General features: G+C 61.3%; 52 protein-coding genes and 1 pseudogene (2 of these 53 running past the window's edge). 17 read left to right on the top strand and 36 right to left on the bottom strand.

Features of this window, described 5'->3' with window-relative positions:
• Positions 1–185, bottom strand: partial view of a 3-oxoacid CoA-transferase subunit B gene (locus tag ACX82Z_RS00530; RefSeq protein WP_459586205.1) — the start only. It extends 487 nt beyond the left edge of the window; only the first 185 of its 672 coding nucleotides appear in the window; its start codon is at positions 183–185; its stop codon lies off the left edge, out of view.
• Complete coding sequence (locus ACX82Z_RS00525; RefSeq protein ID WP_459586204.1) at positions 182–901, bottom strand: 3-oxoacid CoA-transferase subunit A; 720 nt, start codon at positions 899–901, stop codon at positions 182–184. The genes ACX82Z_RS00530 and ACX82Z_RS00525 overlap by 4 nt, the downstream gene beginning before the upstream one ends.
• Before the next feature lie 70 nt (positions 902–971).
• On the opposite strand from ACX82Z_RS00525, the gene ACX82Z_RS00520 reads away from it, so the two are divergent.
• Positions 972–1,757, top strand: coding sequence for an IclR family transcriptional regulator domain-containing protein (locus ACX82Z_RS00520; RefSeq protein WP_459591201.1), 786 nt, complete (start codon positions 972–974; stop codon positions 1,755–1,757).
• A gap of 15 nt (positions 1,758–1,772) precedes the next feature.
• Here the strand turns inward: ACX82Z_RS00520 and ACX82Z_RS00515 are convergent, their stop codons facing one another.
• From ACX82Z_RS00515 to xylB, 3 genes are all read right to left on the bottom strand, one after another.
• Positions 1,773–1,988 (bottom strand): hypothetical protein, encoded by a 216-nt coding sequence (locus tag ACX82Z_RS00515; protein ID WP_459586203.1) that lies wholly within the window; start codon positions 1,986–1,988, stop codon positions 1,773–1,775.
• Between the two features lie 142 nt (positions 1,989–2,130).
• Positions 2,131–3,441, bottom strand: coding sequence for a xylose isomerase (gene xylA, locus ACX82Z_RS00510; RefSeq protein WP_459586202.1), 1,311 nt, complete (start codon positions 3,439–3,441; stop codon positions 2,131–2,133).
• A 3-nt stretch (positions 3,442–3,444) separates the two neighbouring features.
• Entirely contained in the window at positions 3,445–4,893 is a 1,449-nt protein-coding gene (gene xylB, locus ACX82Z_RS00505) for a xylulokinase (protein WP_459586201.1), read from the bottom strand.
• 211 nt (positions 4,894–5,104) lie between these two features.
• Between xylB and ACX82Z_RS00500 the strand changes: the two genes are divergently transcribed.
• Positions 5,105–5,401 carry a DUF6074 family protein gene (locus ACX82Z_RS00500; RefSeq protein ID WP_459586200.1) on the top strand — a complete coding sequence of 99 codons (297 nt, stop codon included), beginning with the start codon at positions 5,105–5,107 and terminating at the stop codon, positions 5,399–5,401.
• Between the two features lie 34 nt (positions 5,402–5,435).
• Positions 5,436–6,077, top strand: coding sequence for a hypothetical protein (locus ACX82Z_RS00495; RefSeq protein ID WP_459586199.1), 642 nt, complete (start codon positions 5,436–5,438; stop codon positions 6,075–6,077).
• A 6-nt stretch (positions 6,078–6,083) separates the two neighbouring features.
• Here ACX82Z_RS00495 and ACX82Z_RS00490 read toward each other — a convergent pair whose 3' ends face one another.
• From ACX82Z_RS00490 to ACX82Z_RS00465, 6 genes are all read right to left on the bottom strand, one after another.
• Entirely contained in the window at positions 6,084–6,557 is a 474-nt protein-coding gene (locus ACX82Z_RS00490) for a VOC family protein (RefSeq protein ID WP_459591200.1), read from the bottom strand.
• A 22-nt stretch (positions 6,558–6,579) separates the two neighbouring features.
• Positions 6,580–6,966, bottom strand: coding sequence for a VOC family protein (locus ACX82Z_RS00485; RefSeq protein WP_459586198.1), 387 nt, complete (start codon positions 6,964–6,966; stop codon positions 6,580–6,582).
• A gap of 71 nt (positions 6,967–7,037) precedes the next feature.
• The gene (locus ACX82Z_RS00480) at positions 7,038–9,350 is read right to left on the bottom strand and encodes a xanthine dehydrogenase family protein molybdopterin-binding subunit (RefSeq protein WP_459586197.1); all 2,313 of its coding nucleotides are present in this window, start codon (positions 9,348–9,350) and stop codon (positions 7,038–7,040) included.
• The gene (locus ACX82Z_RS00475; protein ID WP_459586196.1) at positions 9,347–10,333 is read right to left on the bottom strand and encodes an FAD binding domain-containing protein; all 987 of its coding nucleotides are present in this window, start codon (positions 10,331–10,333) and stop codon (positions 9,347–9,349) included. Before ACX82Z_RS00475 ends, ACX82Z_RS00480 begins: the two co-directional genes overlap by 4 nt.
• Positions 10,330–10,836, bottom strand: a complete 507-nt coding sequence (locus tag ACX82Z_RS00470) for a (2Fe-2S)-binding protein (RefSeq protein ID WP_459586195.1) — start codon at positions 10,834–10,836, stop codon at positions 10,330–10,332. The genes ACX82Z_RS00475 and ACX82Z_RS00470 overlap by 4 nt, the downstream gene beginning before the upstream one ends.
• A 55-nt stretch (positions 10,837–10,891) precedes the next feature.
• Positions 10,892–11,320 carry a MarR family winged helix-turn-helix transcriptional regulator gene (locus ACX82Z_RS00465; protein ID WP_459586194.1) on the bottom strand — a complete coding sequence of 143 codons (429 nt, stop codon included), beginning with the start codon at positions 11,318–11,320 and terminating at the stop codon, positions 10,892–10,894.
• A gap of 138 nt (positions 11,321–11,458) precedes the next feature.
• Between ACX82Z_RS00465 and ACX82Z_RS00460 the strand changes: the two genes are divergently transcribed.
• The 6 genes from ACX82Z_RS00460 (at position 11,459) to ACX82Z_RS00435 (ending at position 19,849) form a co-directional block, all read left to right on the top strand.
• Positions 11,459–13,015 carry an ABC transporter substrate-binding protein gene (locus tag ACX82Z_RS00460; RefSeq protein ID WP_459586193.1) on the top strand — a complete coding sequence of 519 codons (1,557 nt, stop codon included), beginning with the start codon at positions 11,459–11,461 and terminating at the stop codon, positions 13,013–13,015.
• Positions 13,016–13,041: 26 nt separating this feature from the next.
• Positions 13,042–13,989, top strand: a complete 948-nt coding sequence (locus ACX82Z_RS00455) for an ABC transporter permease (RefSeq protein WP_459586192.1) — start codon at positions 13,042–13,044, stop codon at positions 13,987–13,989.
• A complete protein-coding gene (locus ACX82Z_RS00450) occupies positions 13,986–15,917 on the top strand; it encodes a dipeptide/oligopeptide/nickel ABC transporter permease/ATP-binding protein (protein WP_459586191.1) in 1,932 nt (643 codons plus the stop codon). The genes ACX82Z_RS00455 and ACX82Z_RS00450 overlap by 4 nt, the downstream gene beginning before the upstream one ends.
• On the top strand, positions 15,914–16,912 hold the full coding sequence (locus ACX82Z_RS00445; RefSeq protein ID WP_459586190.1) for an ABC transporter ATP-binding protein: 999 nt from the start codon (positions 15,914–15,916) through the stop codon (positions 16,910–16,912). The genes ACX82Z_RS00450 and ACX82Z_RS00445 overlap by 4 nt, the downstream gene beginning before the upstream one ends.
• A gap of 170 nt (positions 16,913–17,082) precedes the next feature.
• Entirely contained in the window at positions 17,083–18,054 is a 972-nt protein-coding gene (locus tag ACX82Z_RS00440) for an ABC transporter substrate-binding protein (RefSeq protein ID WP_459586189.1), read from the top strand.
• 28 nt (positions 18,055–18,082) lie between these two features.
• Positions 18,083–19,849, top strand: a complete 1,767-nt coding sequence (locus tag ACX82Z_RS00435; protein WP_459586188.1) for an ABC transporter permease — start codon at positions 18,083–18,085, stop codon at positions 19,847–19,849.
• 3 nt (positions 19,850–19,852) lie between these two features.
• Here the strand turns inward: ACX82Z_RS00435 and ACX82Z_RS00430 are convergent, their stop codons facing one another.
• The 9 genes from ACX82Z_RS00430 to ACX82Z_RS00390 form a co-directional block, all read right to left on the bottom strand.
• Positions 19,853–20,896 carry an ABC transporter ATP-binding protein gene (locus ACX82Z_RS00430; RefSeq protein ID WP_459586187.1) on the bottom strand — a complete coding sequence of 348 codons (1,044 nt, stop codon included), beginning with the start codon at positions 20,894–20,896 and terminating at the stop codon, positions 19,853–19,855.
• Positions 20,897–21,005: 109 nt separating this feature from the next.
• Positions 21,006–21,566 carry a TetR/AcrR family transcriptional regulator gene (locus ACX82Z_RS00425; RefSeq protein WP_459586186.1) on the bottom strand — a complete coding sequence of 187 codons (561 nt, stop codon included), beginning with the start codon at positions 21,564–21,566 and terminating at the stop codon, positions 21,006–21,008.
• A gap of 100 nt (positions 21,567–21,666) precedes the next feature.
• A complete protein-coding gene (locus ACX82Z_RS00420) occupies positions 21,667–22,134 on the bottom strand; it encodes a RidA family protein (protein WP_459586185.1) in 468 nt (155 codons plus the stop codon).
• 2 nt (positions 22,135–22,136) lie between these two features.
• Positions 22,137–22,910, bottom strand: coding sequence for an HpcH/HpaI aldolase family protein (locus ACX82Z_RS00415; RefSeq protein ID WP_459586184.1), 774 nt, complete (start codon positions 22,908–22,910; stop codon positions 22,137–22,139).
• A gap of 24 nt (positions 22,911–22,934) precedes the next feature.
• Positions 22,935–24,446 (bottom strand): amidase, encoded by a 1,512-nt coding sequence (locus ACX82Z_RS00410; RefSeq protein WP_459586183.1) that lies wholly within the window; start codon positions 24,444–24,446, stop codon positions 22,935–22,937.
• 32 nt (positions 24,447–24,478) lie between these two features.
• The gene (locus tag ACX82Z_RS00405) at positions 24,479–26,131 is read right to left on the bottom strand and encodes an ABC transporter ATP-binding protein (protein ID WP_459586182.1); all 1,653 of its coding nucleotides are present in this window, start codon (positions 26,129–26,131) and stop codon (positions 24,479–24,481) included.
• Complete coding sequence (locus tag ACX82Z_RS00400) at positions 26,131–27,033, bottom strand: ABC transporter permease (protein WP_459586181.1); 903 nt, start codon at positions 27,031–27,033, stop codon at positions 26,131–26,133. The genes ACX82Z_RS00405 and ACX82Z_RS00400 overlap by 1 nt, the downstream gene beginning before the upstream one ends.
• 2 nt (positions 27,034–27,035) lie before the next feature.
• Positions 27,036–27,953, bottom strand: a complete 918-nt coding sequence (locus ACX82Z_RS00395; RefSeq protein WP_459586180.1) for an ABC transporter permease — start codon at positions 27,951–27,953, stop codon at positions 27,036–27,038.
• Between the two features lie 55 nt (positions 27,954–28,008).
• Positions 28,009–29,523, bottom strand: a complete 1,515-nt coding sequence (locus ACX82Z_RS00390; RefSeq protein ID WP_459586179.1) for an ABC transporter substrate-binding protein — start codon at positions 29,521–29,523, stop codon at positions 28,009–28,011.
• 450 nt (positions 29,524–29,973) lie between these two features.
• Here ACX82Z_RS00390 and ACX82Z_RS00385 point away from each other — a divergent pair, with 450 nt between their 5' ends.
• From ACX82Z_RS00385 to ACX82Z_RS00375, 3 genes are all read left to right on the top strand, one after another.
• Positions 29,974–31,275 (top strand): amino acid deaminase, encoded by a 1,302-nt coding sequence (locus tag ACX82Z_RS00385; RefSeq protein WP_459586178.1) that lies wholly within the window; start codon positions 29,974–29,976, stop codon positions 31,273–31,275.
• Positions 31,276–31,348: 73 nt separating this feature from the next.
• Positions 31,349–32,872 carry an ABC transporter substrate-binding protein gene (locus tag ACX82Z_RS00380; RefSeq protein WP_459586177.1) on the top strand — a complete coding sequence of 508 codons (1,524 nt, stop codon included), beginning with the start codon at positions 31,349–31,351 and terminating at the stop codon, positions 32,870–32,872.
• A gap of 75 nt (positions 32,873–32,947) precedes the next feature.
• Positions 32,948–34,339: a M20 family metallopeptidase gene (locus ACX82Z_RS00375; RefSeq protein ID WP_459586176.1), complete on the top strand. Its 1,392-nt coding sequence runs from the start codon at positions 32,948–32,950 to the stop codon at positions 34,337–34,339.
• A 43-nt stretch (positions 34,340–34,382) separates the two neighbouring features.
• On the opposite strand, the gene ACX82Z_RS00370 is transcribed toward ACX82Z_RS00375, so the two are convergent.
• From ACX82Z_RS00370 to ACX82Z_RS00350, 5 genes are all read right to left on the bottom strand, one after another.
• Positions 34,383–34,838, bottom strand: a complete 456-nt coding sequence (locus ACX82Z_RS00370; protein ID WP_459586175.1) for a RidA family protein — start codon at positions 34,836–34,838, stop codon at positions 34,383–34,385.
• A 26-nt stretch (positions 34,839–34,864) separates the two neighbouring features.
• The gene (locus ACX82Z_RS00365) at positions 34,865–35,896 is read right to left on the bottom strand and encodes a threonine ammonia-lyase (protein ID WP_459586174.1); all 1,032 of its coding nucleotides are present in this window, start codon (positions 35,894–35,896) and stop codon (positions 34,865–34,867) included.
• Positions 35,897–36,070: 174 nt separating this feature from the next.
• Complete coding sequence (locus ACX82Z_RS00360) at positions 36,071–38,014, bottom strand: TRAP transporter permease (RefSeq protein ID WP_459586173.1); 1,944 nt, start codon at positions 38,012–38,014, stop codon at positions 36,071–36,073.
• 1 nt (position 38,015) lies between these two features.
• Positions 38,016–38,972, bottom strand: coding sequence for a TAXI family TRAP transporter solute-binding subunit (locus ACX82Z_RS00355; RefSeq protein WP_459586172.1), 957 nt, complete (start codon positions 38,970–38,972; stop codon positions 38,016–38,018).
• Positions 38,973–39,021: 49 nt separating this feature from the next.
• A complete protein-coding gene (locus tag ACX82Z_RS00350; protein ID WP_459586171.1) occupies positions 39,022–39,768 on the bottom strand; it encodes a class II aldolase/adducin family protein in 747 nt (248 codons plus the stop codon).
• 93 nt (positions 39,769–39,861) lie between these two features.
• Here ACX82Z_RS00350 and ACX82Z_RS00345 point away from each other — a divergent pair, with 93 nt between their 5' ends.
• Positions 39,862–40,782 (top strand): LysR family transcriptional regulator, encoded by a 921-nt coding sequence (locus ACX82Z_RS00345; RefSeq protein ID WP_459586170.1) that lies wholly within the window; start codon positions 39,862–39,864, stop codon positions 40,780–40,782.
• Positions 40,783–40,786: 4 nt separating this feature from the next.
• Here ACX82Z_RS00345 and ACX82Z_RS00340 read toward each other — a convergent pair whose 3' ends face one another.
• The 3 genes from ACX82Z_RS00340 to ACX82Z_RS00330 all read right to left on the bottom strand — a co-directional run bounded on the left by ACX82Z_RS00340 (position 40,787) and on the right by ACX82Z_RS00330 (position 46,008).
• Complete coding sequence (locus ACX82Z_RS00340; RefSeq protein WP_459586169.1) at positions 40,787–42,520, bottom strand: thiamine pyrophosphate-binding protein; 1,734 nt, start codon at positions 42,518–42,520, stop codon at positions 40,787–40,789.
• Between the two features lie 13 nt (positions 42,521–42,533).
• Complete coding sequence (locus ACX82Z_RS00335) at positions 42,534–43,988, bottom strand: aldehyde dehydrogenase family protein (RefSeq protein ID WP_459586168.1); 1,455 nt, start codon at positions 43,986–43,988, stop codon at positions 42,534–42,536.
• Between the two features lie 109 nt (positions 43,989–44,097).
• On the bottom strand, positions 44,098–46,008 hold the full coding sequence (locus tag ACX82Z_RS00330; RefSeq protein ID WP_459586167.1) for an FAD-binding monooxygenase: 1,911 nt from the start codon (positions 46,006–46,008) through the stop codon (positions 44,098–44,100).
• Between the two features lie 110 nt (positions 46,009–46,118).
• On the opposite strand from ACX82Z_RS00330, the gene ACX82Z_RS00325 reads away from it, so the two are divergent.
• Entirely contained in the window at positions 46,119–46,574 is a 456-nt protein-coding gene (locus tag ACX82Z_RS00325; protein ID WP_459586166.1) for a MarR family winged helix-turn-helix transcriptional regulator, read from the top strand.
• A 99-nt stretch (positions 46,575–46,673) separates the two neighbouring features.
• On the opposite strand, the gene ACX82Z_RS00320 is transcribed toward ACX82Z_RS00325, so the two are convergent.
• The 5 genes from ACX82Z_RS00320 to ACX82Z_RS00300 form a co-directional block, all read right to left on the bottom strand.
• Complete coding sequence (locus tag ACX82Z_RS00320; RefSeq protein ID WP_459586165.1) at positions 46,674–48,290, bottom strand: gamma-glutamyltransferase family protein; 1,617 nt, start codon at positions 48,288–48,290, stop codon at positions 46,674–46,676.
• Position 48,291: 1 nt separating this feature from the next.
• Entirely contained in the window at positions 48,292–49,737 is a 1,446-nt protein-coding gene (locus ACX82Z_RS00315) for an amidohydrolase family protein (protein WP_459586164.1), read from the bottom strand.
• A 71-nt stretch (positions 49,738–49,808) separates the two neighbouring features.
• Positions 49,809–50,837, bottom strand: a complete 1,029-nt coding sequence (locus tag ACX82Z_RS00310; protein WP_459586163.1) for an ABC transporter substrate-binding protein — start codon at positions 50,835–50,837, stop codon at positions 49,809–49,811.
• Between the two features lie 44 nt (positions 50,838–50,881).
• Positions 50,882–51,652 (bottom strand): ABC transporter permease, encoded by a 771-nt coding sequence (locus tag ACX82Z_RS00305; RefSeq protein WP_459586162.1) that lies wholly within the window; start codon positions 51,650–51,652, stop codon positions 50,882–50,884.
• Positions 51,649–52,530: an ABC transporter ATP-binding protein gene (locus ACX82Z_RS00300; protein WP_459586161.1), complete on the bottom strand. Its 882-nt coding sequence runs from the start codon at positions 52,528–52,530 to the stop codon at positions 51,649–51,651. Before ACX82Z_RS00300 ends, ACX82Z_RS00305 begins: the two co-directional genes overlap by 4 nt.
• A 259-nt stretch (positions 52,531–52,789) precedes the next feature.
• On the opposite strand from ACX82Z_RS00300, the gene ACX82Z_RS00295 reads away from it, so the two are divergent.
• Complete coding sequence (locus ACX82Z_RS00295; protein ID WP_459586160.1) at positions 52,790–53,554, top strand: GntR family transcriptional regulator; 765 nt, start codon at positions 52,790–52,792, stop codon at positions 53,552–53,554.
• A 27-nt stretch (positions 53,555–53,581) separates the two neighbouring features.
• Here the strand turns inward: ACX82Z_RS00295 and ACX82Z_RS00290 are convergent, their stop codons facing one another.
• Positions 53,582–54,013 carry a nuclear transport factor 2 family protein gene (locus ACX82Z_RS00290; protein WP_459586159.1) on the bottom strand — a complete coding sequence of 144 codons (432 nt, stop codon included), beginning with the start codon at positions 54,011–54,013 and terminating at the stop codon, positions 53,582–53,584.
• A 120-nt stretch (positions 54,014–54,133) separates the two neighbouring features.
• Between ACX82Z_RS00290 and ACX82Z_RS00285 the strand changes: the two genes are divergently transcribed.
• Positions 54,134–55,357 carry an amidohydrolase family protein gene (locus ACX82Z_RS00285; protein ID WP_459586158.1) on the top strand — a complete coding sequence of 408 codons (1,224 nt, stop codon included), beginning with the start codon at positions 54,134–54,136 and terminating at the stop codon, positions 55,355–55,357.
• Positions 55,358–55,958: 601 nt separating this feature from the next.
• Positions 55,959–56,060, top strand: a pseudogene (locus tag ACX82Z_RS00280) (IS5/IS1182 family transposase); the annotation flags it as partial.
• 203 nt (positions 56,061–56,263) lie between these two features.
• Here the strand turns inward: ACX82Z_RS00280 and ACX82Z_RS00275 are convergent.
• A complete protein-coding gene (locus tag ACX82Z_RS00275; protein ID WP_459586157.1) occupies positions 56,264–56,875 on the bottom strand; it encodes a flavin reductase family protein in 612 nt (203 codons plus the stop codon).
• A 6-nt stretch (positions 56,876–56,881) separates the two neighbouring features.
• Positions 56,882–57,484, bottom strand: partial view of an enoyl-CoA hydratase/isomerase family protein gene (locus ACX82Z_RS00270; RefSeq protein WP_459586156.1) — the 3' portion only. The gene runs 192 nt beyond the window's last position; only the last 603 of its 795 coding nucleotides appear in the window; its start codon lies beyond the right edge, outside the window — the gene reads right to left on this strand; it ends in the stop codon at positions 56,882–56,884.

Raw genomic sequence — 57,484 nt, 5'->3', positions numbered from 1 at the left:
CCGGCGGGCGGAGCCTCGCCGAAATCGAGGACGCCGTTTTCGGTGTGGTAGATCACCTCGCGGCCCTTCGGCTTGAACTTGGCCACCATCTCCGGAAAACCGATGCCGAGATTGACATAGGCGCCGTCCTGAATGTCCTGCGCGGCACGCCAGGCGATCTGTGCGTTGGTCAGCTTCGCGGTCATGATTTCGCTCCCTCGCGCAGCAACGCTTCTTCCTGCTTCGGCTCCGCGACCTCGACGATCCTGTCGACGAAGATGCCGGGCGTGATGACGTGCTCGGGGTCGATTTCGCCCGGCTTCACCACGCGACTTGCCTGAACGATGGTCGTCGCACACGCCATCGCCATCAGCGGCGAGAAATTGCGCGCGGCCTTGTTGTAGGTCAAATTGCCCTTCTCGTCGGCCATCTCGGCCTTGATGATGGCGACGTCCGCCTTCAGCCAGCGCTCCTGAACGTAGTGCCTGCCGTCGAACTCGCCGACCGGTTTGCCGTCGGCAAGCTGCGTGCCGTAGCTCGTCGGCGTGTAGAAGGCGGGAATGCCCGCGCCGCCCGCGCGGATACGCTCGGCAAGCGTGCCCTGCGGCACGAGTTCGAGCTCGATCTCGCCGGCCAGATAGCGCTCCGTGAACGCTTTCGGATCGGAGGAACGCGGGAACGAACAGACCATCTTGGCGACCATGCCGGCATAGATCATCGCGGCGATGCCCACCGCGCCATTGCCTGCATTGTTGTTGATGACCGTCAGATTCCCCGGCGAACCGGTTTTCTTGTAGCGTTCGATCAGGGCGTCGATCAGTTCGATCGGCGCGCCCGATCCACCGAAACCGCCGATCATGATCGACATTCCGTCTTCGACGGCAGCCACCGCGCTGTTGATATCAGGCTCGATCTTGTTCATCCCGCTCCCTAATCGATAAAAGTTCGCATTGCGAACATAAGTTTTATATGCGATACATTGCTAGATGACGATGCGTGATGAGTCAATCTCAGGAGAGTTCGGCCGAGACCATGTCGGATCGCTTGCGCGCGGACTTTCCGTCATGGAAATCCTCGCCGCGCATCCCGCAGGACTGACGCTGACGGAAACGGCCGAAAAAGCCGGACTGACGCGCGCCGGCGCGCGCCGCTTTCTCCTGACGCTGGTCGCGTCCGGCTACGCCTTGCAAGACGGCCGTATCTTTCGCCTGTCGCCTCGTCTCATCACGCTGGCGCGCACATGGGTATCGGGCTCTTCGCTCTGGGCTTATGCCGAGCCCTTCATGCGCGAGGTGTCAGTGGCGCTGAACGAAAGCTGCTCGGCGGCGGTTCTGGCGGATGAGGACGTCGTCTATGTCGCGCGCATCGCTGGCGCGCGCATCGTCTCTGTCGGGCTTCATGTAGGCACGCGCCTGCCGGCGCTGTGGACGTCGATGGGACGCGTCCTGCTCTCCGATCACTCCCGCACCGATCTCGACCGCTTCCTCACGCGCGCGGCGATGAAAGCCAACACCGAGCACAGCGTCACGGACCGGGACGCGCTTGGAACGCTCGTCGCCGATGCGCGTGAAAAAGGCTATGCGCTCGTCGATCAGGAACTGGAAATCGGGCTGCGGTCGATCGCCGTGCCGGTCCGGGACCGCGACGGAAGCATCGTTGCGGCGATCAACATTTCCACGCAATCCGCCCGAACGTCGGTTTCTCAGTTGAAACGTGAATTCCTGCCGCGCCTGCGCGACGCGGCGGCGTCGATCGAGAATTATTTCGTCGTGCAGTGAAACCGGGCGAAAGCGTCAGGCCGCTTTGTCGGCCTCGCCGATTCCAATCGTATCGCGAATCGTGCGTGCAAGTGTCGTCTGTGCCCGGCGATTGACGGCGCGGTCGATCTCGTCGCCCGCATCCGCACGGGCCAGATCCAGCAGCCGGTCGACGATGGAATCGAGATCGGAAGGCATGGCGCATGCGGTCGTGCCTGCGTCCGTGTGGTTGTCTATCGGCTGCTCGACCATCGCTTCCTCCCTTCATCGAATGCACGAAAGATAATCGCGATCGATGACAGGGCGAAGACAACCGCGCGTCCGAATTGCGACCATTGCGAGACTTTTGTTCCCGCAATCGCCGCACTCGTAAACGCTTCGTTTCGTAACGTTCCTAAACGTATCGGTTGACGATGTTTTCCAGACGTTCCTGACGGCCCGAAACAGGGCGCGGGTCGAGATCGACATCGAGCGCCCATTTCGAAATATCGTCGATATTGTAGGTACCGTCGAGCATCTTCGCCGCGTCAGGATCGGACCAGCCCGCATAGCGCTCTTCAAGCGGAGCCGACAGGGCCTTGTCCTCAATCATCTTCGCCGCTGCCTTGAGCCCGCGCGCGCAGCAATCCATGCCGCCGACATGGGCAGCCAGTAGGTCGATTGGATCGAGCGACTGGCGGCGCAGTTTGGCGTCGAAATTCGTACCGCCATTTGTGAAGCCGCCCGCGCGCAAAACCTCGTAATAGGCCAGCGCCATTTCCGGCACGTTGTTTGGGAACTGGTCCGTGTCCCAGCCTGACTGGTAGTCATTGCGGTTCATGTCGATGGAACCGAAGATGCCGAGCGCTCCGGCCAGCGCCAACTCATGCTCGAAGGAATGGCCGGCAAGGATCGCGTGGCCCTGCTCGATATTGACCTTGACCTCGTTTTCCAGACCGAAATCCTTGAGGAAGCCATAGACCGTCGCGACATCGTAATCGTACTGGTGCTTGGTCGGCTCCTGCGGCTTCGGCTCGATCAGGATTGTGCCGTCGAAACTTATCTTCTTGGCATAGTCGACGACCATGGACAGGAATCGCCCCGCCTGCTGGCGCTCGCGTTTCATGTCGGTGTTGAGCAGCGTCTCATAGCCCTCGCGCCCGCCCCAAAGCACGTAGTTCGCGCCGCCGAGCCGCTTTGTCACGTCGACGCAGCTTTTCACCGTCGCGGCCGCATAGGCGAAGACATCCGGATCGGGGTTCGTCGCCGCACCGGCCATGTAGCGACGGTGGGAGAAAAGGTTCGCCGTGCCCCATAGGAGCCGAACGCCGGTGTCCTCCTGCTTGCGGCCCAAAATATCGGCGATCTCGTCGAGCCGCGAAATGCTTTCCTTGAGGCTCACGCCCTCCGGCCGCACGTCGGCATCGTGGAAGCAGTAGAACGGCACGCCGAGAAGCTGGAACATCTCGAAGGCGGTTTCGGCCTTCTGCTTTGCAAGGTCCATGGTATCGCCGAACCAGGGCCGCTCGAACGTCTGGCCACCGAACGGGTCACCGCCCGGCCACGCGAAGGAATGCCAGTAGGCGACGGCAAAGCGCAGATGGTCCTCCATGCGCTTGCCGAGCACGATCTCGCCGGGATCGTAATAGCGATAGGCGAGTTCCGACCTCGAATCGGGGCCCTCGTAGCGGATCGGCGCGATATCGCCGAAAAAGCCTGTGCTCATGAATCAACCTCCCTGAAGTGCTGGATAAAGCGCGCGGTAGCGGCGATACGCATCCTCATAAGCATCGCGAAGCGCGTTGTCGGGTTGGATGGTTTCGGCGATTTTCGGTGTTGTCAAAACCGTTGCCGGCTCGGCGCCGGTGGCGGCGATCAGGCCGAGGCGGGCAGCGCCGAACGCCGCGCCAAAATCGCCATCTGCCGGGATTTCGACCGGCAGATACAGCGCGGTCGCGATGGATTTGAGCCACAGATGCGAGCGCGAGCCGCCGCCGACCGCCATCACGGCCTGAAGCGTCGTCCCGGCAGCTTTCAGCGCTTCCAGATTGTCGCGCAGGGCAAAGGCGACGCCTTCGAGAACCGCCTGCGTCAACGCCGCGCGGTCGGACTGATGTGCAAGGCCGATGAACGCGCCGCGGATCGCAGCATCGTTGTACGGTGTGCGTTCGCCGGACAGATAAGGCAGGAACGTGACGCCGGTTGGCGCGCGTAGCGTCTCACCAAGGTCATGCGTGAGTTCAGCCGGTTTTTCGCCGGTTATGGCCGCCAGCCAGTTGAGGCAGTCGGTCGCCGAAAGGATCACGCCCATCTGGTGCCATGTAGCGGGCAGCGCGTGGCAAAAGGCGTGAACGGCGCTTTCCGGGTTGGGAAGATAGCGATCGTTGGCTGCAAAAAGCACGCCGGACGTTCCAAGCGAAACGAACGCCTGCCCGGCATGCGCAACGCCGAGACCGCATGCAGACGCCGCATTGTCTCCCGCCCCGCCCGCAACGACGACGCGCCCGGAAATGCCCCATTTCGACGCCAGTTCGGCGCGCAGACTACCGCCCGCTTCCGTACCTTCGACGAGCGACGGCATGTGTTCTTCCGAAAGATCGGTGGCGGCGAGAAGCTCGGGCGACCAGCGCCGTCCGGCGACATCGAGCCATGATGTGCCCGCCGAATCCGACATTTCCGATATCGCCTCGCCGGTCAGCCACAGGCGAAGATAGTCCTTCGGCAAAAGTACCTTCGCGATATTCGCGAAAATGTCCGGCTCGTTCGCCTTGACCCAGGCGAGTTTCGGCGCGGTGAAGCCGGGAAAGACGATGTTGCCGGTGATCTTGCGAAAACGCGGATCGGCGTCGAGCGCGGCAGCTTCGGCATGGCTGCGCGTGTCGTTCCACAAGATGCAGGGCCGCAGCGGCTTGCCAGCCGCATCGATAAGCGTCGCCCCGTGCATCTGTCCCGAAAGGCCGATGCCGCGCACGGCAGCCAGTTCCGCCGGGTGCGCGCGCCACAACTCGCCGATCGCCGTTTGCGCCGCCGCGATCCAGCCGGCGGGGTCCTGTTCGGACCAACCCGGATGCGGCCGCGACACGGAAAGCTCAGCGGTCGACGACGCGACGACGCGCTGATCGGCGTCGATCAGAATCGCTTTCAGCCCGGATGTGCCGAGATCGAGCCCGAGAAACATGGTGCAACTCCTCCTGAACGCACTCTTAGCAGATCGAACCCCGTCGCCGAGTCCGATTTTTTCGAACCTCGCAATAATTCCTCTTTCGCCACCGGTCACGATGACGGGCCGGCAGGTAACATCTCGTCAACCACGTATGGAGGATCATGCGGACAACGCCGAGCGATTCGCTTCGGCAGGCTTGCAAATGCGTAACCGGGGGATGGGTAGCGTGGGTTTGAATGACGAAAGCGTGGCGCGTGGCGCAATCAGTCTGTTTCCGATGGAGCGTCGGCAGGGACGTATCGAAAACGTCGCGGATGCTCTCTTGAAGGCGAGTTCGGATCGCGTGGCGGATCGGTATGCCGGCGTCGTCGCCGGCTCCATGTTCGCCGAACTGGAGCTTCTCGGCCTTCCCGAACTTGCGCAGGACGAAGCTGTCGGTGCCTTCTTCAACGAGGTCGAGCAGGTGCTTGCCTCGCGGCGCGAAGAAGAGCCGTGGATGGCGGAAATCATCTCGCTTCGATAGGATCAACTCCGCCTGACCGTGGAGGACCACCCAAATGAAGTTCGCCAAAGCCGTCGCGCTCGCAGCAACGCTGTTGGCTTGTGTCTCGCCTGCATTCGCCGTCGATGACCGTGCGCCGGAGCCGACGCAGACCTATCGGGTCATCGGCGTGGAGGCGAACGATGTCCTGAATGCGCGCGAGCAGCCCGATGCCGCGGCAAGGATCGTCGCCACCTTGCCCTTCGATGCCGATGGCCTCATCGTCGCCGGCACACGCATGGAGATGGGCGGTTCCGTGTGGTGGCAGGTGGTGACGGATGACGGCCTCGGCTGGGTCAACGCCCGCCATCTCGCCAGCAATGAAGAACCGCTTTGGGAGGGCGAACCGCACCCCTTGCGCTGCAGCGGCACGGAGCCGTTCTGGACGCTGTCGCTCGGCGGCGAAGAAGCCACGTTCCAGACACCAGCCGAAGAAGACGTGACCTGGGCCACAGGACCGATCACGTCGGCCATTGGCCTTGTCGGTCGCTATGCCGCAAGGCTGGAGCACGAGGGCGAGGTCGGTCACGTCGCCGCGTGGCGGAACGTCAATTACTGCTCGGACGGGATGAGCGACATCGGCTTTCCCTATGAAGCCATGGTGATCGCGCCGGACGGGTCGGTCTATGGCGGCTGTTGCCTCAGGAGCGGCAGGTAGTTCCGGTCAGCCTGCCCGCGCCTTTTCGATCGCGGCAACATCGATCTTCTGCATCTTCATCATGGCATTGAAGGCGCGCTTGGCCTCGTCGCCGCCGATTGCCATCGCCTCGGTCAGAACGCGCGGCGTGATCTGCCAGGAAATGCCCCATTTGTCCTTGCACCAGCCACACTCGCTTTCCTTCCCGCCATTGCCGACGATGGCATTCCAGTAGCGATCGGTCTCCTCCTGATCGTCCGTTGCGATCTGGAAGGAAAAGGCCTCGCTATGCTTGAAGACCGGTCCGCCATTGAGGCCGATGCAGGGAATGCCCGCGACGGTGAAATCGACTGTCAGAACGTCGCCCTCCTTGCCGGACGGGTAGTCGCCGGGCGCGCGGTGGACGGCATGAACGGCGCTGTCGGGAAAGGTCGCAGCGTAAAATCGCGCCGCTTCCTCGGCATCCTTGTCGTACCATACGCAGATCGTGTTCTTCGCGATTTTCATTGCCAGTTCCTCCCTTTCAGCCCGCATTCGGCATCTGGTTGATATGGAGAATGTTGCCGTCCGGGTCCTTGAACCAGGCGAGCTTCATTTCATCGGCATGATGGATTCCGTCGCGAAATTCACCGATGTCGGGATAATGCTCGAAGGTGACACCCTTCGAGGCGAGGTCGGCGGCGATCGCGTCGATTTCTCCGCCGACGTCCCAGACCACGGCGTTGGCGCGGTTCGAACCGGCGGTGTCGGAACGATAGACGACGAGATGCGTGTCGCCAGTGCGAAACACCATCACGCCCTCCATGCCGTCATCGATGAGTTCGAGTCCGAGCATATCCGCATAAAAGCGTTTCGCACGCGCAATGTCGGATACGGCGACGATCGCGGAAGAATTCCGGTCCTTGAGCATGACTTCCTCCCGTTCAGCCACCCCGACCATAAGTCGACATCAATATCGTGATGATTTCGTGGTCAGCAGCGTTAGAGAAGCTTGTCCAGCGTGATCGGCAGGTCGCGGACGCGCTTCCCGGTCGCGTTGAACACCGCATTGGCGATTGCCGCCGCCACGCCGGTTATGCCGATTTCGCCGATGCCACGCGCGCCGAGCGGCGACCTTGGATCGGGAATATCCGTCCAGATCACATCGATATCGGGCACGTCGAGATGGGCAGGAACGTGATAATCGGCGAGCGTTGCATTCATGATCCTGCCGGAGCGCTCGTCGAACATCGTCTCCTCCGTCAGGGCAAGACCGATCCCCATGATCATGCCGCCCTTGAACTGGCTCGTCGCAGTCTTGGGGTTGAGGATTACGCCGCAATCGTAGGAACCGAGCATCCGCGACACGCGCACTTCGCCGGTCACTGCGCTGACGCGCACTTCGCAAAACACCGCCGAGAGGCTCTGCATGGCGAATTTCATCATCTCCAGCGGCGCGCTGCCGCTTGCCGTGACGGTGACGTCCTCGCGTGAAGCACGAGCGAGGATCGCCTCAAAGCTTTCGGTTCGCGACGGATCTTCGATGCTCACCAGATGCCTGTCGACCAACCGGACTTCGCCGGCGCGCAGACCGGCGAGCGGGCTGGAATTGCCGGCCAGCCGCAAGAGTTCACCGGCCAGCTTGTCGGACGCAGCGGCGATTGCAGCGGCGATCGAGACGGTCTGCGAGGAGCCGCCCGCCATAGGCGTCGCCGGCAGTGCCGAATCACCCATCTCGAAGCTGATCGCCTCCATCGGCAGACCGAGACGATCCGAGGCGTGCTGGATCTGCACCGTCGATGTCGCCATGCCCATGTCCTGTGCGGAAGACGAGACCGTCGCCTTGCCGTCGCGCGTCAGCGCGATCCTGACGCTGGCGCCCGGCATGCGCAGATAGGGGAAACTGCCGGTCGCGCATCCCATGCCGATCAGCCATTCGCCGTCGCGACGCGCTCCCGGCTTTGCCTGCCGCTCGTGCCAGCCGAAGCGCGATGCGCCATCGCGGTAAGCCTGGACCAGAGCGCGCTGCGAAAAAGGCGTGCCGGAAATCGGATGCTTTTCAGGCTCGTTGCGCAGGCGCAGCTCTATCGGATCGATACCCATTTCATGCGCCAGTTCGTCGATGGCGCTTTCGACCGCAAAGGTGCCCACCGCCTCGCCGGGCGCGCGCATGAAGGTGTTCGGCACGACATCGAGGTCGAGATGATGCTGAACGAATTCGCAGCTTTTCGATCGGTAAAGCCCCCGCGCGGTGAGCGTGTACTGCTCAGGCGAGGCCGAATAGGTCGGCATCACCGAATGCCCGGTGTGAATCAGCGCGGTGAAATTGCCATCCTTGTCGGCAGCTATCGCGACGCGCTGCTCCGTCGGCGCGCGCCCGCCGATGATGCGGTAGACGCCATCCCGGCTCAAAACGAGGCGTACCGGCCGGCCCGCGATTTTGGCTGCGGCGCTCGCGACGACCTGATGGTCCCACAATCCCTTGCCGCCGAAACCGCCACCGACATAGGGCGACTGAACGCGGACCTTGTTCTTTTCCAGCCCGAACACCTTGGCCAGAGCGTTGGCGCTTGGTGCGATCATCTGCGTGGCGTCGTGAATGGTGAGCGAATCGCCCTCCCATGCAAGCGTCACGGCGTTCAGTTCGATGGCGTTATGGTTGTGACCGGGCGTGTGATAGATATTGTCGACGCGATAGTCGGACTTTGCCAGTTCGCGCTCCGCATCGCCGACCTTGACGTGGTTCTTTTCCACCAGCACCGATGCAGGCGTGCGCGCCGTCGCTTTCGCCTCCTCGAAATGCGTTCGTGCCGGTGCGGCTTCATAGTCGATCCGAATGAGCGAAGCTGCGTAATCCGCCTGCTCCTGCGTTTCCGCGAGCACCAGGGCAACTACTTGCCCGTTATAGCGGATTTCGGGGTCCTGCATGATCGGCAGGGCGCTGGAGCCGACCGCTGACGGGTTCGTCATGCTGATGAGCGGAATGATGTCGAGACGCGGCATGTTGCGATGGGTCATCACGAGGATGACGCCCGACGCGTTTTCGGCCTCGCCCGTGTCGAGGTTATTCATGCGCCCGCGCGTGATCGCGCTGTGCACCAGCGACGCGTAGCACAAGCCCTCCATCGGCACTTCAGCGGCAAAGCGCGCCTGCCCGCGAACTTTTAGCGGTCCGTCCAACCGGGACACCTGACGCCCGACGGCGCCGCGCCGCATGATCAGGGGATCGGGCGTACCGCCGGGCAGCCAGCGCTCGGGCATCCAGCCGAGAACGGTCCGGACCGATTCGACAACGGCGTTCTGTACCCTGCTCATCGATTGTCTCCGGTCAGTTCGGCAAGCACCGCACTTGCGGTGCGCGTGGCCAGTTCCACCTTGAAGGCGTTGCCGGCGCGCGGCACGGCACCTTCAAGCTCTGCCTCCATTGCGCTCCTGAATGCGTCCGATGTCGCCGCACTTCCACGTAGCGCCGCTTCGGCACGCGTCGCCCGCCACGGCTTCGGCGCGATGCCACCGAACGCCAGACGCACATCCTCGATCACACCGTCGCGCATCGTCACGCCAGCCGCTACGGACACCAGCGCGAAGGCGTAGCTCGCGCGATCGCGCACCTTGCGATATGTTGAACGGGCAGCGATCGGCGACGCAGGAATTTCGATAGCGGTAATGATATCGCCCACCTCGAGTACGGTCTCCAGATCGGGCCGATCGGCGGGAAGAACGTGGAAATCGACCAGCGGGACGATCTTTGTGCCTGCGGGTCCGGAAATATGGACCTGCGCGTCGAGTGCGGCCAGCGCCACGCACATGTCGGACGGATGCGTGGCGATGCAGGACGGAGAAGCACCGACGATCGCATGATAGCGGTTGTCGCCGTCGAGCGCATCGCAGCCGCTTCCCGGCACACGCTTGTTGCAGCGCGAACCGGCAGCATCGTTGAAATAGACGCAGCGCGCGCGCTGCATCAGATTGCCCCCCATCGTCGCCATATTGCGGATCTGCGCCGACGCGCCGGCAAGGATCGCACGCGACAGCATCGGGAAACGGGTTCGCACGATGCGATCGGCGGCAACGGCGCTGTTGCGCGCGGCCGCGCCGATATAAAGCCCGCCATGACTGGACTCGGTAATTTCAGCAGATAGACCGGTTACATCCACCAGCCCACGCGGATGCTCGATACCCTTGCGCATCAGGTCGATGAGATTTGTTCCCCCGCCCAGAAGCTTCTGGCCGACCTCGCCGGTCAACTTGACAGCATCATCGAGGGAAGCGGATCGCGTGTAGGAAAATGGGTTCATGCCACCTTCTCCTTCGCCGCCTCGAGGATAGCTTCGACGATTCCGTTGTGAGCGCCGCACCGGCAAAGGTTGCCGCTCATACGTTCGCGCACTTCTTCTGCCGTCAGTGCCGGGCGCTCGGCGCCCAGATCGGCTGTGACATAGCTTGGCGCGCCATCGGCAATTTCGCGCAACATGGCCGTTGCCGCACAAATCTGGCCGGGGGTGCAATATCCGCACTGGAACCCGTCATGTTCGATGAAGGCCGCCTGCAACGAAGTGAGGCCCGAGCCATCCGACAGCCCCTCGATCGTGGTCACGGAACGACCGTCCGCCTGCACGGCAAGCGTCAGGCACGACAGGACCCGCTCGCCATCGACGAGGACGGTACACGCGCCGCAAGCGCCCTGATTGCAGCCGACCTTGGTGCCGGTCAGATGCAGGCGCTCTCTTAAGAGATCGAGCAGTGAAACACGCGGATCGTCAGGCACCGCCACGTCGGTATCGTTGATGCGTATCGCCATTTTCCCATCCCGGTACTGTTGCGTACGTTCAAACATAATACGATAATCGTACTATTCAATCACCGTAGTATGCGATTTTTGTCATCATTGCGATAAAGCTCTCGCGCTCGTCATGCGAAAGCCGGTCCAGCATCATGCGGAACATTGCACGGTAAGCGTCGCGCTGGGTGGCGACGTATGTCTTGCCCGCTTCGGAAAGCCGAAGCGCGACCGCGCGCCGGTCGCCTTCGGGACGATGGCGCTCCAGAAGCGCGCGCTTGGCCAGCCGGTCGGTCGCCGAGGAGATCGTGGTCGTCGCCACGCCCAAAAAGCGCGCCACGTCGGTGGGGCCGCAATCGGGGTGCCTGCTCACATAAAAGAGCGTTTGCTTGTCGACTTCCGTTAGCGGACGCTCGGGACCTGTATCCGTCAGTTTGAAACGGCGGACGAAAGTGTCGAGCGCTTCGCCAAGCGTGTCGATCTGATGGTCGGTAGGCGTTGTCATGGTTTCACCATAGGCCCCGCTCGCACGCCTTGCCAGAGCAACGAATTCGGAACCTGCCGCCGTCCGATGCATTCGGGAAATGGGGAACCATGTCACGACATTCGCGCCAAGCACGATTCTACAGGAAGGGGAAACGCGATGAGACGCCTGATTGCCGCTGCGGCAACCGCATGCGCTACGGCACTTGCACCGGGAGCTTATGCCCAAACGCCACCCAACGTGCTCGTCGTCGGCCAGATCGCCGAACCGCAGTCGCTCGACCCGCACGTCGCAACGGCCACCAACGATTTCCGCATCCTGATGAATCTTTATGAAGGCCTTGTCCGTTTCGCCGACGGAACGCTGGAGATCGAGCCGGCGCTTGCCGAAAGCTGGGAGGTTTCCGATGACGCCTTCACCTATACGTTTCAGTTGCGCGAAGGCGTGACCTTCCATGACGGCACGCCGCTCGATGCAGAAGCGGTGAAGTTCAATTTCGACCGCATGCTCGATGAAGACCACCCCTTCCACGGCACCGGCCCGTTTCCGCTCTCGTTCAATTTCTCCGTCGTCGAGGAGGTGACGGCTGTTGACGACTACACGGTCGAATTCACGCTCAGCGAACCGTTCGCGCCTTTCCTGTCCAACCTCGCCTATCCGACTGGACTGATCGTATCGCCGACCGCCGTCGAACAGCATGGCGAAGACTTCGGGCGCAACCCGGTCGGCACAGGGCCGTTCCGCTTCGCCGAATGGCAGGCGAACCAGCGCGTGGTTCTGGCCGGCAACCCAGACTATTGGGATACACCGACGACGCTCGAGGCCGTCGTTTTCCGCCCGATCACCGACGCCAACACGCGCATGGCCGAAATGCTGGCCGGCGGGCTCGATATCATGGTTGAAGCACCGCCGGACTCCATCGCGCAGTTCCGAGACGCCCCCGACTTCACGGTGCAGGAACAGGCCGGCCCTCATGTCTGGTACGTCATCCTCAACATGAAGGAGGGGCCGTTTCAGGACCTTGCCATCCGACAAGCCGCGAACTTTGCCGTCAACAAGGAAGTGCTGGTGAACGACGTTCTGCAGGGAACCGCGCAAATATCAGCCGGCCCGGTGCCGCCGGCCTTCGCGTGGGCCTATAATGAAGAAGTCGAGCCTTACCCCTACGACCCCGAGCGCGCCCGCGCGCTGCTCGAAGAAGCCGGCTACGACGGTGAGGAAATCGTGTTCTATGTGACCGAAGGCGGTTCGGGCATGCTCGATCCGGTTGCGATGGGAACGGCGATCCAGGCCGATCTTGCGGCGGTCGGCATGAATGTGCGCATCGAGACCTATGAATGGAACACCTTCCTCGGCCAGGTGAATCCGGGCCTCGAAGGCAGGGCGCATATGGCCGAAATGGCGTGGATGACCAACGATCCCGACACGCTTCCGTTTCTGACGCTGCGAACGGCGGCCTGGCCGGAAGAAGGTGGTTTTAACTCTGGCTACTACTCCAACATCGATGTCGACGAGATTCTCGATCAGGCACGCATGGAGACCGATCCGGAGCAGCGCGCAGCGCTCTACCGGGACGTGCAGTCCATCGTCAACGAAGAGGCGCCCTGGCTCTTTGTCGCCAACTGGGTGCAGGGCGCGGTCACCACGTCGAACGTCGAAGGCTTCTCGCTTCAGCCCTCCTTCTTCCTCATCCTCAAGGATGTCGTGAAGAATTGAGACCCCGCGACTGAACAAGAGTGAATATGACTGGCTACGTCGCAAAGAGATTGTTGGCGGTGATCCCCGTGCTGCTCGGATTGTCGGTCATCGTCTTCATGATGATGGCGCTGATACCGGGCGATCCGGCGACGGCCATTCTCGGCAATTACGCGACGCCCGAAAACGTCGCGCGGCTCAACGCACAGCTCGGCCTCGACAAGCCGTTGCCGCAGCAATACCTGATCTGGCTCGGCAATCTCATGCAGGGCGATCTTGGACGCTCTTTCGCGCTCAATCGCCCCGTCCTCGACGAAGTGACGGAGCGGTTTTCGGCAACGCTCATCCTTGCAGGTGCGGCTCTCGTCCTATCCTCGATCCTCGGGCTTCTGGCGGGCATCGTCTCGGCCGTGCGCCAGTTCGGATGGGCCGATGGTCTGATTACGCTGCTGGTGCTGATCGGCATCTCCACGCCTTCCTTCTTTCTCGGACTGATGCTGATCCTCGGCTTTGCCGTAAACCTGCGATGGTTTCCACCGAGCGGCATGTACGCGATCTATGGCGGCGGCGATCTGCCCGACCTTCTGTACCATCTCGTCCTGCCGGCAATCACGCTCGCCGCTGTCGCGACCGGCGTGATCGCGCGCCTCACGCGCACGGCCATGCTGGAGGTTCTGCGGCAGGATTATATCCGCACCGCGCGAGCCAAGGGCGTTAGCGAGCGGCGCGTCGTCTATATCCACGCTTTCAAAGCGGCGCTCGTCAGCGTCATTCCGGTGATCGGCATTCAGGCGGGGTTCGTTCTGGGCGGGGCGGTCTATATCGAGACCGTGTTCCAGTGGCCGGGCATCGGCGCAATGCTCGTCAACGCGATCTCGACCCGCGACATTCTTCTGGTGCAGGGCGGCGTGCTCGTGGTCGCAGCCAGCTACGTCCTCTTCAACCTTGCAGCCGACGTCGTGCAATCGCTTCTCGATCCGAGGCTGAGGCGATGAGTGCGGTGACGTCCACAAATCGGTCGACCGGGCGTCCCGGCGCCGTCCGCCTGATGCTGAACAACAGGCTGGCGACGGGTGGCCTCGCCATTCTCGTTATTCTGGTGGCGCTGGCGCTTTTAGCGCCGCTTTTGCCGTTGCACGATCCCAACGTTACCTCGCCTGCCGACCGGCTGCTGCGGCCATTGTCTCAAGGTCATCTGCTCGGCACCGACGCGCTTGGGCGCGACATTCTCTCCCGCCTGATATGGGGCTTGCGCGTCAGCCTCGCGGTCGGCATCTCCGCGACGCTGATCGCCGCCTTTTTCGGCTCCCTGATCGGCCTTGTCGCCGGCTACGCCGGCGGGCGCACCGACAATGTGCTGATGCGCGGTGTGGATATGCTGATGGCGTTTCCCTACATCCTTCTGGCGCTTGCCATCGTCGCCGTGCTCGGCCCGGGTCTCGTCAACGCACTCTACGCAATCGCAGTCGTCAACATCCCGTTCTTCGCCCGTAACATCCGCGGTGTGACGCTCGGCCTCGCGCATCGCGAATTCGTCGATGCCGCGCGCCTGTCTGGAAAGGGCCACGCGCGCATCCTCGCTACCGAAATCCTGCCGAATGTCGCGCCCGTCATCGTGGTCACCATGTCGACCACGATCGGCTGGATGATCCTCGAAACGGCGGGTCTTTCCTTTCTCGGTCTCGGCGCGCAGCCGCCGCAGGCCGATCTCGGCTCCATGCTGGGAGACGGTCGCGGCGTGTTGTTCAACGCCCCGCATGTAGCTGTCATTCCAGGCCTCGCCATCTTCATCCTCGTCATGAGCATCAATCTTCTCGGCGACGGTATCCGCGACGTTCTCGACCCACGCCTGAAGTCCGGCGCGCTGACGCGGCCGCTGGGCCGCACTGCGATAGAGGTCCAGCCGAGTCAGCTTCCCACGCAGACGCCACCCGGCACCGCGCTCCATGTTGCCGGGCTGAAAACCCAATTCGAGCTTGGATCAAGGACGCTGCACGCCATCGACGGCGTCGACCTGATGTTGCGCCAGGGCGAAGTGCTCGGCATCGTCGGCGAATCGGGCTCCGGCAAATCGGTGACGGCGATGTCCGTCATGGGTCTCGTACCGACGCCGCCCGGCCGCATAACCGACGGGACGATCCGGTTGAACGGGGAGGATCTTTTCGCCGCGTCCGACGAGCGAATCCGCCAGTTGCGGGGCGGCGCGGTCAGCCATGTTTTCCAAGACCCGCTTTCCACGCTTCATCCCCTGTTTACGGTCGGCGACCAACTCGTCGAGGCGATCCGCGCACACCAGCCGCTCGGGTATCGGGCTGCCCGCGAGCGCGCCAAAGACCTTTTGACGCTCGTGCGCATTCCCAACGCGCAAAACCGGCTCGACGCCTATCCGCATGAGCTTTCGGGCGGCATGCGCCAGCGTGTCGTCATCGCAATGGCGCTCGCGAACGATGCCGAATTGCTGATCGCCGACGAACCGACGACGGCGCTCGACGTTACCGTGCAGGCGCAGATTCTTGCGCTCATGAATCGCCTGCGACACGACAAGGGCGCGTCGATCCTGTTTATCACCCATGATTTCGGCGTGGTTTCGGCGATCTGCGACCGGGTCGCGGTGATGTATGCCGGCCGCGTCGTCGAGACGGGTACCACCGATCAGGTTCTGAACGAACCGGCGCACCCCTATACGCGCAGGCTGATTGACTGCGTGCCCGTGCTCGGCGAGCCCAACCGCCGGCTCGACGCCATAGAAGGCCTGCCACCCTCGGCGGACGATGTTCCAGGCGGCTGCGCTTTTGCCCCCCGCTGCCCTTTGGCGCGACCCGAATGCCGCCAAAACGACATTCCGCTTTTCGATCTCGATGGCGGGCATGCCGCACGCTGCCTTTATCCGCTTGGTGAAAAACGCAAAGGCGACCGTGTATGACTGACGCTGCACCCCTCATCCAGCTCGACGCGGTGAAGCGCGTCTTCGGCGGCGGTCGCAGCCTCATCGGCCGCGTCAAGCCCGCAAATCATGCGGTACAGGAGGTATCGCTCGATATTCGACAGGGCGAAACTCTGGGCGTCGTCGGCGAATCGGGATGCGGGAAATCGACCCTTGCACGCATGCTCGTCGGGCTGGACACACCGACGACCGGGCAAATCCGGTTCAAGGGCGAGGATATCGCCGCGATCGCGCGCAGCGACTTCAACCGGATCGCGCAGCGCATCCAGTATGTTTTTCAGGACCCCGTTTCCTCGCTCAACCCGCGAAAGACCATCCGCGCCATATTGGAGACGCCACTCAAACGACTGCGTGGCCTTGGACGCCAACAACGCGGGGAGCGGCTGAATGCTCTGCTCGATGCCGTGAACCTTCGGCCGGAGTTTCTCGACCGCTATCCGCACGAATTCTCCGGTGGGCAGGCGCAGCGCATTGCAATCGCCCGCGCCCTTGCCGCAGAGCCCGAACTGATCGTCCTCGACGAGCCCGTCTCTGCGCTCGATGTTTCGGTACAGGCGCAGGTGCTTAACCTGCTGGATGACCTGAAGGCACGCTTCGGGCTGACCTATGTCTTCATCAGCCACGATCTTTCAGTGGTCGAAAGTGTCAGCGATCGCGTTGCGGTGATGTATTTTGGGCGCATTGCGGAAATCGGACCGGCTCGTTCGATCTTCGCCAATCCACGCCACCACTATACGCGGCTGCTGCTGGATTCCGTCCCGGTTCCTGGGCGAGCGGTCCGTGCAACGGAAGGCACGGACGGCGAGTTACCAGATCCGTACGATCCACCCATAGGCTGCGCCTTTGCTGCCCGTTGCCCGGCCGCCGATGATTTGTGCCGCAGTAAAAGGCCGGGCCTCAATGAAGGCGCGATCGACCGCGAACATCTGGCTGCCTGCTATTACCCGCCATCGGCCGAAACCGCGCGGCCCTAATTTCAGAGGCCAATTCCGCACTTAGAGCCAAATCCGCGTGCTATTGGCCGGCTCAGGCGCTAAGCCACAGCGACATCGAGCGTCACGGAACCGTTATATGGCAAGTCTAGACAGGGCGCTTGCGAGCGCCTGAAAGGGCACAGCCGCATTCAGCACAAAGAGGTTCGAACATGCGCACTCTCATCGCAGCATTTGCACTAGCGGCCGCCACTTCGACCGCCATGGCGGTCGAAGGCAATCTGGTGCTTTATACCAGCCAGCCCAACACCGACGCGCAACAGACCGCCGACGCATTCATGGCGAAATATCCCGACGTTACGGTCGAGTGGGTACGTGACGGCACACCGAGGATAATGGCAAAGCTCGCCGCCGAAATCGAAGCCGGCCAGCCTCAGCCGGACGTTCTGCTGATCGCCGATATCGTAACCATGGAAGGGCTCAAGGCCGAAGGCCGGCTGATGGAATTTCCAGAAGCCGAAATCGAGGGCATAGACGAGGCGCTGGTCGACGCCGACCGCACCTATTTCCCCACCAAGCTGATCACGACCGGCATCGTCTACAACACGAATGCCGAAATGATTCCGACGAGTTGGCTCGATCTGACGAAGCCTGAGGCGAACGGCCTGATCGCCATGCCCAGCCCGCTGACCTCGGGCGCGGCGATGATCCATACAGTGACGCTGACCGGAAACCTTCAACAAGGTTGGGACTTCTATTCGGCGCTTGCCGAGAACGGCGCACAGGCCTCGGGCGGCAATGGCGATGTGCTGACCGCAGTCAGCGGCGGCGACAAGCTCTACGGCATGATCGTCGACTTCATGCCGATCCGCGAAAAGGCCAAGGGTGCGCCGGTCGAATTCGTCTTTCCCGAGGAAGGCGTTTCGGCGGTGACCGAGCCGGTGGCGATCCTTTCCACGGCGCAGAATCCGGAAGCCGCAAAGGCTTTCATCAACTTTCTGCTCTCCGAAGAAGGCCAGGCTCTCGCGGTCGAGCAGGGTTACATCCCCGCACGGGCCGACGCCGGCTTGCCAGAAGGTTATCCCGAACGCGACGCCATCAAGGTTCTCGACTATGATGCTGCGGCAGCACTCGCCAGCGACATGGAGAACAAGGAAAAGTTTTCCGAGGTCATGGCGCAATAAACTTACCGTCCGCCGCTACGACTGAATGATGACCGACGCATCGGCGACACTTCGAAAGCACCCCGCATTGCGCGAGCCGGACGCCCGGCTCGGCTTTACGCGTGTCGGCTATCCACGCTTTGCAAACGGTTTCGGGCCGCGTCTTGCGGCCCTTCTCGCCGTTGCCGTGGTCCTGCTGCTCGGATTTTTGCCCGTCGCGCGATTGATCGTGGCGGCGATCGCGCCGGGAGGCGAGTTCGACCTTTCCAGTTTCGCGGATAGGCTATCGAGCCCCGCAGCGATGCGCGCAACGTGGAACACGCTGGATACCGCCTTTTTCGGCGCATTGCTTTCCCTAGCCATCGGCATGCCTCTGGCCATGGCAGTCGCGATGACCGACCTGCCGACACGTCGCGTGCTCGGCTTCCTGATCCTGATGCCGCTCATCATCGCACCGCAGGTAACGGCACTTTCCTGGCTGCACCTGACAGGCCCGTCGAGTACGCTTTTGAACATGCTCGGCATCGCCCCTTCACCGGGCACCCCCAATCCGATACTCGGCCGCAAAGGCATCATCCTGCTTTTCGGCGTGCAGCACGCCCCGATCGTGTTCATCACGCTTCGCGCCGGCCTTGTCGGCGTGCCGGCGGATCTGATCGAGGCGGCGCGTGCCTCGGGCGCATCCTCGCTTCGCGCATTTGCGACCATCGTCGTGCCGTTGCTGAGACCTTGGATAGGGGCGGCTGCCGCGCTTGCCTTCGTGTCGGGCATCGGCAATTTCGGCATTCCGGCGCTGCTCGGTCTGCCGGTCAACTATCTCACATTGCCGACGTTGATCTATCGTCAGATGTCCAGCTTCGGACCTGGCGTGCTGCCGCAGATGGCCAGCCTGTCGGTGCTGATCGGAGGGCTCGCACTCGTCGGAATCGCAATGCAATCCTTTGCCATGCGCGGCCATCATGCCCGCTACGTGACAAGACGTGCGACGCAGATTTCGCTTGGACGATGGCGCCTGCCACTCAGCATATTGTGCTGGGTATTGCTGACATTCATGCTGATCGTCCCGACCCTTGCGCTCGTGACCACCTCTCTTGTCTCTGCGTTCGGCGTCCCGCTGTCGTTGCAGACGATGACTTTCGCCAATTACGATGAAGTGCTTTTGCGGCAGGCATCGACAGTGCGTGCCTTTCGAAATTCGACGCTGCTTGCCGGCAGCGCCGCGCTGATACTGGCGGCTGCCGCCATTGCAGTCACGATCGCCACGGAGCGCTTCGGACAGCGCAGCCGGCGCCTGCTGCAAGGCATCGCGGAACTTCCCTACGCATTGCCGGGCATCGTGCTCGCCATCGCTTGCATCCTGCTTTTTCTGCGTCCGCTGCCTTTGATCGGCAGCCTCTATGCGACGGCATGGATCATCCTCGTAGCTTACCTGATGAAGTTCCTTGCTCTTGCGATGAAACCGGTCGCAAGCGCCGTGGCGCAGATTCCGACTGATCTGAACGAAGCGGCGGCATCGACCGGAGCTTCGCCATTACGCCGCGCCTTGACGATAACCGTGCCGCTTGCTGCGCCCGCCGCCGTCGCCGGCGCGCTGCTCGTCTTCATGAGCGCTTTCAACGAATTGACGGTGTCCGCGCTTTTATGGTCGAGCCGCAACGAAACACTTGGCGTCGTTTTGTTCAGCCTTCAGGAAGCCGGGCTCGGACCACAGGCAGCGGCGGTGGCGGTGGCCACCGTAATCGTCGTCGTGATGCTGCTCGCTATCCTCGACCGGTTTGCAGCGCGGCTCCCGCGCGGCGTGCTCCCCTGGCGGTGACACTCAGTCCGGGATTACCCACGCATCGACAATGGCAAGTTTGAGATCGCTGCCGATCGCGGGTGCGTCGAGGCAATCGATGACGACCGCTTCCTGCGTCCTCGGCAAAGCAACGGACACCTCGAATACCGGTCCGCGATAGACCGTCGATAGAACCCGGCATGAAATGCCGTTCTCGGCCGGCTTGAGACCTTCCGGGCGAAGCAGCACCTTGGCATGTTCGCCCAGCGGCGTGCTGGCAAAACGGGCGGCGAATTCATGCCCCGCCAGCGAGAGCACGGCGCTGCCCTCCCGACGGGCGACGATTTCGGCATCGACGATGACGCCACGACCGACGAACCGCGCAACCTTGTCATGGGCCGGCGAACGATAAATCTCGGTCGGGGCGCCAAGCTGCAGGATGCGTCCGTGGTCCATGACGGCAATGCGATCCGAAAGCGCCAGCGCCTCGGCCTGATCGTGCGTCACATACACCATCGTCGCGCCGGTTCGCCGATGAACGTCCCGGAACACCTCGACCATCGAGGCGCGCAAATGCATGTCGAGATTGGCGAGCGGCTCGTCGAACAAAATGATGCGTGCGTCGGCGACGAGGCAGCGCGCCAGGGCGACACGCTGGCGCTGGCCACCGGAAAGCTCGTCGATGCGGCGGGTTTCGAAACCGCTAAGGCCGACGATCGACAACACGTCACGGACGCGACTGTCGCGCTCTTTTCTCGCCATGCCGCGCGTTGCCAGCGGATAGGCGACATTTCCCGCCACATCCATATGCGGCCACAGCGCATAGGACTGGAAGACGACGCCGACGCCGCGCTTTTCCGGCGGCACATGCCGCGCCCCATCCGCCATGACCTCGCCATCAAAACCGACGCTGCCCTCGTCGGGTATCTCGAAACCGGCGATGAGACGCAAAAGCGTCGTCTTTCCGCAGCCGGACGGGCCGAGCAGCGAGGTGAAGGTTCCGGACGGAAAATCCAGGCTGATGTCGTCAAGGGCGGCCACACTGCCAAAGCGGCGTGTCGCGTGTTCGATGCGGATGTCTACCATATGATGGGCATTGGCATTTTTTCATGACGAAATGATTTCAGCCGGATAACTTTGCGTTGTCCGGGGTGGAGCCGGGCAAAATTGCGCTCAACACGCAAAAGCTGATTTCCTACGAATCCTTGCCGTCGATCATCTGCATCAGCATGTCGACGATGCGCGCGCGTTCCTCGTCGGAAAACGGTGAAAATCCGATGAGTTCCATGAACCACAGGCCTTCAGTCGCAAGGTTGACGAGCGCAGTGCGTTCGAACCCGACATCCTCCTGCATGCGGTCGAAACGTTCCCGGTAATAGGCCCGCCCGGACGTAATGTCCCAAAGCCCGGACACCATCATGCGCGCACTGACATGGTCGGATTGCGAGCGGTTTTCCAGTGACGCGATGGCATAGCTCTTGAGCGCCCGCGTCGGCCCTTCCGGCAGTTGCTCGAAGACATCCTGCCACGCCGCGCGGTACCTGGAATTGAGGTGCTTGCGAAAGTCGCCGATCAGATGCTCTTTCGAAGGGAAGTGATAGAGCAGCCCGCCTTTCGTCAAACCGGTCGCCTTGGCAAGCTCCTCGTAAGTCAGCGCCGACGCGCCGCGTTCGGCAAACAGCGTCATCGCGGTATCGAGTATCTTTTGCCTGGCAGATGGCCGGCCGCGCTTGCGCGACGCCTCGGGCTTTTTCATTTTTGCAAGCTCGATTTCTGGTTGCACCCTCGTGACGTGTTATAAACGCAGAACCGCGCCCGCAAACGATTTATTGGCGTTGGCCGCTCGTACGGCACGCTCATTCGCAAATAACCTGTGCGATCATCTCGATTTCGACCGTGATGTTTCCAGGCAGCGAGCCGACGCCGATTGCCGAGCGCGCGTGAGCGGGCGCACTCCCCTCGAACAATTCGGACAACAGCCTCGAACAGCCGTCGATCACGAACGGATGACGGGTGAAGTCCGGTACCGCGTTGACGAAACCGAGCACTTTGACGATGCCTGTGATGCGGTCGATGCTGCCGAGTGCCTGTTGCGCGACGGCAAGGAGGTTCAGCGTCACGAGCCGGGCATGGTCTGCCGCCTCCTCGGCCGTGACGGTATCGCCAACCTTTCCCGTCATCGCGCCGGTCGCGGTCACGGGGCCTTGCCCCGAAATATAAAGAAGGTCGCCATGACGACGTGCCGGCGCGAAAAGCCCAACAGGCGCGCGAAGGACCGGCAACGTCAGGCCCATGGCGGTCAGCTTTTCCGATGGCCGCAACATCGTCAGTACCCCTCGTTGGTACGCGAAGCAGCAAGTGCCGTGGCTGCCGCCTGTCCGATGAAGAAGGCGTCGCTGCCGATGGTCGTCAGCGCAAAGCCCGCTTCCACCATCGATTTGGCATATATCGGCGAGAGGCAGTGAATGCCTGCAAACTTGCCACGTCGTGCCGCTTCACCTGCGATCATGCGAAGCGTTTCAACGAATTCGCCTTCTTCCCGATCGAAGCGCGCATCGAGCCCCATGGAAAGCGACAGATCGCTCGGCCCGACATAAATCCCGTCAACGCCATCGACGTCGAGAATTTCGCCCAGATTTTTGATGGCCTCGACGGTCTCTATCATCGCGATCACCAGCACTTCCGTGTTGGCGAAGGTCTGATAGGGAGCGTCCGGCTCGGAATACGCCCCAGCCCGGTAGGGGCCGAAAGAGCGCGCGCCCAGCGGCGCATAGCGGCTTGCCGAAACCAGTCGCCGGGCCTCCTGCGCCGTATTGACCATCGGGCAGATCACGCCCCACGCACCGGCATCGAGTACCTGTCCGATCAGGCCTGCGTCGTTTTGCGGGACCCGTACGAGAACGGGCAACCGCGAGGCGCCTGTCGCCTGAAGCGAAGCGACGCACGCGGCAAAATCATAAAGCCCGTGCTGCATGTCTATAGTCAGACTATCCCATGGCTGCCTCGCCATCACCTCGGCGCTGAAGCTGGAGGGAATGCTCAGCCAGCCGTTCACGCAGTGCTCGCCGCGAGCGAGCCGTGCGGCCAAAGCGTTTCTCATCAAATATCTCCGTGAGTGCGTAGGTCAGGCAAAGCCGAGAAAGCCCGGTGCCTGCGACAGGGGCGGCGCGGATGCGAGCCGGTCAAGATAGACCGGCGGGCGCGCAAAAGTTCCGTCATTACAGAACGCCGCCTCTATCGCTGCCGCAACGCGAAGGACACCGATATCGCCATGTCGCTTGCCGACGATCTGGAGGCCGAACGGCATGCCGGTTTCATCCCGGCCCATGGGAATCGTGATCGCCGGATAGCCGGGGATGGTCGAAGCATAGGCAAGTGCAAGCCAATGATAGTAGCTTTGCGTCTCCTCATCATCGATCATGGTCGGATAAAGTTCGCTCCACGGACGAGGCGACACGGCGACCGCCGGTGAAATCACGTAGTCCCAGTTTTCGAAAAATGCCTTCCAGCGCTGGGTATATGCCGTCTGGTCGGCAAGCGCCCTGACGATATCGTTCGGGGAGTACGTTTTCGCCTCCTCGATATTCGCGATGACGTTTGGGCCAAGCGCACCGGGCTGGCCAGCAAAGCGGTTGAAGGCCGCGTTGAGCATGATCATGGAGCGCATCACCGCGAAGATGCGGTCCGCCCCGTCGCAATCCGGGTGCGTTTCCTCGCTCGTGCCGAAGAACGGCGCCAGCGCATTTACGCGCTCGCGAAACGCACGGCGCACGATGCCTTCGCAAAGCGCGAAGCCGAAATCCTCGGTGAAGGCCACGCGCAGCCCTGACAGATCGATGGGCTCCGGGTTGGAAAAATCGCGCGCAGCCCATGGCGTGCCGCCATCGACGATTGTGGAGAACGGATCGCCCGGTTCGGGCCGTGAAATCACCGAGAGCATCAGTCCGGCATCGGCAACCGTTCGCGCCATGGGACCGGACAGACTCATCGGGATGAGGCCGAGAGAACGTTTTACGTCGGGCACGACGCCGGGTGTAGTCCGAAAGCCGACGACGCCATTATAGGCGGCGGGGTTTCGCAGGCTGCCGCCGGTATCGGTGCCCGTGCAAAGCGGCGCCATGCCGGTTGCCAGAACGACGCCCGACCCGCCCGACGACCCCGCGCAGGTTTTCGTCGTATCGTAGGGGTTCGCCGTCACGCCATAGACGGAATTGCGCGTATTTCCGCCGAGGCCGAATTCGGGCATGTTGGTCTTGCCCATGGCCAGAGCGCCTGCGCCGCGCATGGCTGAGACGATGGCCGAATCCGCGCTTGCAACATTGTTCTCGAACCGCTTGGAACCGAATGTCGTCGGCAATCCTTCGACATCGGCCTGATCCTTGACGCCGAATGGCAGCCCGTGCAGCGGGCCAAGCTTTTCGCCCCGCATGACGGCGGCTTCGGCAACCCGCGCATCTTCCATCAGCCGGTCGAAATCATAGGCGACGAGCGCATTGACGGCAGGATTGACACTCTCGGTCCGGCGGATGCAGCTCTCAGCGAGTTCCACCGGCGAAAGCGCCCGGCGGCCGATCATGGCCCTCGCCTCATGCGCGCCAAGATCGGCCGGCTCGGTCTTCGCGGGTAAGGTCGTCATCTCGTCTTTTCCGTAAACAGTTTTGCCTGGGATCAGTGCGTGGCGGGCGGCAAGGCGTCGAGATCCGGCACCTGCCAGTTGCCGCCGGGCATCGCCTCGAAAAGCTGACGCGTATAGGCATGGCGCGGCGAGCCGAACACCTGTTCGACCGTGCCTTGCTCGACAATCTCGCCCTTTTGCATGACGATGAGCCGATCGCTGACTTCGGCAGCGACACGCAAATCGTGCGTGATGAAGATCATGGTCAGGTTCATCCGGGTTTTGATGTCCTGAAGCAGTTGAAGAACTTCCTTCTGCACCGACACGTCGAGCGCGGAGACCGCTTCGTCGGCGATCAGCACTTTCGGCTCCAGCATCAAGGCGCGTGCGATGCAGATGCGCTGCCTTTGCCCGCCCGAAAACTGCGATGGATAGCGGTGAAAGGCATCCTCGCCCAGACGCACGATGCGCAGCAACTCCTTCGCCCGCGCGGTCGCCTCACTTCGCCGCGCGCCGAAATTGAGCGGTCCCTGAATCAACTGGTCGCCGATGGTGCGCCGGGGGTTCAGCGAACCGTAAGGGTCCTGAAAGACGATCTGCATGTCCTTGCGGGCTAGGCGAATGTCGCGCCGTGTGCTGGCGGCCATATCGACGCCATCGATCCGGATCGCTCCTGCCGTGGGCTCGACCAGACGCATCAGGCATTTGACGAGCGTTGACTTCCCGGACCCGCTTTCCCCGACCACGCCGAGTGTTTCGCCACGATAGACCGTCAGATCGAGCGGCTGGACAGCATTGATCGTGCGCGCGTCGCTGAACATCGTGCGGGGGATATGGTAGGTCTTTTCCAGCCCCGCGAGTTCGAGCGCCGCTTCGCCGCTTCTTTCGACCACCGGTCGGGCCTCGCCGCGACGCGGCACGGCGGCGATAAGCTGACGCGTATAGGCGTGTTTCGGATGGTTCAGAACCTCGTCCGCGGTTCCCTGTTCGACGACACGCCCGGCCTGCATGACCACGACACGGTCGGCGATTTCCGCCACGACGTCGAAATCATGCGTGACGAAAAGAATGCCAGCCTCGCGCTTTGCCTTCAGTTCCTTCATCAGATCGAGGATCTGCGCCTGGGTCGTTACGTCCAGCGCCGTCGTCGGCTCGTCCGCGATCAAAAGCGACGGGTTCATCGCCAGCGCGATCGCAATGACGATACGCTGACGCTGTCCGCCGGAAAGCTGGTGCGGGAAGCTGTGATAGATGCGCTTCGGGTCGGGCATATGGACCTCCGCCAGAAGATCCATCGTGCGCTGGCGCCGTTCCGCACGTGTCATCGACGTGTGGGCGAGAAACACTTCCTCGATCTGATCGCCGACCGTATAGCATGGGTTCAGCGCCGTCATAGGCTCCTGAAAGATCATCGCCATCTTGCCGCCGCGCATCTTGCGATGCTCCGCTTCCGCCAGGCCGACGACATTTCTGCCCGAGACGAGAATCTCACCGGTCGAAACCTTCAGCGCCTTGGGCAAAAGGCCCATTGCCGTGAACGAGGTGATCGATTTGCCCGAGCCGCTTTCACCGACGACGCAGACGGTCTCCTTGGGCATGATATCGAAGGAAAGGTTCTGGACCGCATGTGCGCGGTCGCCCCCCTCGGGAAGGTCGACCGTCAGATTGCGAATGGACAATACGGGCTGGATACGGTCTTCGCTCATCAGTTACGTCCTTCCGGTGCGGTGATGTCGCGCAGGCCATCGCCGAACATGTTGATCGCCAGCACGAGCACGAAGAGTGCCGCGCCGGGAATCGTGATGAGCCAGCTATCGAACAGAAGCATTTCCTTGCCCTCGGAAATCATCACGCCCCAGGAGGGCGTCGGCGGCTGGATGCCGAGCCCGAGGAAGGACAGCGCGGCTTCGAGCAGGATCGCATGCGCCATTTCCACGGTCGCGATAACGATCAGATTGTTGGCAACGTTCGGCAGTACGTCCTTGACGAGAATCTGGAACGTTCCCGCGCCCTGCACCTCGGCGGCGGCGATATATTCCATTCGCCGCACCTGACGGGTGGCGCTTCGCAGGACGACCGCGAACTGGTCCCACAAGAGAAGCCCCATGACGATCATGACCGTCATCAGCGAGCCACCGAACAATGAGACGACGGCCAGCATTACCAGAATGCCCGGCAGCGCCAGACGCACATTGATGATGAAGACGACGATGCGGTCGACCGTGCCGCCGAAATAGCCGGCGACGATGCCGAGCGTCGTGCCGATGGTTGCCGCGATCGCCACCGAGACGAGGCCGATCGACAGCGATATGCGCGCACCGTAGAGAAGCCGGGCCAGAACGTCGCGGCCAAGCGCGTCCGTGCCGAATGGGTGATCCCACGTACCGCCCATGAAGACCGGCGGAACCGTGCGCTGAAGCAGGTTCTGCGTATAGGGGTCGTGCGGCGAGATCAGCGGCGCGAACAACGCCAGAAGCGCTATGATGAGGATGACGCTTGCCGAGATCAGAAAGCCGGGATGCCGGCGTGCGCGGCGAAGTATTTTCGCGCCGGGACTCTGGGACTGGATTTTCGGAGCCGCGATCGCGGCGGATACATTATCGGACATGATCAGTTGTCCCGCAGGCGCGGATCGAGCCAGGCATTGAGCACGTCCGCCAGAAGATTGAAGAAGATGTAGAAGAGCGAAAAGATCAGGATCAGCGCCTGCATCGTCGGCAGGTCGTTGCGCGATACGGACTGCCAGGCCGCAAAGCCTGCGCCGTTGAGCGCGAACACCGTTTCCACGACGAGCGATCCTCCGAGCAGAAAGCCAAGTTGCACGGCGGCCAGGCTGACGACCGGAATGACGGCGTTGCGCAGGGCATGCTTGAACAGGATTTTTCGCGGTGGCAGGCCCTTGGCGCGTGCGGTTCTCACATAGTCGGAGCCGAGCACTTCGATCATCCCGGTCCGCGTCAGTCGCATGATGGCAGGCGTCGCTGTGGTGCCGAGGACGATCATCGGCAAAATGAAGTGCTTCCAGGTGGTAGAACCGGAGGCGGGAAGCCAGCCCAGATTGATCGAGAACAGGACGATCAGCAAAAGCGACATCCAGAAATTCGGTATCGCTTGTCCGACGACCGCCAGTGTGAGCGCCAACCTGTCGATAATCGAATTGGGACGCATCGCGGCAAGCACGCCGAGCGGAATGGCGATCGAGAGCGCCAGCCCTATCGACAGGAAACCGAGCGTCATGGTCGTTCCCAGCCGCTGAAAAATCAGATCTGCGACCGGCTGGTTGAAATAGGTGCTGACCCCGAAATCGCCGTGCAGGACACCCCACAGCCACGAGCCGTACTGGACGATGATCGGCCGGTCGAAACCATGAACCTCACGGATCGCCTGAATGTCGGCATCGGTCGCGTTTTCACCGGCGATCGCAACGGCCGGATCGCCGGCGACATAGACCAGACCGAAACTGATGGAAGAAACGGTCAGCGCCACGAGCGCCGCCAGAACGAGTTTGTAAAGAATATATCGCGCCATCGAAGACTCCGCGACCGGACTGCGAAGACGCATCGCCTTCGCAGATGCCGGTCCGTTATTTCCAGCTCATCTCGTAAAAACGGATGATTTCATCGGGCGTCGGCTCGAAAGCCAAGTCCGCGTTCAGCACATAGGTGGTCGGATAGGACCACAGGGGCACCCAATACGCTTCCTCGGCGATGCGTTTGAACGCCAACGAGTAGTTCTCCTGGCGCACGCTCGCATCGTTGACGCTGCCGGCTTTTTCGAGCCATTCGATCACTTGCGGATCGCGCGTCACATCCATGCCGCCGCCGTCGAAGAAGCGCGGAGCGATCGCCGCGACGTCGTTCACCGATCCCGAACCCCACGTCATGAAAGCCGCCGTGGTGTCGCCGGCCATCGTCTGCTCGACAAGTGCGGCATATTGCAGGACCGTTATGTTGGCGGTGATTCCGACATTGGCGAGTTGGCCCGCCATCGCTTCGGCGAGCTGGCGGTCGCGATAGGCATAAAGATCGAAGCTGAAGCCGTTTTCGTATCCCGCTTCCGCCAGGAGCGCTTTGGCTTTCTCGGGGTCGAAATCATAGGAAACGACGTCCTGTTCGCAGCCGAACTGGGTCGGATAGCACGCGCTGTCGATGACTTCGGCCTTATCGCCCAATAGGGCCTGCGTGATGGCTGCGCGGTCGATCGCGTGGTTCATGGCCTGACGCACACGCTTGTCGGCGAATGGTGTGTTTTCCGAGGAACGCTTGGCCGAATCCATCGCGATATAGCCGACGCGCATCGTGGGCGCATCCATGACGTTGAGGCCGGAACGACCAGCCATCCGATCGGCCTGGTCCTTGGGGACCTGCCAGATGAAATCGGCCCCGCCGCTCATCAGTTCTGCGATCTGCGTATTTACGTCCGGGATCGTGCGCACCGTGATCGTCTTGATTTCAGGGCGCTGCTTGGGGCCGCCCTCGAAATAATCGTCGAAACGCTCGAGCGTGAAGCTCTGGCCCGGCACGATCTCGGTGAATTTGTAAGGCCCTGTGCCGACCGGCTTCATGGAGAACGCCTGGGCGCCGACTTCTTCGTAATATTCGTTGGGGTAGATGACCGTGTTGCCCGACAGATATTCGAGCGCGGCAGGATAGGGCTCAGGCAGGAACAGTCGAACGGTAAAATCGTCCACCTTCTCCGCGCGCTCCAGATAGGTGATGATGCCGCGATTCTTGATCCCGCTTTCGGGGTCGAGCATGGTGTTGATCGTATAGACGACATCGTCGGCATTGAACGGCTCGCCATTGTGGAAGACCACGCCTTCGCGCAACTTCAGCTCAAGCGTCGTATCGTCGATCCAATCCCAGTCGGTCGCAAGATTGCCGACATATTCGCCGGTTGCCGTATCGCGATAAAGGAGCGTATCGAACGCGGAATAACCGACGATCGTGCCTTCGCGAGACGTCGTGAAATAAAGGTTCGCGTTGTCGAGTTCCTTGGTGAAAAGCACCGTCGCGCTGTCGCTTGCCGCATCGGCAAATGCGAGCGAGGGCACAAGCGCCATAACCGATGCGAACGCCAGTTTACGCATGTCTTTCATGTCGATCTCCCGTTGGTCACGCATGGGCTGCGAAAGGCGCCGGCAGCATGACGATTAAGCGACTACGTTCCCTGCGGCCGAAGATTATGCTTCTTCGTGCCTGCTTCCCGCCGCCGGCATCGCATACCGGCGAAAGGTAGTTTTGTATGGGACCGCCTATACGGCGGTCGGATTTCTGAAACGGCAAAAACTTATTTATATACCGTACGCATGGTACATTAAGTCGATTTATAATGTTCGGCAAGCGATTTTGTGATCGCTCTTTCCTGTGAGGAAAATGCCAACCGGCTCGCGAGCTAGGCTCGATGCCGCAGCGGAATGCATACCACTTGACGAAATCAATTTATAGACCGTAAGTATGGTTTATTAAATAACCTGATCCGAGGACGCTCTTCGGCGTCAGGACAAAAAGAATGACGCCGAATGCGGCGCAATAATGGGAACATCGAGATGACCATCCAATCGGGTGACGGCGACGTCATCCTCGACATGCGTACCAAAGGTATCCCCGGTCGCATCCCTTCGATCGGCCTCGACGACATCGGCGCGATGAACTGGAACGTTCTGCGTGAGGACATGTCGCTGCCGCTCGCGGTGATGCGCGAAAGCGGCATTCGCCACAACAGCCGGTGGATGAAGCGCTTCATGGAGGAAAGCGGCTCGCAGATCGCTCCGCATGGCAAGACCAGCATGAGCCCGATGCTGTTCGATCTCGAACTGGAGGACGGCGCATGGGGCATCACGCTCGCGACAGCTCATCAGGTTCAGGTCGCACGCAGCTTCGGCCATAAGCGAATTTTCCTGGCCAACCAGCTTGTCGGCAAAGCCGCCATCTCGTTCATTATGGAGGAATTGCGCACCGATCCCGATTTCGAGTTCTATTGCCTCGCCGACTCGCTCGAAAACGTTCACGACATCGCTCGTGCCGCACGCGCCGCCGGCCTTCCCAAGCCCGTCAACATGCTGGTCGAGATCGGCATCGTGGGTGGACGGACAGGCTGCCGCACGATCGAGGACGGACTTGTCGTCGCGCGTGCCGTGGCTGCCGATACCGGAACATTGGTTCTTGCCGGTGTCGAAGGTTATGAGGGCCTGCTTCGCCGCCGCGATGGCAGCGAAAGCAAGGCGCTCGTCGACGCGTTTCTCGACAAGCTGATGGACTTCGCTCATCGATGCGATGCGGAGCATCTTTTCGGTATCGAGCGTCCCATCTTGAGTGCGGGCGGTTCGCAATATTACGATCTCGTGGTCGACAGCGCCGCCGATGCCGGCCTTCGCGAACGGTTTCTGGTTCTGGTGCGCAGCGGCTGCTACCTGACGCAGGACTCCCTCGTCTTCAAGACGGCGTTCGACCATTTGCGCGAGCGCAACCCGGCTCTCGCCGAAATGGATGGCGGCCTTCAAACGGCGATCGAGGTTTGGGCTTACGTCCAGTCTCGCCCCGAACCCACCAGTGCCATCCTCAATTTCGGCAAGCGCGACGCCTCGCACGACCACATGCCGATCGCGCTGAACTGGTTCCGTCCCGGCTCGGACATGAATGCCCCGGCCGAGATGGATGACGGCCACGTCGTCACGCAGCTCAATGACCAGCATTGCTTCATGACTGTGCCCGAGGAGACGCCGCTGAAGGTCGGCGACATGGTCTGCTTCGGCATTTCGCATCCCTGCCTGACCTTCGACAAATGGCGCGTCGTCTACGTCGTCAACGACGATTACGACGTCGTCGCCGCAGGCAGCACGTATTTCTGACCTCTCCGCCGCTCCCGAAGGGCGGCGGCGTTCAATGCCCGATCTCCCCTTTTTCTGTCCATGAGGTTTTGCCATGTCCTTGCTCAAGTGCGTATCTCTTCATGCCGTATCCCTTGCCGCCCTTGGCCTCGCGTCCCTGCCGGCAATGGCCGGGAAGGCCGATGACACCGTCAACATGGCTTTCATGCGTGAGCTTGAAAGCGCCGATCCGTATTTCAACACGGCCCGCGAGGGCATCCTGCTCAGCCATGCCGTTTGGGACAGCCTGCTCTACCGCAATGTCGAGACGGGCGAATATGAGGGAAATCTTGCGACCGACTGGGAATGGGTCGACGACACCACGCTGGAACTCGATTTGCGCGAGGGCGTCACGTTTCACAATGGCGCGGCGTTCACCGCCGACGATGTCGTTCACACGCTGAATTTCGCAATCGACCCGGCAAATGCCGTTCGCGTTCCATCCAACTCCAACTGGATCGAACGCGCTGAAAAGATCGACGATCACAAGGTACGGCTCGTCCTGAAGGCCCCCTTCCCGGCGGCCGAGGAATTTCTGGCAGGACCGCTGCCCATCTATCCCAAGGACTATTACGAAGAAGTCGGCCCGCAGGGCATGGCGCTGAAGCCAGTCGGCACCGGGCCTTATCGTGTCGTCGAACTGGAAGTCGGCGGCCGCTTCGTTCTGGAGCGCAACGAAAATTACCACGAAGGCCCCAAGCCCGCCGGCAAGGTTGGCCGCATCGTGATCCGGACATTGCCGGAAGTGAATACGCAGATCGCCGAACTGATGAACGGCAGCCTCGATCTTTTGTGGAACGTGCCGACCGATCAGGCGGAACGGCTTGAGCAGACGGGAAACTTCGAGGTTACGAGCGGTCCGGCCATGCGCATCGGCTATCTGACCTTCGACAGCACCGGGCGCGCCGTGAAAGACGGCCCGCTGACGGACAAGCGCGTGCGCCAGGCGATCTATCATGCGATCGACCGTCAGGCGATCGTCGACGCTCTTCTCAAGGGCTCGGCCGAAGTCATCGACAGCCTTTGCACGCCGATGCAATTCGCCTGCAGTCAGGATCTTCCAACCTACGCATACGATCCTGAAAGGGCGAAGGAGCTTCTCGCCGAAGCCGGGTATCCTGACGGGTTCTCCTTCGACATCTACGCTTATCGCGACCGACCGTATCTTGAAGCAATTGGCGGCTATCTCAACGCGGTCGGCATCCAGCCGCGGATCAACCTCGTTCAGGTCGGCGCATTCAGTGATCGTCGCAACCGTGGCGAGGCCGAATCCACCTTCATGACCTGGGCGTCGTACTCGATCGGCGATGCCTCGGCTTCCACGGGCGCGTTCTTCAAGGGCAGCGCCAGCGACGAGGCGCGCGATCCGCAGATCATTGAGTGGCTGACGGACGCGGATTCCACCACCGACCGAGAAAAGCGCCTCAATCTTTATCATAAGGCGCTGACGCGGATCGTCGAAGAGGCATATGCCGTGCCGCTTTTCACCTACAATGTGAACTACGTGACGACCGGCGAACTGAAATTCACGCCGACCCCGGACGAACTGATCCGGTTCTTCGACTTCGAATGGAAATAGTCGCATAAGACGATGGAAGGCGGCGGCTAATCGGCCGCTGCCTTTTCAATACCGATGAAGAACGAAAGTGCGGCCATGTCCTTTTCCGAACAAGCGCAGGCGATCAGCGCGACCTATTTCGACAACGGCTCGTTTCTCGCCGAACTCGCCCGTCTCGTGGCCGCACCGACCGAAAGCCAGGACAAGCGGGGAGCGTCTCATCTGCGCCCCTATCTGACGGACCTTCTCCAGCCCGAATTCGAAAAACTGGGATTCGCATGCGCGCTTCATGAAAATCCCGATCCTGCCGGGGCGCCGATCCTGCTTGCCACGCGCGTGGAAGACGCAGCCCTTCCGACCGTCCTGATCTACGGGCATGGCGACGTGGTGCGCGCGATGGAAGGGCAGTGGCGGGACGGGATCGAACCCTTCGCGCTCACCGAAAAGAACGATCGCGTTTATGGGCGCGGCATAGCGGACAACAAATCGCAGCATCTGATCAACATCCGGGCGCTCGAGGCACTGATCGCGGCTCAGGGGAAACTGGGTTTCAATGCGAAAGTCCTCATCGAAATGGGCGAGGAAGTGGGGTCGCCGGGCCTGAAGGCTTTTTGCGAGCGGAACGCGGACGCGCTGGCTGCCGACGTTCTCATCGCATCCGACGGCCCACGCCTCGACCCCGCTGTGCCGACCGTGTTCACCGGCGCACGCGGCGGCATGATGTTCGATCTCAAAGTCGACCTTCGCGATGGCGCCCATCATTCGGGGAATTTCGGCGGTCTTCTGGCTGATCCGGCCATCGTGCTGTCCCATGCCATCGCATCCATCACGGACGCGCGCGGACAGATCAAAATAGCCGAATGGCGCCCGACAAGCCTGACGGAGCGCGTTCGCGAAATCATCGCCGCACTGCCACCCGTCGAGGCGGGCATCGCGCTCGATCCGAACTGGGGCGAGGAAAGCCTCACCATGAACGAACGCGTGTTCGGCTGGAACAGCTTCGCGGTTCTCGCCATGACGTCAGGACGCCCCGAAGCGCCAGTGGGAGCCATATCCGGCTGCGCACGCGCGAGCTGTCAGCTTCGTTTCGTCGTCGGCACGGATAGGGACGACATTTTACCGGCCCTGAGGCGACACCTCGATCGCGAAGGCTTCGGCGACGTCACCATCACGGCCGCTGGGTCAGGTGGATTTGCAGCCACGCGCACCGATGCCGACAATGACTGGGTGCGCTTTACTCTCGCCTCGCTGGAGCGTTCCACCGGCCGCAAACCGCATCTTTTGCCGAATCTGGGCGGCAGCCTTCCCAATGATTGCTTTGCCGAGACTTTGGGCCTGCCGACGATCTGGATACCGCACAGCTATGCCGGCTGCTCCCAGCACGCGCCCAATGAGCACATTCTCAAGCCACTCGCCCGGCAGGCGCTTCTGGCTATGACAGCCCTGTTCGCGGATCTTTCGAATGCCGGTTCACTTCGGCGCAGTTGAGTCCCTGGCTCGGCTATTTACGGACAGCATGCATCTTGCCAATCTATACGACACGGACCACCGCCTCGATTTCCACCTGAACGTCGGCAGGCAACGATCCCATGCCAACGGCGGAGCGCGCATGCTCGCCGCGCTCTCCCAGAACGTCGATCAGCAATTGAGAGCAAGCCTCGATGACCACACCCTGGCCGGCAAAGTCGGCTGTCGCGTTGACCATGCCGAAGACCTTGAGAAATTCGATATCGTCCAGCGACCCGGTGATGGATTTTGCAACGGCCAGAAGATGCAGCGCAGATAGCTTGGCCGCATCCTTTCCCTCCGCAATCGATCGGTCGGCCCCGACCTTTCCGGTGAGGTAGCTGCCGTCTGGCAGCTTGGGAACCTGCCCGGAAATATAGGCGATGTCGCCGGCACGCCGATACGGGCGATAGCTGAATTTCGGCTCTCCGAGTTCAGGCAACACGAGGCCGAGTCTCTTCAGGCGATCTTCACTGTTCATGACACACTCTCAAGGTTCGGGCCGCTTCATGCGGCGATGGGCGGCGCTTCCAGAGCGCGGCTGAAAAGCGAAGCATCTACATTCGAGCCGGATGCAACGACCACGACGCTTCGGCCTTTCAGCGGGAAGCGCCCCGATAATACTGACGCAAGCGGCGCTGCACCGCCCGGCTCCAGGACAACGCGAAACTCCTCGAAGGCGAACCGCATCGCCTCCAGGACGGCCGCTTCACTGACCGTCACGACACCACTAAGATGATCTCGCAGGATTGCGAATGTCAGATCGCCCGTGGTTCGCGCGCTCAGCGCATCGCAGATCGTGGTCGAATTCGATTGGTTCGCGCGCTTTTCGCCCGCCGCGAGACTGCGCGCGAGATCGTCGAAATTTTCAGGCTCCACGCCCCAAACTTCCGTACGAGGAGACTTTGCGCGCAGCGCGATCGCCGTACCGGCCAAAAGTCCACCGCCAGAACATCCCGCGAGCACCGCATCCAGTTCCCCTGCACCCATTGCCGCCGCCTGTTCGGCGATCTCCACACCGATCGTGGCGGCGCCTGCGATGATGCGACGGTCTTCGAACGGCGGGATCATCGTCATCGCGTGCTCGGCTGCCATCGATCTGCAAAGCGCGGGCGCGTCAGTTGTGGCCCAGTCGATCAGGTGTATCTCGCCGCCCCAGGCGCGCACTCGATCGACTTTTGCGGCAGGAGCCGTCCGCGGCATGATCAGAACGGCACGCATGCCTCGCCTCGCGGCGGCCCAGGCGACCGCCTGAGCGTGATTGCCGGAGGAATAGGCTATTACGCCGTTCGTTTTCTGGTGTTCGTCGAGTTGCGCGATAAAGTTGAGAACCCCGCGAACCTTGAAGCTACCGGTTCTCTGCAGGCCCTCAGCCTTCAGGAAAAGTCGCCCGCCGAGCATTCCATTGACGCGTTCGCTTTCAAGCAAAGGCGTACGCACAAGTTCGCCGACATCCACGGCTTCGATCTCGTCGAATGTCGGCGCCTGAAGTGAATTGAGCGGCGTCGCCGCCCACCGAGATATTTCAGATTCGCGCAATGCCCGCTCCGGCGATGAAGCCAACGAAACCCGCTTTGGCTTACCTAAATATTATACCGTACATACGGTATATAAATTATATGGTCAATTCTATTTTGAATGGCGCGGCGGCGCGTTTGTATCGGGCCTCGCCGATAACTGAAGTCCAGAAATCTGGAGCGAATTGGCCTGACCTTAGTCGGAATGGACAGGCGTAATTGAAGCACCGATCGGTGACGGCCGTATGAGCAGGAGGCATCCAGCAAAGATCGCCAAACCTGCCCAATCAGTCCAAATGAAGCCAGGGAGCAGCCCGGCCGGCAGCATCGTGAGGGCACCGCCGACGATCAGCAAAATACGCTCCCATGGCACGATGATACGGCGGAAATAGCCGACAATGCCAGCCGTGACCATGTAGATGCCGAGAATTGCAGTCGCGAGCGTCCAGATGACCTCAAACGCGCTGCCTTCAAGAACGAGGGCCGGCGTGAAGATGAAGAGAAACGGCACGATATAGGCTGGCCAGGCGATCTTCATCGATTCGACGCTCGTCGCCCAGGCATTAGCACCGGCAATGTTCGCCGCCGCGAAGGATGCAAGCGCGACTGGCGGCGTGACCATGGACAAAAGCCCGAAATAGAACACGAACAGATGCGCGGCGATGACGGGTATGCCGGCCTCGACGAGCGCCGGGGCCACCAGCGTCGCCAGCAAAATATAGACGCCGACAGTCGGCATGCCCAGCCCGAGAACGACGCTCATTACGGCCGTTATCAAAGCGAGAACGAACACGTTGTTGCCGCTCAGATTGAGGATATGAATGGTCAGGTTGAACGCCAGCCCCGTGATGCTGAGAACCCCGATCACGATACCGGCGGCTGCACACACGATGATCAGGCTCAAGGCGGAACGGCCCGTCTCGGCGATGATCGGCAAGAGACTTTTGAAAGCCGGTCGCTGCCCTTTGTAGCCAAAGATCATGCTGCCGACGATCAGGACCAAAATCGCCATGACGGCCGCGCGCTCGGGGCGCGCATTCAGGGCAAAAAGCAGATAGAAAAGAACGACGAACGGGATCAGGAAGTGCCAGCCGGCTTTCAAGGCTGCGAGACCGCTCGGAATATCTTCCTCCGACACGGCGCGAATGTCACGCTTGCCGGCACGCAGATTCACATTGATGAAGATCGCGACATAGTAGAGAAGCGCTGCCGGCATAGCCGCCAGCATGATGTTCACGTAGTCGACGCCGATCGTATCGGCCATGATGAAGGCCGCCGCGCCCATGACGGGCGGTACGAGCTGACCGCCGGTCGACGAAGTCGCCTCGACCGCGCCCGCATAGGTCGGCGAAAACCCGGCCCGCTTCATCATGGGGATCGTGACGACACCGGTCCCCACGACATTGCCGACGGCATTGCCCGAGATGGAGCCGAACATCGACGACGCGACGACGGAAACCTTCGCCGGTCCGCCCCGAAAACGGCCCATCATCGACATGGCGGCATCGTTGAAGAAACTCGATGCGCCGCTCGATGCGAGCAACTGACCGAACAGAAGGTAGGGAACGACGATGACGACCGCGACCCTGAGCGCGGTTCCCAGCATGCCGTTGGCGTCGATCGTCAGATAGACGATCAGGTCCTGCCACGGCGTGGGACGGCTGCGCAGTTCTCCCGGAAACAGATGCCCCCACAGGCCGTAGGCCATGAAGATGAGTACGACGGCCAGAATGCCTGCACCGACCGTCGGCTTGAGGTTGACGAGGATCGCGCCAAGCAACACGAACGAGACGGCTATGAGCCAGCCGGGAAGGTATGGCGCCTCCATCGAGACGTTGACGTAATCGGCCGACACATAGGCGCCGACCCCAAACGTCACGATGGCCGAGATGAAGTTCAAACCCTTCAGCCACGATGCCTGCGCATTATAGGAGATGCGCAGGAAGCTAGCGGTCAGCGCCAGCGTCAGCGCGGCGACCAGAACCTGGACGTCATAGATGGACGCACCGAGATAGCGGTGCAGATCTCCTGCATAGCCGACTGCGAGGACGACGATCAGGATACCGGCAAGACGCTCCAGAAAAAGCGTCGTGCGGTCCAGATTGCCCTGCGGCTGCACGCTGTTCTCGGTGTCAGTCATATCACTGCGCCAACAAGCCGTTCTGCTGATAGAACGCTGCGGCGGCCGGGTGGTATTCGAGCCCCTCGAACTGCGGCGCCATGTCTTCGACGGAGAACTCGGCAAGCGTATTGCTGATCGCGCGCAATTTGTCCGGATTGTCGTGGATGAGTTGTATGATGCGCGTAACCAGTTCGTCGTCGACATGCGTGCCGGCGGTCAGGACATAGTCGTAGGCCATCATCGGGGTCGGCTCATCGACGCCCGGCGTCGTCCCCGGTTCGATCACCTTGATATAGGCCGTGGGGACGAATTCGCGCATGGCTGCCTCCGCCTCCGGCGTATTTTCCAGCGCCAGCCACCGGATGCCAACCGCTGCGTCCGCCTCGCGCGTCTTGCCGCCCTGAATGGCGAAAAAGGCGATATCGGCGTTGCCGGCGATCAGATCGTCGACCCCATTGGGTACGGACGGCACATTAACCGACTGCATGTCTTCGATGGTCAGGCCGCCGGCGGCCAAAATGGCATCGACCTGGGCGCGCAGCGTTGGCTGTGCGGTGTAGCCATAGGTGATGCGGTTGCCGGCGATATCTTCGACGCTTTGAAATTCCGAATCGCGGCGCACCATGAAGCCATAGGCCGACGAGCTCAGCGATGCCACGGACCGGATGTTCTGAAGCGGGCGGCGATCGAAGGGAGGCTCTCCAAGAACCGCCGCGGCAAAATCAGGGCTCGGAACGAGCTGGAGATCGAGCCGGCCCGTGTCGATCAGCGGCATGGATTGCCCCGATCCGCCATAGGCCTGGACACGAACGTCGAGACCGAGTTCGTCGACGAGAAATTGTGCGAAGGCGGCATTCACCGCATAATTTTGCGATCCTTGCGTGCCGGCGCCAAGACCGACCGACTGCGCCGACGAAGCCGAAATCATTCCAAGGCTCGCAACGGCGAATGCCGTCGTCAAAAGATAGGTGCGCATTTCATTCCTCCCAGTTTTCTTGCGACCGTTATGTTTGTGCGGGCAGGTTTCAGAGTCCGGAATACCCCGCGCGCCCGACCCAGTAATCCCATGCGCGTGCCAAAGGCATGTCGCTCAAAAGCATCGCGCTCGCCTTCTCGATCTCCCCGTCGGACAGATATTTCACCTCGCCCATCTGGCGTGTCTGCTGAACGAGCGCGGCATTGTCCTTCAAGGCGATCGAAACCATGATCACGGAGCGCAGATCGTGCGCGGCGCAGATGCAGCCATGGCCGCGCAACAGCGCGACGCGGTTGTCACCCAGCGCACGAGCGAGCGAGTGCCCCATTTCCATGCTGTCAACGAGCATGTTGGTGTCGCCGAACTCGTCCTGGCTATCCCATGTATTGATCGTGGAACCGATGACCGAGGCCATGTGAAACATCGGCCGCAAAGACACGTCGACCATGGTGAACGGCAAAACCGAACGCGCGTGATGGTGCGTGACCGCGTTGACGTCGGGCCGATCCTTGTAGATCGCGCCGTGAATATGCCGTTCCGCGTAAGGCCGACGCGGGTCGTCTCCGACAATATCGCCGTCGAGAGTGAATTCCATGATGTCGGCGCGGGTCACAACGGCGGGACTGCGTGAGCGCGACAGAAAATAGGTATCGGGATTCAACGGGTTGCGGACGCTCACATGACCGAAATCATCGATCACGTCTTCACGCGCCAATATCCGATTGGCGATCACCAGCGCGGTCATCGTCGCATCGGCGATTTCGCGATCATGATTGGGAACAGTCTTGTCCAGCATCCTCATCCTCCACTTGATGCAAACATTCTAGCCAGCACCCATCCGAGCATCTAATATATTATTGCTCCCGATCTATAGCGTTGAGGGTATGATATGCGTTCGCTGATTTCGCAGATATCCATTCACAAGCTGGAGGTGTTCTGCCTCGTCGCCGAACTGGCCAGCTTTTCGCGGACCGCCGAACGTCTGGGCATCGCGCAGCCCGTCGTATCGGCGCATATCAAGGCGCTGTCCGAAAAATTCGGAACTGCGCTGACGACGCGCAACGGGCGACGCGTCGTGCTCACGGAGGAAGGCGAGCGGGTCTATGGCTGGGCACGCGAGATGGTCAGCCGCACGCGCGAACTCGAACGCGAGATGACCGAGTTCCAGCGCGGCGTCGTCGGCAAGGCGAATGTCGGCGCATCGATGACGCTCGGCTCCTACGTGCTGCCGGGCCTGATCGCAGGCTTCCACGACACGTTTCCAAAAGGCGAAATTTCGGTGAAAGTGACGACACCCATGCTCGTCACCGATGCAGTTCATTCCGGTGATTGCGATTTCGCTTTCACCATTCTCGACCCTCGTCATGAAGTGGCCGGACTGGAGGTCGAGAAGATCATGGAGGAACAGCTCGTTCTCGTTTCGTCGACCATGCGCAACGTGGGTCCTGATCCGCTTTCCCCGGACCAACTCGCCAGACTGCCATTCGTCACCGCACAGTTCGGCACACCCCGCCGCGAGATCGAAGAGCATTGCCTTGCACAACGCGGTCTCGGCGCCCGGCGAATACAGATGGAGTTCGGGCATGCCGAAGCGATCAAGCAGGCGGTGCGCGCAGGAGCAGGCGTCGCTTTCCTGTTTCGCTCGTCGATCCGCGACGAACTCGCCGCCGGCCTCCTGCAAACGCTCGCCACCCCCGGCGCGCCATTATACGTGCCCGTCTATCAGGTTCGCAGACGCGGCAAGCAGCTTTCCCACTTCCAGATTTCGCTCATGGAGCATCTCGCGGCAGGATTGAATCGCAACGATTGAAAACTCACGAACCGGAGCGCAACGCGTTCACCATGGACGGCGCATAACCCTTTGCCGTGTCGATCTCGAGCACGGCGGTTCCGCCTTTTGCCATGACGTCCAGTGCCTGCCCGATGGCCTTCTCGACCGCCGCCGCACCCTGCAACAAGCCCGGGCTCCAGGCCCCGAAGCCGCGTGCCACCGAACTCACATCGATATCGGGGTCGTGCATGACGATGCCGACATGCTTGTTTTCCGGCGGGCGGCCGCGTTCGCGCGCGACCGTTTCCTGATGAACCTCGTCATTATAGAAGGAGCGATTGTTCAAGACCACGATCAGGAGCGGCACCTTTCGGTTGATCCCTGTCCAGATCGCGGACGCGTTCATGAGAAAATCGCCATCGCCGAGAACGGCCATGGGAAGAATTTCCGCGTGCCCGTCGCGCAGGGCCAGCGCACCGCCCACGGCCATGCCGCAGCCCGATCCTATACCGCCGCCGCCATCATAGCCAAGCGCCCCGAGCGAATGGTCGACCGGCCAGTCGGCTCCCGTCCAACTCAAAGGACCGCGTATGAGGCACGCCTTGCGCCCGGCAAGCCCGTGGCGCAGCAGCAAGGCGATATCCTGCGCCGTCAGTTCGTCGCCGGTCGGAGCGGCAGGCAGCGGCTCAGGCGTCATCTCTTCGACATCGCCGGCCGCCAGCGCGTCGGCAAGAGCGGCCACGACCTGATCCGGCTCGTTGAGGAAAACGATGTCGGCGGGGAACGGCGCGCCTCCGTCCTTCGACCATCCGCGATGAGCGTGCGTGTCGAGCGAGGCCGAAATGATCTTCGGCTCGATGTCGCCATTGCCGAAAACGGAGCGCAGCGTGCCGCCGAAATCGAGCCAGTCGAGATTGACGATGACATCAGCCTTTGACAGCACCGCCTTGGCGTCCGCGTCCGGGAAGTACCCGGCCCGGCCGGCTGTCGCGCGATGAGCCGTGGGAAAGGTCGCGCCCGTCTTGAAATCGGTGATAACGCGCGCGCCGAGTTTCTCGACGAGCGCTACGCGCCTGTTCCAGTCCTGCGGACGGCGTGACATGCGACCCATCATGAAGACGATTTTTTCACCGCCGACCAGAAGATTCTTCGCCTCCTGCACGAGCTCCGGAGCGGGCGCTGCTGCAGATGGAGCCTTTCGGCGCCCGATATCGGCGCTGGCTTGATTCCCTTCAACCCTCTGCTCCTGCAATGCGGCATCGATATTGATATAGACCGGCCCACGCGGCGCGGTACTAGCAATCGCGGCTCCCTGGATCAGCGCGTCACGGGCAGCCGCGATACTTCCGGGCTGGTCGTCCCATTTGATGAAATCGCGAACGAGCGCGCCCTGATCCTGCGCCGTGTGAATCCATTCGATCCACGGACGGCGACGCGCAGCGTCGAGCGGTCCGGTCGCTCCGACCACCACCATCGGCACGCGGTCACAGAACGCGTTGAAAATGCCCATCGAGCCGTGCATCAGGCCGACATTCGAATGCAGCGCGACGGCCATTGGGCGTCCGGTGACTTTCGCCCATCCATGCGCGATCGCGACCGCCGCCTCTTCGTGGACGCACAGGAGAATTTCGGGATCGCCATCGGTGAAGTTGACGAGGCTGTCATGGATACCGCGATAGCTCGCACCGGGATTGAGCGCGATATAGCGAAGGTCGAGATCGGCAAGCGTCTGTGCGACGACGTCCGAACCCCATTCAGGCGTTCTGTTGCGTTTCATATCGCTTTGTCCGTCAGAGCATGATGTTGATGGTTTTGGTCTCGGTGTAGCTGTAAAGCTCCTCGCGGCCTTCCTCACGACCGACACCGCTCGATTTCATGCCGCCGAAGGGCACGCCGAGGAAATGCATGCTCGCGCCGTTGATCCATAGATGGCCCGAGCGCACACGCCGCGCCATGCGCAGAGCGTTCTTGATGTCGTTCGTCCAGATTGCGCCCGTCAGGCCGTATTCCGTCGAATTCGCCATCTCGACCGCCTGATCGAAATCACGCCAGCGGCCGACTGCCAGAACGGGACCGAAAACCTCGTTCTGCCAAAGCCGCAGCTTCGGGGACACGTCGGCGTAAACGGTCGGCGACACCCAATAGCCCTTCTTGAACGCGTTGCCCTCGGGCCGCCCCCCGCCCAGCATCCGCCGCGCGCCATCTGCATCGGCCTGCGCGCAATGTTCGAGAATGCGATCCATGTGGACCTTCGAGTTGACGGGGCCGACATCCGTATCTTCCCCGAGCGGATTTCCGATCTTGAGCGCCGCGACACGCTCGACGACCGCCGCCAGAACCCGGTCATGAATGTCTTCGTGCAAAAGCAGGCGGCTGAGCGATCCGCAGCTTTGCCCCTGCCAGGAAAAATTCATTCCCGCGACCGCGGCATCGGCCACCTTCTCCGGATCGCAATCGGGAAAGACGATCATCGGGTTCTTGCCGCCAAGTTCCAGCGAGATGTGCTTGACGGTGACTTCGGCGGCGGCCTTCTGGATCGCCCTGCCCGTCTCGGGCGAGCCGATGAACGCGATCCGCTTGATGCGCGGATGGCGAACGATCGCATCCCCCGCACCCCTGCCGTCGCCGGTCACGATGTTGAAGACACCGGCGGGCAGAACGTCGCGCGCGATCTCTGCCAAAATCATCGCGGAAAGCGGCGACGTCTCCGGCGGTTTGACGATCACGGCATTCCCGGCTGCAAGGGCTGCCGCGGTGCGGGCAACCGCGAACATGATCGGATGGTTGAACGGCGCGATCCGCGCGACGACGCCATACGGCTCATGAAAGGTCATGTGCAGGTGATCGCGCGTCGCGGGGATCGTTTCACCGCGCAGGTCGGGAGCAAGCCCGGCATAGTACCGGAGGGATTCGACCGCTGTCGGTACATCTATGACGCGCATGGGCCGGATCGTATTGCCTGTGTCCGTCACTTCGACACGCAGGATTTCATCAGCCCGCGCAGAAATCGCGTCCGCAAAGCGGTTCATCACCGCAGCCCGCTCCATCGGCGTGAAGGCTGCCCATTTCGGCCAGGCCGCCTCGGCGCTGGCGACGGCGCGCTCGACATCGCCGCTTGTGGCGACCGGCACCCGCCCGATCGGCTCTTCGGTAGCCGGATCGACTGAGATCGACCACTCACCCTCGCCGCCTTCGACGAGTTCACCGCCGATGAGCATGCGCTCGTGCTCGGTTATCCGCTCCATATGCAACCTCCCTGTTACCTGCGCCATCGATTGCGGGTGGATAACGTAATAGTCAAATATATAGTTGGGCTGCCACTCATAGCGTCAAAGCTATAGAAGATAGCGTTGCTCAGCCCTCGTTCATGAACGCCTGGAAAAATGCGGCCAGCTCGTCATGCGCATCGAGCGGCAGGATATTGGCCACATACTGGTCCGGTCTGACCACGACCACGCAACCGCGGTCACGGTCGATGCCGCGAAGGTCGAAGATGTCGTTCTTCAGGTCCGGGCAGAATATTTTTTCATAATCGACAAGGCCGTAGCGCCCCTTTTTGGGAAGCAGCAACAACGGCATGTCTGCAATCTCAAGTTTCTGGTGGCTTTGCTGAAAGATCGCACGCAAATCGATGACTGAATCGATGTCGGCGCCATCCGGTGTGTAGCGCTTGAGAGGCGAGTTGCTCGAACCCTCGAGAAACGCGCACAGGGATTGGATCGGCGGATCGCTGGCCGCTAGATCGCTTCGGTCCGCAAACACGAACAGGCGCCAGCGACCATCCGCCTTGACGGTATGCCCGAGTTCCATCGGCTTTGCGTCGTTGAATCGGACGACCGGCGCGGAGTGAAAACGCATGCCGATCGTCAGGCCTTTGGCGAGACCCTGATAGGTCGGCTTCGCAGTCAGCAAGGAGGGCGCGTAATGCGTCGCCGTTCCAGCCGTATAGCGCCCATGCCGTACGAAATAGCGTTGCGTTTCCGCCGGATCCACTCCCGTCTTGTCCTCTGGATCATCCGACATACGCACGGGCATGCTGAGCATGCGTGCCCATTCCTTGTCGAAATCGATCAGTTCCTTGGCCACGGCGCGCCGTTCGGCCGAATAGGTCTGCAAGAGATAGGGGGCCGCCTGACCACGAATGACGGCGGCCAGCTTCCAGCCGAGATTGAACGCATCCTGCATGGAAACGTTCATGCCCTGTCCGGCCTTGGGGCTGTGGGTATGGCACGCGTCGCCTGCGATGAAGACACGCGGTATGTCCTGCCCGATCCGTTCTTCCGGCACATTGTCGAAACGATCGCACAGCCGCTGGCCGATATCGTAGACCGACCACCACGCGATCTCCTTCACGTCGAGCGTGTAGGGATGCATGATGCGTGTGGCCGCTTCGATGAGATAATCGGACGTGATGTTGCGTGCGGCGACCCGCTCGCCTTCCGCGAGTTTGTCGATCTCGATATAAAGCCGAAACAGATAGCCGCCTTCGCGCGGAATAATGAGGATGCTGCCTTCGTTGACGGACTGGATCAGTGCCTTGAAGCGCACATCGGGAAAGTCGGTGACGGCGAGAACGTCCATGACGCCCCATGCCTGATTAGCCGATTCACCGCGCAATTCGAGGCCGAGCGATTTGCGCACGGTCGATCGCGCGCCGTCGCAGCCCACGACATAGCGCGCCTTGATTGTTTCCGTCGCTCCATCGGATTTTTCGAAAACCGCGATGACGGGTTCGGTGGAATCCGGATCTGCCGGCGCGCGCAGCTCGACCAGCCGGCGTTCATAGGCCGGCGTCATGCGATGCGGCGAATTACGCATGACATCCAGATAGAAGTCATGCACCCGCGCCTGGTTGAGGATGACGTGCGGAAATTCCGAAAGGCCGTCCTCCGTATCCTGTACGCGTCCGCTGCGCGCAATTTCGGTGCGGTTGGCCGGGTCGGGTTTCCAGAACACCGTTTCGTTGACCCAGTAAGCTTCTTTGGCCACGCGATCGGCAAAGCCGAACGCCTCGAACATCTCCATCGTCCGGCATGCGATGCCGTCCGCCTGCCCGAGCTCGAGTGGCCCCGTTTTCTGGTCGACGATAAGGGTTCTGATCTCTGGAAACGCCGACAACTGCGCCGCCAGCGTCAGCCCGGCCGGCCCGCAGCCCACAATCAGAACATCGACCTCTTCGGGAAGCTTCCCGCCGAGTGGCTCGCTTAAGCCCGCTTCGGCGATAGACGGATCTCCGGTCCGAAACCCGTTGAGATGAAACTGCATGGGGCGCCTCCTCCTGGCGATTTAAGGCAATCGTTGCGACGAGATCATAATCGCGATATAGAAAGCATGCTGATAATCAGTATACTTGTCAATTTAGCGATGGAGTGTTTTTGAAGAAGCTCACCGACATGCCGGGCCACCTCGCCCGTCGCTTCCAGCAGACTGCCGTTGCCGTCTTCGCTGTCGAAATGAAGAAAACAGGCCACGATCTGACGCCCGTGCAGTACGCAGCGCTGGTGACGCTTTTTGAAAAACCGGGCATCGATCAGGCCACACTTGCAGGCCTGATCGCCTACGATCGAACAACGATCGGTGGCGTGGTGGATCGTCTTGTCAGAAAAGGCCTCGTCAGACGCGAAGTCGGCACCGACAGACGCGCCCGGATTCTAGATTTGACGGAAGAGGGAAACGGCGCACTCAATGCGGTATCGACGGCGGTTGAAACCGCACAGTCCGTAATACTCGGTGGCCTGGAGCCGGGCGAAAGGGATGAATTGATGCGTCTGCTCGGCAAGGCGATCGCATCCTTGAATGACTATAGCCGAGCCCAACCTTTCGTACCCTGAAGAATTCGTGAGGACATAAGGTCGAGGAGGAGCCAAACGCCTGAAGCTCGATACAGGCACCTCGCCATCGCCGCTATTTGGAATATCATCCACCGTTCTTCAGTCGCCGAATTCGGCAGGGGACGCGTTAACGATCACTTCAAGGGCAATGCCGTCGCTGCGCGGATCATGCGCGCCCTCAACCATCCCGTTATCCACGCGAATGATGCCTGCCTGTCCAGCGATCGGGTTTTTGGGCGACAGCAGGCTGATCTCGTGGCCGCGTGCCGCCAGTGCGTCGAGCACCCCGTCGCCCGCATCCTCTTCGATCTTCACGCTGTCTCTGCTGTCGGAAAAGGTCCGTCCGAGCAGGAAACGTGGCGCGGCAAGCGCTTGTTGCGGGCTGAGCCGGTGATTTATGATCCGCACCAGCAGCGTTGCAAGCGTCTGCGGCTGGCCGTCTGCTCCTTGCGTTCCATAGAGAAGGTGTGGCCTGCCCTTCTTGAGCGCCATGCCTGGATTGAGGGTGTAGAACGGACGTGCACCGGGGCGCAGGTAATTGGGCGAATGCGGGTCGTGCGAAAAGGCCGCTCCACGGTTCTGCCAAACTATGCCGGTGTCGCCTACGACGACGCCGCTGCCCCAGTCGAAATAGATGCTTTGCAGAACACTTGCCGCTCGCCCTTTGGCATCGACGGCAGCGAAGAAAACCGTATCGCCGGTCTTGAACACATGCGGCCAGGCCATCGCCTGACCGGGATCGACATGCGCCGCCTTGCCGTCGAGCGTCAGCGGTGAAAGCCAGCGGGCGACATCCTGTTTCGCAACATCGGGATCGGCGATCTCGCCGCGCGACAGGAATGCCTGTTTGATCGCCTCAATGCACAGATGATAGAAATCGGCACTGCCCTCAGCCACCGTCTCGATTCCCAGTCGGTCGAGGATTCCCATGATTTCGAGCGTCGTCACGCCTTGCGTCGGCGGTGGCGGCGCCAGAAGATCGAGCCCATGATATTTCAGGCGCAAAGGCGCTTCGATCCGTGTGCGTGTCGCCATCAGATCGGAGACGTCGAGGGGTGATCCGGCTGCGTCCAGTCCTCGCGCGATACGGCCGGCAAGATCACCCTCGTAAAATGCTCTCGAGCCATCTCTGGCGATCTCGGCCAGGCTGCGCGCCAGATCGGGCTGGCGGAAAATATCCTGTCCGGGAACGAGTGCGCTGGTATCGAACAGCGCCGCGAAGCCGGGCCAACTCGCGAACTCCTCGCGCCGATAATCGAGCCAGAAGGCCTGCGACGAGCTTATTGCGAACCCCTCCTCAGCCAGCGCGATCGCGGGCTCGAGGAGCCTCGCAAAGCTGTTTCGTGCGCCCCAGTGGGTACGCGCATATTCGATCGCCATGCCCCAACTGTCGACGACGCAAGCGCTGGTCAGCGCCGATCGCGGACCACGCGCCGGGATCGGCCCGTCGGGTGCACCGCAGGAGCGAGCGGCCTGCCCGATCCCCAGCAGCGCCTCGGCGTTCCCCTCCGCGTCGGCCACCATCCAGACGGCATCACCCCCAAGACCGCAGAAATGTGGATATACGACCGCCAGCGCCGCTCCCATGGCGATTGCCGCCTCTATAGCGGTTCCGCCGCCAGTCAGAACTGCCCTGCCAGCAGCGCTGGCGAGCCAGTGCGGGCTGGTGACCATGGCGTTGGCTGGCATCGCCGCGCTTTCGGCATCGTCATTCATGTCAGCAGCACCCACAGGCCTCGCCCATTCGTCGCGCGATAGATTTTTCGATATCTGGCCACGCAGCCTCCAGCCCGGCAAAGCGCCCCCGTTCAGCACGGTAGCGCTCGCGCAGTTCCGCTTGCGCCGCGTCCAGATCGATACCGGTTACCCGGCCATTTTCGACGATGGTCCGCCCGGCCACGACAACTCTCTCGATGTGATCCGCCGTGCCTCTCGCAAACAGCAGATCAATGGGATCGATATCCATGATCTTGTCACGGTCGAGCCTGTCGTGATCGAGGACGATAAAGTCGGCGGGTTCGCCAGCAGCCAGTCGTCCCGTTCCTCCCGCGCCCGTCGCCGCCCGTCCATTGGCGATACCGTGCGCGAGAAAGACGGCTCGATTCCAGGTCTGGTCGAAGCCCAGCCCGCCATGAAGCGCATTGGCCAGCCGCGTCTCGCGCACCATGTCGTCGTCCTCGTCAAAGGCCAGACCGTCCATGCCGACGGCGATGCGGCACCCCCGGCGATATGCGTCCGCGATTGGTCCTATGCCCGAGCGCAGATGCATGTTGGAACTGGAATTGGTGACGATCACCGCCCCGGCCTCGGCAATCATTTCGAGTTCGTCCGGACGCGCATGGATACAATGGGCCAATGTCAGGCGCGGCGAGAGCAACCCGATATCCTTGAGATAGGAAACGACACCATCGGGATAGGCGCGATCGGCCCATTGCCGCTGATAAGGTGTTTCGAGCAGATGCATGTGCACCCTGCGACCGGTTTCGGCGGAACGTGCTGCGATCGCCTCGAGCAGTTCCGGCGAACACCATTGCACCCCGGCCGGTCCGAACTGCACGTCCACCATCTCGCTGCCGATCGCGTCTGCAATGGCCTGTGTGGTTTCGATCATTTCCAAGGTCGATGCCGGCGGCTGGCAATAGGTTTCCTGCACCAGCGCCGAGGACGTTTTCGAGAGACCGACGAGCAGGGTTTCCTCGCTGCCGTAAACCAGCGGGTTGCGGTTGCGCAGCGCCGGAGCAAAGGCGATGCGCACGCCGATATCGGCGGCGGCCCGCGCCACCTCTTTTGCCTCCTCGACCGGGGAGAGTTTGCCGCTCGGACGTGTGTAATGAACCATTATCGCCGCACAGCCCGATCGCGCGGCCCTCGCCAGCGGCGCGAGAGCGGCGAGATAGGCGTCGGGCGGCGTTGCCACCATCGATCGGGGCAGCCAGGTTTCAAGCGGCATGAAAGCCGCGCCGAAAGACGTCATCGGCAGGGGCCGGGCGTGGTCGTGTGCATTGGCAAAAGCGGGCAGAACCAGTTTCAGGCCCGACGATCTGCCCATGCCCTTGCCCGATTCGGCCGACGTGAAGGACGCGCCATCCCAACTGAGGACGACATCGCGCGAGCATCCCAAATCCGGGTTAAGAAGCGCATGGCTGGCTGAAATTTCCGGCATGGTCAGGCGCCCTGCAAGATCGATTGGGCGACCACCCGAGGCCATTCGGTCCCGGATGGTCGCAGAGTTGTTTACTGCGCGACGTAGTCCAGTTCGCGCTCTTCGAGCGGCGGCAGGAATTCGCGCGAGAAGATCTGTCCAACCGCAGGTGTCGACGCCAATCCGTAACCTTCCACGACGACGTCGATCGCGCGGGCGAGACGCTCATCATCGACATCGCCGAGCCCGATTTCGGCGGCCTCCTCGGAATCCATCAGACGCTCATAGGCAAAGTTCAGGCGCATGCGCTCGACTTCCTCGTTGACGAGGTTGTCGAAGTTCAAGACAGCTTCCATCGCCGTGTCCTGGTCGAGGCCGATCTCGATCGACGCCTTGTTGACGGCGCGCACCAATCCCGCAACGGCCTCCGGGTTTTCAGTGATCAGGCGCTGGGACACCATCAGGCCGTTGGAATAAAGATCCATGCCGTAATCGCCGAACTGCCACCAGTCGAAGTCGTTCTCAGGGTCTTGGCGGTTGTTGAGCAGGTTGAAATAGCTCGTGATGTTGAAGACCAGCGCGCCGTCGATCTCATCATGGATCAGCATCGGCTCCTGAAGGTTCGGAGCCATGTTGGAGATTTCGATGGCATCGATATCGAGCCCGTTGGTGCGTGCGAAAACCGGCAGCAACCGCGTCGTCGGCGTGCCTTGGGCGCCGCCCAGCGTCCGGCCTTCGAAATCCTCGATCGAGGCGATCCCGCTCGTCTTTTTCGTGACGATAGCAAAGGGCGGCTGGTTCCACATCATGTAGACCATCACGGGAACCTGCTCGGGGCGCTCCGCTGCGTTCTGTATGATGGCATTGATATCGCCGAACCCGGCATCATAGGCCCCGCCCATGATGCGCGTCACCGTTGCGCCCGAGCCCTCGCCCTGGTCGATGGTGACATTGAGGCCCTCCTCTTCGAAGTACCCCTTGTCCTTGGCTACGAAGAACGCGGCATCGGAGCCTTGTGTCACCCAACCGAGGGTGAACCGGATATTGGTCAGGTCCTGCGCGAAGGCCGACGACAGCGTCAGCGTGGCAAATCCGATCGTGGCAGTCAGCAATCGTTTCATGGATATTCCCCTTGTTGTTATGAAGGCTTTGGCAGGCTTGGTATTCAGGTCGGAATGTCGTTCTTGCGTGTTGCCCAGCCGGTCACTCGTCCCTCGATCAGGGAAAAGATCGCGTAGAGGATCACGCCGAGCGCGGCGAGGATGAACAAACCGGAAAAAGCGAGCGGCACGTCGAAATTGGAGGACGCCGTCATCATGACGTTGCCGATGCCCCGGTTGGACGCCACGGTCTCGGACAGTACCGTCCCTACGAAGGCGTAGGTGATGGCGACCTTCAGCGAGGCGAAGAAGAACGGCATCGTCCGCGGCAATCCGACGTTCCAGAAAATATCGAATTTGCTGGCGCCGAGCGCTTTCAGCACGTCCTCCTGTTCGGGCTCGGTCGTGGCGAGCCCCGTCGCGATATTGACCACGATCGGAAAGAAACAGATCACGATAGCCGTCAGGATGGCGGGCACGGTTCCCGAGCCGAACCAGATGACGAAGATGGGAACGATCGCGACCTTGGGAATCGAAGAAAAGCCAATCAGCAAGGGATAGGCGGTATCATAGGCTGTGCGCGACACGCCGATCACCGCCCCGATAACGACACCGATAACGACACCCAAAACAAAACCGACCAGCGTCGTGACCAGCGTCTGGATCATATGAGGCCAGAGCACGTTCATGCGCCGGAACAACGTCTCGAACACCTGCGAGGGGCGTGGCAACACGAGGTCGGAAACGTCGAGAACGATGCAAAGCACTTCCCAGGCGATGAAGAAGCCGATGATGAGCGACGCGGCTGCCAGCCGGCGCTTGAGATTGTAGCTCATGGCCTGGTTCCCTCGCTGGCAGGTATGCTTCCACGCGCATGAACGATCAGGCTGCGCAGGCGCTGGTTCATGTCGACGAAATCGGGCTCGAACGTCATCTCGACGGTGCGCGGACGCGGGAAGGTGACGCGGCTGTCATCGAGGATGCGTCCGGGCCGCGCGCTCATCACGCAGACCCGTTCGGCCAGATAGCCTGCTTCCTTGAGATCGTGCGTCACCAAAAGGACGGTGGGCCGCAACTTGAGCCAAAGATTCTGAAGCGTCCCCCAAAGTTCCTCTCGCGTGAACTGATCGAGCGCGCCGAACGGCTCGTCGAGCAGCAACAGACGTGGCTCATGCACAAGTGCCCGGCAAAGATTGGCGCGTTGCAACATTCCTCCAGACAATTGCCAGGGGAAATGATTGGCAAAGCCCGTCAACCCCACCTCGTCGAGGAGTGCGTGAACCCGGTCGCGATATTCTGTCTTGCGCTTGGCGTGGAACTCATGCCGGAACGGCCGCACGATCTTGAGCGGCATCATGATGTTCTTTTCGATGGTCAGCCACGGCAGCATGGTGGGATTCTGGAAAGCCATGCCGATGCGAAGCGCCTTGGCCGCCACCTCGCGCCCGCCGACCAAGACGACACCCGTCGTGGGTTTGATCAAACCGGCCGCGAGCTTGAGAATGGTCGACTTGCCGCATCCCGACGGCCCGACGAGGGCGAGGAATTCGCCATCGGCTATCTTGAGCGAGGTCTCCGACAAAGCGGGAACCTGATTGTCGCCACGGCCGAACGTGACACTGGCCTGCGACAGTTCGATGGCTGGAACGATGGCATGTGGGCTCGACTGGCTGCTGCCATCCGGCTTGGCCGCTCCGGGTGATATAATATGCATACTGTTCATACCAATAACTGTATGCAAACATGATGCCAGTTTTGAAAAAGACCTGCAAAGCCAGCAATTCCGGCCACAATGAAAATGCAATGGTTCCACGTAACTCAGGGGCATCCTGCCCGAACTGCGTCATGCCCAAGCTTTGTGCAGACGAATGGATTCAATTTGAGCGCCTTGTGCGCCCAAAATCCGGTGGGAGATTGAAAGCTGCGCCCCCTGCGAGTAATCACCGAAGCGTATGCACAAGCGAGGCACAAAGGTGACGAGTACCGGTTCGAAAGCCAAGGGCGCGGTGAAACCCGAAAAAGACGCGGACAAGGCAGGCACGATATGTCGCGCAATCCGGCGGGCCATAGTCGAGCGCGCCCTACGGCCAGGCGACCGGCTGCCGGAGGACGCGCTTGGCGAACGCTTTGGCGTCAGCCGCACGATCGCCCGACATGCGCTGGGACAATTGGGCTCGGAGGGACTTGTCGATCTGCGCCGCAACCGGATCGCGGTCGTGGCCACGCCCTCGATAGACGAGGCGCGCGACACATTCGACATCAGAATCGAACTCGAGCGCCTTGTCGTCAAGGCGCTTGCGGGCAAACTCGACAAGCGCCAGATCGGCCAATTGCTCGAACATGTGGATGCCGAACAGGCCGCACGCGGCGGCCCTGAAGCCAACTCGATCCGGCTTGCGACCGAGTTCCACGTTCTTCTCGCCGAATTGACCGAGAAGTCGATTCTCATCCGTTATGTCAACGAAGTTTCCTACCGGTGCGGACTGATGCTTTCGGCGTTCGGACGGCCTCATTCATCCGAATGCGCCGTCAACGAACACCGCCAGATCATCGATGCCCTCGTTGCTGGAAATGCCGAGGATGCATCACGCCTTATGAGCAAGCATCTCGAAGAGGTCGCCCAACGCGCCCTGCTTGTCGAACCCGACGAGCGCAGCAGCGATCTCATGGATATCCTTGCGCCCTATGTCGCCGAGGCATACCCGCGGCCGAGGCAGGCAAACACCCGCCGGAAATGACCGCGGCCAAGTAAGTAATACGCCGGCTCAGTTGCGCGCCACTGAAGGGTCGAGAATCCATTCGGCGCTGTCGTTCCACACGTCCATCTTGACGATTTTTCCATCGCGAACGACGAAGCGGTCGACATAGCGATTGTCTTTGAACGGCGTTCCGTCCAGCCACTCGCCGTACAGCGTGCCAATGCTGTAGACGACAGTCTCGCTTTCGGAGCGGGCGACATCGAACCTGCGCATGTCCTTTTTCACCCATTTGTAGCGCGCCGCATTGAAGGCTGTCGGCCCTCGCGGATGGTCGTAATCACGGCCGCCGGTGAAGGTAACGACGAAGTCAGCGGACACATATCCGGCCGCCTTTTCGGGATCGGGGATCATCGACGCCTCCAGATAATCCCGCACAATCCCTGCGTCGCGATCGGCAAGATCGCACCCGGCTCCCACACTTGTCTCCTTAGCTCCCATTTCGTTCGTCCTTTCGGCAGATAAATCAGGCCTGTGCGCTGGCGCATGCGTTTATTGCATGCAATATATTTTACTAACTGTATGCGATAATAGCGATTTAGATCAAGAGGACCGGCGGCAATGATCGATATGATCGTCACCAACGCACATTTACGCGGGCGAGACGGCACTTGGGACATCGCAATCGAAGATAAGCGGATCAGCGCTATCGAACTGCAGATCGCCGCTGACGCCCCGAGGCTCGATGCGGGCGGTTGCCTGTTGCTGCCGGGTTTCTGCGACACCCATGTCCATCTCGACAAGGCTTGCCTGCTCGGCAAGAGCGATCACGCCGACGCGTCTTTGAGCGCCGCGATCAAAACGGTTTCGAAGATGAAACGGAGCTTCACCGCCGAAGACGTCTATCGCCGGGGCGCGCGTTGCATCGAAAAAGCGATCACCCAGGGAACGTCCCACATGCGTACGCATGTGGAGATCGATCCCGCCATCGGCTTGCGCTCCCTCGAAGCGATCATCCAGCTCAGGCGCGACTACCGCTGGGCACTGGACCTGACGATCTGCGTGTTTCCGCAGGAGGGACTTCTGAACAATCCGGGAACCGAAGCGCTGCTCGCGGAAGCCCTCGAAACCGGAGCCGATCTGATCGGCGGCTGCCCTTATACCGATACGGATCCGGCGGGCCATATCGAGCGCATTTTCGACATTGCCACGCGCTTCGATGTCGACATCGACTTCCATCTCGACTTCGATCTCAATCCGAATTGGATGCATCTGGATGCAGTCCTCCATGAAACCGGCAAACGTAAATATGGGGGGCGGGTTGCCATAGGCCACGCCACCAAGCTGTCTGCGCTCGATCCCGGAAGCCTTGAGGTTCTGGCCCGGCGCCTTGCCGATGCCGGCATCGCCGTCACCACTTTGCCCGCGACCGATCTTTATCTCATGGGGCGCGACCACACCGAAAACGTCCCGCGTGGAGTTACGCCGGTTCATCGCCTTGCCCGGTCAGGCGTTTGCTGCTCGGTCGCGACCAACAATGTTCTTAACCCTTTCACGCCCTTTGGCGATCTTTCGCTGATCCGCATGGCGAACCTTTACGCCAATGTGTGCCATGCCGGGCCAGGGGACTTCGGAACCGTACTCGATCTCATAACCGAAAGCCCGGCTCGCCTCCTCAGCCTCTCCGATTACGGCATAAGGACCGGCGCCAGCGCCGACATGGTGGTTGTCGACGCGCCCGATCACCTCCACGCGCTAGGCGGTTTGGCCACCCCGCTTTTCGCGCTAAAGCGCGGGATGAAGACATTTGAAAACCAGCGTCCGGTCCTGCTGCGTCCCAACTGAATGCAGCCGATATCGGCAAATGCCGCATCCCATGCGACTGGCAGATAGGTATCGCTCGCCGCGTCATAGCGGATCTGGTGCGTCAGGCGGCCCTCGTTTCCCAGAGCGGTGGTCGCCGGTGTCGAGCCGAACATCGCGTCGCGCCAGTCGATGAGCGCGACATCGAGTACCGCCGTACTGAACAGATCTGCCACCAAGGGAGTGCGCTCCGGCTTTTAACGATCATATCCTCGGGCTTTTCATACGCGCGAAAGTCACACCCTACATCGGAAACTGGTTGACGATCCTCGCTCGTAGGATTCGGCATGGGGTGTCGCACTTGTTCCCAGTTCACTTGCGAAAGTGGGCATTGGGCGCACCATTTTCTTTCGCTCGAAGAAGACTGGGCGCATTGCGATGCGTATGGTTGCCTTTGAATGAGCATGAAGAACGCGACTGCTTTGTCGCCGCCCTACGCGAACGATTGCCACTTTGATAATGGAGATCGTCCGTTATCTTTTGGCTATTAAATGGGCTTCCGTTTGAGGCTCGTAAGAGATTCAAGCTCCTGAGAAGGAGCTTTTAATGGCACGTTTTTGATCTTACCGACCGGGAGTAAGCGTTGATCGCGCCGCCGCTACCCAACAAGCCTCTTGGTGTTGCACGATCGGATGGCCGGCGCGTCCTGGATGGGGTTTTCTACATTCCGAGAACGCATTCGCCCTAGCGTGACGTGCCCGAGCGCTATGACCCTTACACGACGACCTACAACCGCTACAATCGATTGGCCAGGCGCATATTCCGACCAAGCGAGCTCAAGCGCTTTCGCCGTGTCGCCACACGTTACGACAACTCGCAAGAAACCTTCCTCGCAGCCGTCGCTCTTGCTTCAGCACGACTGCGGATGCAAAATTACCGCTCCACGACCTAGCGCGCGATCCGCTTCATCTCGAACCGGTCGCTCGAGCGGCAGTAGTTTTGACGTCCGTAGGTGCGGCCTATCAGGTTCAGGTCCTCGCCACGGATATAGCCTCTCTCGGCATCGAAGACGTATCGGTCCGCAACGTGGCAGCGCATGACCTGGCCAAGAATGATGTGGTGATCGTTGCCGAGGTCGAGATCGGTGTGAAGGTCGCACTCGAAGCTGACAGGCGACTCCGCAACCCTCAGTTCAGTATCGTCTTCGAAACCGATCGCCGTAAGGCCCGCGTGATCGAGTTCGCTTTCGCCGCGCGGGAAGGCCGCACCGCAGATGTTCATCTGTCCGGCCATGACCTCATCGACCAGATTGATGGTGAAGCGACGCGTCTCGACGATGTTGCTGACCGTATGCTTCGTTCCCCCATTTTCCGCCTGCCCGCAGGCGAAGCCCAGTATCGGCGGTTCCGTCGCCATGACGTTGAAGAAGCTGAAAGGCGCTGCATTGACCCTGCCCTCGCCATCGCGCGTGACAACGAGCGCGATCGGCCTTGGAAAGATGGTGCTGGCGAGGAGGTTATATCTCGTCTTGTAAGGCAGTTCGTCGAAGTCGAATGTCATTGTCCGTCACTCCCCGACGAATTGCGGACGACGTTTTTCGAGAAACGCCTTCATGCCTTCCTTGCGGTCGGCACTGTTCATAACGACCGTCGAGGCTAAGCGCTCAATCTCCATTGCCTCATCGAGGCAAAGCTCGCTGCCGGCATTGACCGCATGTTTGATGAAAGCCATCGAGATCGGCGCTCTCGCGGCGATCTCTCGCGCCAGCCCCATCGCGGTCTCCATGAGTTCGCCTGCCGAACAGACCTTATTGATCAGGCCGATGTCGAGCGCCTCGCCGGCATCGATAAGCCGGCCGGTGAACATCAGTTCTTTCGCTTTAGCCATCCCGATCCGCCGGGGAAGACGCTGCGTGCCGCCCGCTGCCGGCATCGCGCCGAGATTGGATTCGGGCAGTCCCAGCCGCGCATGCTCGGCCGCGATGATGAGATCGGCGCACATCGCCAGTTCCAGCCCCCCGCCCAGAGCGACACCGTTCAGTGCGGCGATCACCGGCCTTTCGAACGTCTCGATCTCGCGGAACAGACTCAGCGTGGCGCGCTGCGTGGCGAAATAGCCGTATGGTGTCTGCACCCGATCAGAATATTCCTTGACATCTGCGCCGGCACA

It is taken from the genome of Aliihoeflea sp. PC F10.4, assembly GCF_054612275.1.
The sequence above is the reverse complement of the archived record's forward strand: the minus strand, read 5'-3'. Positions and strand labels throughout refer to the sequence as shown.

Coding starts and splice junctions, on each gene's coding strand:
- ACX82Z_RS00525 (WP_459586204.1), bottom strand. CDS start 901: ATGAACAAGATCGAGCCTGATATCAACAGCGCGGTGGCTGCCGTCGAA.
- ACX82Z_RS00520 (WP_459591201.1), top strand. CDS start 972: ATGCGTGATGAGTCAATCTCAGGAGAGTTCGGCCGAGACCATGTCGGA.
- ACX82Z_RS00515 (WP_459586203.1), bottom strand. CDS start 1,988: ATGGTCGAGCAGCCGATAGACAACCACACGGACGCAGGCACGACCGCA.
- xylA (WP_459586202.1), bottom strand. CDS start 3,441: ATGAGCACAGGCTTTTTCGGCGATATCGCGCCGATCCGCTACGAGGGC.
- xylB (WP_459586201.1), bottom strand. CDS start 4,893: ATGTTTCTCGGGCTCGATCTCGGCACATCCGGGCTGAAAGCGATTCTG.
- ACX82Z_RS00495 (WP_459586199.1), top strand. CDS start 5,436: ATGAAGTTCGCCAAAGCCGTCGCGCTCGCAGCAACGCTGTTGGCTTGT.
- ACX82Z_RS00485 (WP_459586198.1), bottom strand. CDS start 6,966: ATGCTCAAGGACCGGAATTCTTCCGCGATCGTCGCCGTATCCGACATT.
- ACX82Z_RS00480 (WP_459586197.1), bottom strand. CDS start 9,350: ATGAGCAGGGTACAGAACGCCGTTGTCGAATCGGTCCGGACCGTTCTC.
- ACX82Z_RS00475 (WP_459586196.1), bottom strand. CDS start 10,333: ATGAACCCATTTTCCTACACGCGATCCGCTTCCCTCGATGATGCTGTC.
- ACX82Z_RS00470 (WP_459586195.1), bottom strand. CDS start 10,836: ATGGCGATACGCATCAACGATACCGACGTGGCGGTGCCTGACGATCCG.
- ACX82Z_RS00465 (WP_459586194.1), bottom strand. CDS start 11,320: ATGACAACGCCTACCGACCATCAGATCGACACGCTTGGCGAAGCGCTC.
- ACX82Z_RS00460 (WP_459586193.1), top strand. CDS start 11,459: ATGAGACGCCTGATTGCCGCTGCGGCAACCGCATGCGCTACGGCACTT.
- ACX82Z_RS00455 (WP_459586192.1), top strand. CDS start 13,042: ATGACTGGCTACGTCGCAAAGAGATTGTTGGCGGTGATCCCCGTGCTG.
- ACX82Z_RS00450 (WP_459586191.1), top strand. CDS start 13,986: ATGAGTGCGGTGACGTCCACAAATCGGTCGACCGGGCGTCCCGGCGCC.
- ACX82Z_RS00445 (WP_459586190.1), top strand. CDS start 15,914: ATGACTGACGCTGCACCCCTCATCCAGCTCGACGCGGTGAAGCGCGTC.
- ACX82Z_RS00440 (WP_459586189.1), top strand. CDS start 17,083: ATGCGCACTCTCATCGCAGCATTTGCACTAGCGGCCGCCACTTCGACC.
- ACX82Z_RS00435 (WP_459586188.1), top strand. CDS start 18,083: ATGACCGACGCATCGGCGACACTTCGAAAGCACCCCGCATTGCGCGAG.
- ACX82Z_RS00430 (WP_459586187.1), bottom strand. CDS start 20,896: ATGGTAGACATCCGCATCGAACACGCGACACGCCGCTTTGGCAGTGTG.
- ACX82Z_RS00425 (WP_459586186.1), bottom strand. CDS start 21,566: ATGAAAAAGCCCGAGGCGTCGCGCAAGCGCGGCCGGCCATCTGCCAGG.
- ACX82Z_RS00420 (WP_459586185.1), bottom strand. CDS start 22,134: ATGTTGCGGCCATCGGAAAAGCTGACCGCCATGGGCCTGACGTTGCCG.
- ACX82Z_RS00415 (WP_459586184.1), bottom strand. CDS start 22,910: ATGAGAAACGCTTTGGCCGCACGGCTCGCTCGCGGCGAGCACTGCGTG.
- ACX82Z_RS00410 (WP_459586183.1), bottom strand. CDS start 24,446: ATGACGACCTTACCCGCGAAGACCGAGCCGGCCGATCTTGGCGCGCAT.
- ACX82Z_RS00405 (WP_459586182.1), bottom strand. CDS start 26,131: ATGAGCGAAGACCGTATCCAGCCCGTATTGTCCATTCGCAATCTGACG.
- ACX82Z_RS00400 (WP_459586181.1), bottom strand. CDS start 27,033: ATGTCCGATAATGTATCCGCCGCGATCGCGGCTCCGAAAATCCAGTCC.
- ACX82Z_RS00395 (WP_459586180.1), bottom strand. CDS start 27,953: ATGGCGCGATATATTCTTTACAAACTCGTTCTGGCGGCGCTCGTGGCG.
- ACX82Z_RS00390 (WP_459586179.1), bottom strand. CDS start 29,523: ATGAAAGACATGCGTAAACTGGCGTTCGCATCGGTTATGGCGCTTGTG.
- ACX82Z_RS00385 (WP_459586178.1), top strand. CDS start 29,974: ATGACCATCCAATCGGGTGACGGCGACGTCATCCTCGACATGCGTACC.
- ACX82Z_RS00380 (WP_459586177.1), top strand. CDS start 31,349: ATGTCCTTGCTCAAGTGCGTATCTCTTCATGCCGTATCCCTTGCCGCC.
- ACX82Z_RS00375 (WP_459586176.1), top strand. CDS start 32,948: ATGTCCTTTTCCGAACAAGCGCAGGCGATCAGCGCGACCTATTTCGAC.
- ACX82Z_RS00370 (WP_459586175.1), bottom strand. CDS start 34,838: ATGAACAGTGAAGATCGCCTGAAGAGACTCGGCCTCGTGTTGCCTGAA.
- ACX82Z_RS00360 (WP_459586173.1), bottom strand. CDS start 38,014: ATGACTGACACCGAGAACAGCGTGCAGCCGCAGGGCAATCTGGACCGC.
- ACX82Z_RS00355 (WP_459586172.1), bottom strand. CDS start 38,972: ATGCGCACCTATCTTTTGACGACGGCATTCGCCGTTGCGAGCCTTGGA.
- ACX82Z_RS00350 (WP_459586171.1), bottom strand. CDS start 39,768: ATGCTGGACAAGACTGTTCCCAATCATGATCGCGAAATCGCCGATGCG.
- ACX82Z_RS00345 (WP_459586170.1), top strand. CDS start 39,862: ATGCGTTCGCTGATTTCGCAGATATCCATTCACAAGCTGGAGGTGTTC.
- ACX82Z_RS00340 (WP_459586169.1), bottom strand. CDS start 42,520: ATGAAACGCAACAGAACGCCTGAATGGGGTTCGGACGTCGTCGCACAG.
- ACX82Z_RS00335 (WP_459586168.1), bottom strand. CDS start 43,988: ATGGAGCGGATAACCGAGCACGAGCGCATGCTCATCGGCGGTGAACTC.
- ACX82Z_RS00330 (WP_459586167.1), bottom strand. CDS start 46,008: ATGCAGTTTCATCTCAACGGGTTTCGGACCGGAGATCCGTCTATCGCC.
- ACX82Z_RS00320 (WP_459586165.1), bottom strand. CDS start 48,290: ATGAATGACGATGCCGAAAGCGCGGCGATGCCAGCCAACGCCATGGTC.
- ACX82Z_RS00315 (WP_459586164.1), bottom strand. CDS start 49,737: ATGCCGGAAATTTCAGCCAGCCATGCGCTTCTTAACCCGGATTTGGGA.
- ACX82Z_RS00310 (WP_459586163.1), bottom strand. CDS start 50,837: ATGAAACGATTGCTGACTGCCACGATCGGATTTGCCACGCTGACGCTG.
- ACX82Z_RS00305 (WP_459586162.1), bottom strand. CDS start 51,652: ATGAGCTACAATCTCAAGCGCCGGCTGGCAGCCGCGTCGCTCATCATC.
- ACX82Z_RS00300 (WP_459586161.1), bottom strand. CDS start 52,530: ATGCATATTATATCACCCGGAGCGGCCAAGCCGGATGGCAGCAGCCAG.
- ACX82Z_RS00290 (WP_459586159.1), bottom strand. CDS start 54,013: ATGGGAGCTAAGGAGACAAGTGTGGGAGCCGGGTGCGATCTTGCCGAT.
- ACX82Z_RS00285 (WP_459586158.1), top strand. CDS start 54,134: ATGATCGATATGATCGTCACCAACGCACATTTACGCGGGCGAGACGGC.
- ACX82Z_RS00275 (WP_459586157.1), bottom strand. CDS start 56,875: ATGACATTCGACTTCGACGAACTGCCTTACAAGACGAGATATAACCTC.